This is a genomic window from Paenibacillus hamazuiensis, from assembly GCF_023276405.1.
Classification (GTDB): Bacteria; Bacillota; Bacilli; order Paenibacillales; family NBRC-103111; genus Paenibacillus_AF; species Paenibacillus_AF hamazuiensis.
This window is the reverse complement of the sequence record NZ_JALRMO010000001.1, coordinates 4899265-4956156: the sequence shown is the minus strand read 5'-3', so window position 1 is coordinate 4956156 and position 56892 is coordinate 4899265. Positions and strand designations below refer to the sequence as shown.

Sequence of the window (56892 nt, the reverse complement as noted above, 5' to 3'; positions counted from 1 at the left end):
TCGCCCGCAAGCTGGCGCTGGAGGAGAAGGGGCAGTAGATGTTTATCGTTCACTATGGCACAGACCATAGTTCATAGTGAGCATAGAGGAACTGACGTTCGTTATCTTCGGGTGAATGAGCTTATCCGAAAAAATAGAGGAACCAGGATGCGCTAAATTGGGAAAATGGCGTATGGATCGGCAAAAACACGCTAATTACGCACCTGAGTTCCTTTATTTTTGGCAATCCACTCGAAATGGTCTTTAGCGCACTGTAGTTCCTTTATGAACCCGGAGAAATCCGGGTGCGGCCTGATAGCAATGGCTATCATTGAACGGCGTCCTTATTCGGCTGAATGTCCGGCCGCGAGATTGGCCCCTGGCATGTGGTGAGCACGTCACGTCATGCGATGCCAAACCACGCGTCGGGAGCCGCACGCGGTGCGAAAAAGAGCACGCGAACATACGGTGGCTCGGCATAGATATGCGAACTTAAGCGTTAAAAAGCGAGTCGGCAAACGAGTATCCGCGTATTCGGCTTCACACCATTAGCAGGTACACCACCCGGCACAGGTAAGCCTCCCCCTTTTTCGCGCAGCTAACGCGCCCTTTCTCTGAGCTCCTCCGCCTTGGCGATAAACCGCCGGACGATCGGCAGCTCTGCGGCATCTTCGGTGAACAGCAGCGAGGTCGTCCGCTTCGTATGTTCCAGCTCGGGGATGCCGCGGACAACCAGGCCGTTCTCGTCGGCCAGATCGCTGCGCAAATACGACTGCGGCAGCAGGGTGGCCGTTTTGCAAGTGGAGACGAGGCGAATGATCGCTTCGAACGAATCAATCTCCATTTTGACATCCGGATGAATGCCGTAGCGGTGAAACAATTCGTCCATCAGCACCCGGTACCACGTGCCGCGCGAAAACAAAATCATCGGCAGGTCGTGCAGGCTCGCCACGGTCAGAGCCGGTATTTCGGCAAAAGCGTGGCCGACGGGCAGCACGAGGCACAGGTGATCGTCGAACAGCGGCACGCATGTAAGGCCGGGCTGCTCGATTTTGGAGGCGACGAGCCCGATATCGACCTTCTTGTCCTTAACCATGGAGACGATTTCGTGCGTTTTGCCCGTGATCGCCTTGATGTCCGTGTTCGGGTAGTCCTTCGTGTAAATCGTAATCAAATCCGGCAGCGTCGATTGCAGCGTCGTCAGGCTCGCGCCGATCGTGATGCTGCCCTGCGTCTCGGCCGTTTTAAATTGCTCTACGGAGGCGCGCAGCTTTCGCTCCAGCTGCCGCATTTCCCGGGCAATTTCGTAGCAAATTTCCCCCGCCCGGGTAATCTCCAGCTTTTTGCCCCTGCGTGCAAACAGCTCGACGCCGAGCTCGTCCTCCAGCCGCATGATTTTGCGCGATAACGCAGGCTGGGAAATGTTAAGCAGCTGCGAGGCTTTGTTCAGGCTTTGCTGCTCGACGACGACGATGAAAACATCGATATTTTCCATAATTGTGCAAACCGCCTTTTCAGCGAGAGGGTCATATGCAAAAAACGCATAAAGTTATATAAAAAACTAGCACTTCCATTATAAGCGAGAAAGGAGTACGATGTATACGTCACGTTTTGTTCACATTTTTTGGCTGGCCCGGAATAAAAACTTGCGGAAACATGGAAAACTAGCGTTATATGCCCATTATGTCGGCGGAATGGTGTAAACGCTTTTTAGGCGTGTCCGCATTGTGTCGATTTTTGCTGAGAAATTGGTTGACGCTTGTTTTTCCGGGGAGTACAATGTTAGTTGGTTTTGAGGCCAGTGGAAAAAATGTACCAATTGAGGGGGGACCCAGATTCATGTTCCGCAATTCTTATTTTTCGCGCAAGCTTCACTCTTTGCTCGGTGTCATTCCGGTCGGCTTTTTTTTGATCGAGCATTTGCTGACCAACTACGAAGCTACCCGCGGCCATGCGGCTTTCGTCGAGCAAATCAACTGGCTTGACGCGCTTCCGCTCCGCCTTGCACTGGAAGTGTTCGGCATCTGGATTCCGCTTGCGTACCATGCGATTTACGGCCTTTACGTCGCATATACGGCGCGCAACAACGTCACGAATTACGGTTACTTCCGCAACCAGATGTTTTTTCTGCAGCGCGTAACCGGCGTCATCACGTTTATTTTCGTGGCCTGGCACTTTTTCGAAACGCGTTTCCAGTACGCAATCGGCGCCGTTGAGCATGAGGAGCTTGGAGTGCTGATGCACGGCATCGCGACGAATCCGGTGCTGTTCGTGTTTTACTGCATCGGCGTCATTTCCGCGTCGTTCCACTTCGCCAACGGCATGTGGTCATTTCTTGTCAGTTGGGGCATTACGGTCGGCCCTCGCGCGCAGCGTATTTCCACCTACGTATGGATGGGCGTGTTCGTGATCATGGCGGTAATGTTCATTATGTCTTTGACGGCGTTCCTGGATCCGCAGTTCCAGCAATTGCCGAAGATGGTTAAAGGTTAAGGGGGACGGAATACACGATGGCTAACACTAAAATTATCGTAGTAGGCGGAGGCTTGGCAGGTCTTATGGCCACGATTAAAGCCGCCGAAGCCGGAGTTCACGTCGACCTGTTTTCCTTGGTTCCGGTAAAAAGATCCCACTCCGTTTGCGCGCAGGGCGGCATCAACGGAGCGGTAAATACGAAAGGCGAAGGTGACTCCACGTGGGAGCACTTCGACGATACGGTATACGGCGGGGACTTCCTCGCGAACCAGCCGCCGGTTAAGGCGCTGTGCGACGCGGCTCCCGGCATCATTCACCTGATGGACCGGATGGGCGTTATGTTCAACCGGACGCCGGAAGGTCTTCTCGATTTCCGCCGCTTCGGCGGAACGAAACATCACCGCACCGCATTTGCGGGCGCGACGACGGGCCAGCAGCTGCTGTACGCGCTTGACGAGCAGGTGCGCCGCTGGGAAGTGGCCGGCCTCGTCAAGAAATACGAGCATTACGAGTTCCTTGGTGCGGTTATCGACGATGAGCAGGTGTGCCGCGGCATTTCCGCACAGGACCTGCGCAGCATGGAAATTCATACGTTCCGCGCCGATGCGGTTATTTTGGCGACAGGCGGTCCCGGCATTATTTTCGGACGCACGACCAACTCGGTCATCAATACGGGAACGGCGGCCAGCGCGGTTTACCAGCAAGGCGTTTATTACGCAAACGGCGAGATGATCCAAATTCACCCGACGGCGATTCCGGGCGACGACAAGCTGCGGCTTATGTCCGAATCGGCACGCGGCGAAGGCGGACGCATCTGGACATACAAAGACGGCAAGCCTTGGTATTTCCTTGAAGAAAAATATCCGGCTTACGGAAACCTCGTTCCCCGCGATATCGCGACGCGCGAAATTTTCGACGTGTGCGTGAATCAGAAGCTTGGCATCAACGGCGAGAACATGGTGTACCTCGATCTTTCCCATAAGGATCCTAAGGAGCTGGATGTCAAGCTCGGCGGAATTATGGAAATTTACGAGAAATTCATGGGTGACGACCCGCGGAAAATTCCGATGAAAATTTTCCCGGCCGTTCACTATTCGATGGGCGGCATGTGGGTCGATTACGGCATGATGACGAACATTCCGGGCCTCTTCGCAGCGGGCGAGTGCAACTACCAGCACCATGGCGCGAACCGTCTCGGCGCGAACTCGCTCGTATCCGCGATTTTCGACGGCATGGTGTCCGGCCCGAAAGCGGTCGAGTATATCAAAGGCTTGAAGAAGCACAGCGAAGACGTATCCTCCACTCTGTATGACAGCGAGAAGAAACGTCACACCGAAAAATACGAAAGCCTGCTGAAAATGGACGGCAACGAAAACGCGTACGTGCTGCATAAAGAGCTCGGCGAGTGGATGACCAACAACATGACCGTCGTGCGTTACAATAAGAAGCTTCAAGAAACGCTGGACAAGATTAACGAACTGAAGGCGCGTTACAAAAAAATCAGCATGACCGACACGGCGCGCTGGAACAACCAGGGCGTAGCGTTCACCCGCCAGCTGTGGAATATGCTGGAGCTGGCGCAAACGATGACGACCGGAGCCCTGCTGCGCAACGAAAGCCGCGGAGCGCACTACAAGCCGGAATTCCCTGAGCGTGACGACGAAAACTTCATGAAGACGACGAAGGCGTCCTGGACGCCGGACGGTCCGAAGATCGAATGGGAAGATGTCGACGTGTCACTGATCCCGCCGCGTAAACGCGACTACTCCACAGATAAAAAGGGAGGAGGACATTGATCATGGCCGATCAAAAAACTGTGAAGTTCATCGTAACACGGCAGGACTCCCCGGAGTCCGCACCGTATACGGAAGAATTTGAAGTGCCTTACCGCCCGAACATGAACGTGATCAGCGCTTTGATGGAAGTGCAGCGCAATCCGGTTAACGCCAAAGGGGAAAAGACGACACCGGTATGCTGGGAATCGAACTGTCTTGAGGAAGTATGCGGCGCTTGCTCTATGGTCATCAACGGCAAGCCGCGCCAGGCATGCTCGGCGCTCGTCGACAAGCTGGAGCAGCCGGTGCGCGTCGCTCCGATGAAGACATTCCCGGTCGTGCGCGACCTCGTCATTAACCGCGAACGCATGTTTACCGCGCTCAAGAAGGTGAAAGCGTGGATTCCGATCGACGGTACGTACGATCTCGGTCCGGGACCGCGGATGGCCGAATCGAAGCGCCAATGGGCGTACGAGCTGGCCAAATGCATGACTTGCGGCGTCTGCCTCGAATCGTGTCCGAACGTCAACGACAAGACGTCGTTTATCGGTCCTGCCGCGATTTCCCAGGTTCGCTTGTTCAACGCTCACCCGACGGGCGAAATGAACGCCGAAGAGCGTCTGGAAGCGCTGATGGAGGACGGCGGCATCGAGGGCTGCGGCAACTCGCAAAACTGCGTGCGCTCCTGCCCGAAAGGCATCCCGCTTACGACGTCGATCGCCGCGATGAACCGCGATACGACGAAACTTCTGTTCAAGAAATGGCTCGGCATGTAATGATATAAACGACATAATAAGGAAGCCTTCCCGCTTAACGCAGCGCGGGAAGGCTTTTTTTTGTTTTTGTATAAATGCAAAAAAGAGAGAAAAAGGGTAATCGACGTTAAGGATTTGGAAGAGATCAACTTTGCCGCATCGCGTGTTTTACCGCCTGCTCCCAAACCTGGACATAGTCAAAGTCAACCCCCATAAGAATATAACCGCCAATACTGTCTAAGACAAGTGCAAGCATATGCGCATCCGAGGTTGTTTTTCCAGGCGGAATAACGCCCATTTTTACTCCATGTTCCAGCAGTTCGCAGAAACCGTGTAAAGAAGCTTCCAAAGTCGATTTCAACTTATGTTTGTATTTTTCTTTGCGTGCGGCGCTTAAAATAAATTCTTGAACTACACGTAATTTATGAGGCTGACTTTTATAACCGTCCAGCATGCGCAGTCCGTCCTGAATCAAACGTTCCTGAAAATTTTCTTTCGTGTAATCGTTCATCGGAAAATGAGTTGAAAAGCTATGATTGGCAAAAATAAAGTCAAAAATATAATCAACCAAAGTTTCTTTAGAGGGAAAATGGTAGTAGATGGCGGGTTTTGTAATGCCCACTTTCTCGGCGATCATCGATAAGCTGGTTTTCTCCAGGCCATGCTGCGCCAAAAGCGCAAATGTCGCTTCGATAATTATTTCCTGAGTATTGTTGTGGTTCATCATGACACTGCTCCTTTTTTTGCTGCTTGTCTACTTGCAACTTTACTCAACAAACCGGATATTTTCAACTTCAGGATATCCTTATTTTAAAAGCTTTAGAAATGGATGTCGGCCTCTTGAAATTTTACCGAACGGTAAGTAAAATGATCATAGAAGCTGCTCTGTAAGATAAATCTTGTCAAACGACAGAATTTGTTGGAAAGAAGGTCCTGCAAAATGTTTTCTTACGAAGCGACGTGTTATTTATGCAAGAAGCCGTTCAAAGTTTGGGAAGGCAGCGACGCTTACCGGCGTGTTAAAATGAACAGGAAAGGCATGCATTGCTGTGAAAATTGCAAATTGAAGATCGAGCTGGAGGCAAGGTTAAGATTCGGCAGATTGTTATTATACGGGAACGATTAGAAATGTTATGGTTAACCAAAACAAGGATAAGTGAATTATGGACGTTGTAGATGCGAGCAGCCTGTGCGGCATTCACGCAGCGGGCGTCGCCGAGAAGCGGAAAAACCGCCTCTCGGCCGCAGGAGCCGGCATCGCGGGCGCCCGAGAGCGCGAAAATGCGCTCTCAGGATTTGTTTTGCTGCGGGAGAGAGCCGCGGGAGAGCCGAGAAGCGGAAAAACCGCCTCTCGGCCGCGGGAGCCGGCATCGCGGGCGCCCGAGAGCGCGAAAATGCGCTCTCAGGATTTGTTTTGCTGCGGGAGAGAGCCGCAGGAGAGCCGAGAAGCGGAAAAACCGCCTCTCGGCCGCGGGAGCCCGCATCGCCGGCGCCCGAGAGCGCGAAAATGCGACTCGGATCGCAATTCGCTGCGGGGGGAGCGGCATGCCGAGATCTTAACGTGCTGCGTGCAGCTCCCAGCGCGCGGTGTACTGTCGCATGACAGTGGTCAACCACATGCCTCTTGACGATTTAAACGTTTCAATATACAATTCATTTAAACGTTTAAATTACTGAGGAGCAAGCAGCATATGAGCAAACGATCCGTCACTATCGTCGATATTGCGGAAGCGGCCGGCGTCTCGATCGCTACCGTTTCCAACGTGCTTAACCGGAGAAACGTGCCGATGACGGAAGAGACGATCCGCAAGGTCGAGCAGACCGCCAAAGAGCTCGGGTACAGGCGCAATGCGATAGCCGCCAATCTGAGCAGGAAAAAATCCTACGAGCTGGGGCTTATCGTACCGAGCTTCGGCGCGTATTATGGCCGTTTTGCCGAAGCGATGGAGCAAGCGGCGCATGCGAACGGCTACCATATGTCCGTATTTTCGGCGGGCGGGATGAATCCCGATATGGAAAAACGCCATCTCGAAGTGCTGCTGTCCCGCCGCGTGGACGGCTTGTTTTGCCACGGGCTCGCGATGTCGCCCGAGTCAACGAGAGCGATCGTCGGTGACGGAACCCCGCTTGTGTTGTTTAACGGCTGGGGCTGGCCGGAGGATATTGCGCTCGGTGCGGTCAACCTCGATTTCAGCGGCGGATGCACCGAGGCGGTGCGCCATTTGGCCGATCAAGGCTGCCGTTCCTTGTTTTATTTGAGCCGCAGGCGGGCGCTGGCGATTAACGAACAAAGGCTGACCGGCTTTCGCGAAGGGGTTTCCTTATATGCCGAGCCCTCGCAAATTCCGGCTGCCGTATTGGAGATCACTCCGTCCCCGGATTCTCTGGAGCAGGCAGCTGCACAGATCAAGGACAAAGTCGCGGAAAATGCCGGTCCCGTCGGCGTGCTGGCGTTTGACGATTCGCTCGCGCTCGCTTTCATGTCCAAGCTGCTTGCGGACGGCACCCGCGTGCCGGAGCATGTCAAAATCGTCGGCATCAATAACGATCCTTTTTCGGCTGCCTGTTACCCGGCCATCACGACGCTCGACATCGATTACGACCGGCAAGCCGAGCTCGCCGTTCGAATGATGCTGGATCATCTGGAAGCGAACCGGGCGGAAGCCGATTCGCCGCTTAAAACGGGAGACAGGGAAATCCGCATTCCGATGAAGCTCATTCCGCGTATGTCCAGCATGGTCTGAAAAGGTGTATTTTTCATTCATCATATAAAAGGAGTGTTTTTCATGTGGAAAAAAGCGATTGAAGATGCTGTGCAAAAAACGCGGGCCAATATCGAACGTTACGGCGACTTGTTCCCGCATGTCAGCGACAAGGGCAAGTACCAGCTGAATCCGAATACGGATTGGACCGACGGCTTTTGGTCCGGCATGCTGTGGCTGTGCTACGAGTATACCGGCGACGATGCGTTTCGTCAGGCGGCGCGGAGAACCGTCGAAAGCTTCCGGCAAAGGCTCGACAACAACGTAAGTCTCGATCATCACGACATCGGATTTTTGTATTCGCTTTCTTCCAAGGCGCAGTGGATTGTGGAAAAAGACGAATCCGCCCGCAAGCTGACACTCGAAGCGGCCGACGCGTTGATGAAGCGGTGGCGCCCGAAATCGCAGCTCATTCAAGCCTGGGGGCCGGAAGGCGATCCGAATAACGGAGGCCGGATCATTATCGACTGCATGATGAACCTTCCGCTTTTGTACTGGGCCTATGAGCAAACCGGCAACGAAAAGTACCGCGACGTCGCGGTCATTCATGCGGAGAAAAGCCGCCGTTTCCTTGTGCGCGGCGATGATTCGTCGTACCATACGTTTTATTTCGACCAGGAAACGGGAGATTCGCTGCGCGGCGGCACGCACCAGGGGTACCGCGACGGCTCGACCTGGACGCGGGGCCAGGCGTGGGGGATTTACGGCTTCGCACTTTCGTACCGTTACACCGGCGATAAGGCGTATATGGAAACGTCGAAACGGCTTGCACGTTATTTCCTCAAGCGTTTGCCGGAAGACCATGTCGTCTACTGGGATTTCGATGTGCCCGTAAATGCGGATACGTACCGCGACAGCTCGGCTTCCGCAATTACGTCCGCCGGGCTGCTGGAGCTGCTTTCCCTGCTGCCTGCGGATGACGGCGACCGGGCGTATCTCGAAGAAGGGTTGAACCGTTCCATGAAGGGGCTTGTGGAAAAGTATGCGACCACCGGGGAACCGAATGCCGAAGGTTTGCTGAACCACGGCTCTTACCATATCAGGGGCGGCCTTGCCCCGGACGATCACGTGATCTGGGGAGATTATTACTATCTCGAAGCGCTTGTGCGGATGGACAAAGGCATTACCGGGTACTGGTACGAAAGGAAATAACGGAACATTTCGTGAAAAATGAAAGCGGCAGCTCTCCTGGCGGAGGCTGCCGCTTTGCTTTACCCTTACGAATGCGAATGCAGCTCGCGGTTTTTCAAAAATTCCCGGCCGTACTCCCCATGCGGATGAATATTGGCATGCTCCATTTGGATCGTGGAGTGATGAATGCCGTATTTGCTCTGCAGCGTCTCGTTGATCGCGAGAATGATGCAAAACGGCTGAATTTTATCGTCGATGAACACATGGGCGGTGAGCGAGTAATGCCCCGTGGAAATCGCCCAAAGGTGCATTTCGTGCACGTCTTCAACGCCCTCCACCTCGGCGATCGCATGACGGATTTCGTCGAGATCGAACTGATCGGGCACCGATTCCATGAGGATGAAATACGATTCCTTGATGATTTTAACGCCGCCGATAAAAATGATCGTTCCGATCACCATGCTGATCAGCGGGTCGACCCACTGGATTCCGGTAAAGTAAATAATGACGGCGGAAACGATAACGCCGAGCGAGCTGAGCAGATCCCCGATAAAATGCCAAAGGGCGCTTTTCACGCCGAGGTTCTCTTCTTCATGCGCGCTGTGGCTTAGCACAAGCGTCAGCACGAGATTGACGACGAACCCGATGCAGGCGATGATTAACATCAGCTTGAAATCAATCGGTTCCGGGTGAAGGAAGCGGCGTACGCCTTCGACGAAAATGCCTAGCGAAATAAGGCACAGCGCCAGCCCGTTCAGAAAGGAAGCGATGATTTCAAAGCGCAAATAACCGAACGTATAGCGGGCGTTGGGCGGCCTGGTCGCCAAATAAATGGCAAACATGCTAAGGCCCAGCGCGATCACGTCGGAAATCATATGAGCCGAATCGGACAGCAGCGCCAAAGAGTTGGAGACGATGCCGCCGATGATTTCTACGACAGTAAAAAACAAAGTTAATCCAAGCGAGATCCAAAGCGTTTTTCGGCTCGTGCTTTGTTCCTTGACATGGACCAGATGGTGATAATCGTACATAGCAGCCATGCAAACACCGCACTTTCGATGTAATACGAGTCTATGTACGCATTATACGTGAGAAGGTACTCAGCCGCAACGAAAACATAGTGACGAGTGGTCTTCCGCCTACATACGATAGAAGTATAACGGGAAGGCGGTGGATTTCATGATCTGGACACTGCTCATCAAGGATTCTGCGGCTGCCGTCAGTGTGCTCGTAGCGATTTCCTATGGAATAAGGCAGGTCTGTCAAAATCGCGGCTGGAGTCGGGGCGACGCCTTGCCGGTGAAGATCGGGTTAGGTTTGGCCGCGGTTGCCGCAGGCTTGGCGGCGGCCTGCATCATGTACGGATCGGCTTTTTCCCGGCTTGTCCATATCGCCTACGTTCCTCTGATCGCGCTGGCATTTATGCGGCAGCCCGCCGTGTCCGTCGTTGCGGCCGGTATGGCGATCGGAGCCGGGGAAGCCGCAATCCGGGGGGCTGCGCCTGACGGCCAGCAGCTTCTGGTACAGCTGTTTGCGCTTATTTTATATGCGAGAGTGGCCTCGTATTTGAGGCCGGGCAAGCTCCGTTTCCCTGCGTCCGCCCATACGGCGGTGCTGCATATCGCCTTGTTTGTTCCATCCTTGTACGTTTGGCAGGGGATGGCGGGCAGCCCTTCATCGTTTATGCTGGCGCAAGCGGTCAGTTTACTTGGCTGCTGCACGGCCGCTGCGTTCATTCGCTCCATGCAGAAGGAACAGGCAAGGAGCCGGCTGCTGGCGGAAGAGGCTTCGAAGGATCATTTGACGCAGCTGTACAATATGCGCTTCTTTGAGGTCGCATTCGACCGTTACACGGAGACGGCGGCCCAGCTCGGAAGGCCTTTGTCGCTTGCTTTTATCGATATCGATTATTTCAAAAATATCAACGACGCGCATGGTCACCAAAGCGGGGATGCCGTGCTCCGGGAGCTCTCTGTCCGCATCCGGTCGCAGCTGCGTTCGGAAGACGTAGCGGCGCGGTACGGCGGTGAGGAGTTCGTCGTGCTGCTCCCGGGCTGCGGCCCGGAACAAGCGGTGCAGGCGGCGGAGCGCATCCGCAAGCGGGTTGAGGGCGAGCCTTTCACAGTGGGGGGGAACGCGGTTCCGGTGACCGTATCGATCGGCGTATCGTCTTTTCCGCTTTGGCCTGGGGGACAGCTGGTCGCAGCGGCCGACGCAGCTTTGTACCAGGCTAAACGGAAAGGCAGAAACCGTGTGGAGCCTGCATTCAACCGGCAATAAGAATAGCGCTTTCATTTTTGTTACACAAATGAAATATTTCTGTTACGTTATTAACATGTTCGTTGTATATGATAATAACCAAGACCCCCTTTTTAAAATATATATCTTTAAGACCTGCCACCGTTTGGCGGGTCTCTTTTTTTTGCCGCAAAAAAAACCGGCCCTACGGCCGGCCGGCGATGCTGCATGAGAAGCAGCTTGGAATCTCAGACGGACATTTTCTGCAATTGCGCTTCAAGACGGTCCAGGTTTTGTTCGTTGGCTGGAACCGCGATTTTCTTGATTGCGTTAAATACGGCAGCGTCTTCGAAAAGCTGACGCCAAGTCAGCTTGGTTTTGCCGTCAAGATCCTCGAAGGTTGCCGTGAGCTGAAAATAGGGTGCGCAAATATGCCGCAGCACGATCCGTTCGGGTCCAATTTCGACAAATTCGCTTTTGTTGGGATAATCGACTCCGTCCGGTCCATGCATCACAAACTCCCATATCCCTCCCGGCCGCAAATCAAATTCGTGAAAAGTGTTCGTAAAGCCGTTCGGACCCCACCATTGCGCCAAATGCTCAGGGTTTGTCCACGCTTCGTAAACGAGGGCGGGGGAGGCATTGATTACCCGCGTTGACACAAACTCGTATTTTTCCGGTGCGCTGATTTCGTTGTTTGCCGCTCGGTTTTCCGTCATGCCCGTCCCTCCTTGGCTGTTTGGAGCGATTCTCCCAGCCTGTCCAGCATTTCCTTGGTGCCGTGCTCGCGCTGGGCCGGCGTATCGTATCCGTCCAGGAAGACGCCCTGCTCGGTTAAAATCAGCTTCGTGCCGCTTCCCTCCGGTTTGAACTCAATGGTCGCCACGGAAACCGATATCCGCGTTTCGCCCATATCCAAAGTATAGGTGTAAACGATGCGCTCGTCCGCGGCGATTTCCTGGTACCGGGCATCGAAGACGTATACCGGTCCGCCGGGAGGACCTCCGCGAGTAAGCTCGGTGCCCCCAACCCGAAACTCGAAGGTCTCGGCTTTGGGAAACCATTGCTCCTTCAGCTTGGGGTCCGACCAGGAGGCAAATACTTTGGCCGGCGAGGCTTGATACACCCGTTCAATGACGAAGGTGTTGTGTACGATAGATCGTTCGTTCATCATTTCAGCTCCTTTAATTTGGCTCGTCCGAACGTCCGTCGACGAAGCTGCCGAGCAGGTCCAGATGCCGTTCCCACGTCATTTGACGTTCGATGATATATTTTTCGTGACTCTTTTTCATAACTTCCAGCAATTTGGTAAAATCCTCAACCGTAACAGGCTGTTTGAGCTGCATCAAGCTGGATACGTGCTCGAGTTCGGCCAAAAGCTTTTGTTCCATCCGGATGTTTTCCTTCAAACGGGCGATTTGCAGCGACACGATTTCCAGCGGACTGTAGCGCTCGCCGTTTAATACGGATTTCACCTCGTCCAGCGACAAGCCGAGCTCTTTTAACGATAAAATTTGCTGCAGCCTTGCCAAATCGGCTTCGTTGTACAACCTGTGTCCCGAGTCGGAATGGGCCGATGGCGAGAACAGGCCGATCTGATCGTAAAACCTGAGCGTCCGTATCGTGAGTCCCGTTAACTTGGCAAGCTCCCCGACTTTCCAAAGCCGCTTCATAACCATCTCCTTTTTGCTGCGACAGCTGTTTACCGGTAACTATACTATAAAACATGACGTTACGTCAGGTTCAAGTGTAAATTGAAAAGAATTATTTGTTTTTTTCACTAAAAAAAGACCGCCCGCATTTCGGCCGTATGGCCGATGCGGTGCGATCTTTGGGATTTTGTTTCTTTTGCCGTACTCTCAGCACCAAAGTGAAGCGTGTCGGGCATAAGTTTGCGCCAGCAAACCTTGCCCGACAATCGCGAGCATGAGGCACGAACCGACTCCCCAGGCACCGCACCAAAAGTACAGCGTGTCCGGCATCAGATTTTTCGGCCGAAGGCGAAAAATCCATGCCGGACAAACGCGAACTAGCAGCAAGCAGCCGCTCCAACAGGGCGGGTCCAGGGCGCCCGAGCGCCTGGGGTCCCCCTAGAGGGGGATTTAGGGGGTGATCACAAAGAAACTTCATGCATCTGCTTCTGCTTATAATACACCCATGATCGGAAGCCGATTTCCTTCAGCCGCTTCGCGACAAGATCGAACTCGTCGGCCACGCGGTCGGGGACGTGTGCGTCGGAGCCGAACGTCACCTTGACGCCGTAGTGCAGAGCCCGTTCGAGAATCGAATCGGACGGATACCAGCCGCCGCAATCTTTTGTTTTGCCGGATGTGTTGATCTCGATGGCGATGCCGCACTCGCCGATAATCTTCAGCGTACGGTCGACGGCTTCCGTCTGGATGTCGGCGAAGGAAGGGTAGAACCCTTTCATCGCGTCGATATGGCCGAGAATTTGAAACATGCCGCTGCGCGCAGAGTCCGCGATCAGGTCGTAATAAATTTCCTTTTGCCGTACTTTTTCCTCATCGGACAAGCCGTTCCACCGTTTTTTGTTAAAAATGCTGACGCCTCCGGATTGGTGAACCGATCCGATGATATAATCGAACGGATATTGTTCGTACTGCTTGCGATACGTCTCGACGTGCTCGGGGAAAAAATCGGACTCGACACCGAGCAGGACGTCGATCCGGTCCTTATACTCCTCCTTGAGGCTGAGCACCTCGGCGACATAACGCGGAAACTCGCTTTTGGCCATCGCAATTCCCGGCTGTTCGTGGTCCTTCTCGCTGCCGAAATACGGCGAATGGTCGGAAATGCCGATCACGTGCAGCCCTTGGCGAATCGCCGATTCGATGTAATCGCGGATTTTGCCCTTGGCGTGTCCGCAGCGATCGTGATGGGTATGTAGGTCGAACATGGTCATAATCTATCACTCCGAACCGAAAAATTGGTGTTCTTCCATTCCTTTGAGGTCTCGCAAAAACTGGTGCAGCGCGGAGCTGAGGTACCGCCCGGACTTGTACACGACGCCGACCGGGTGGCTGATTTCCAGCTCGTTGACCTTGATCATCTTGAGCGTCCCCATTTTCAGCTCCTTGGAGATGGACATTTTGGAGATGATCGCCGCACCCAGGTTCAGCTCCACCATCCGCTTCACTTCCTCGCTGCTTTGCAGCTCCATCACAACCCGCGGCACCATGTTCAGCTTGCTGAAAATCTGGTCGACGAACCGCCTGCCGGCCGTTTCCGGGGAAAGCATAATGAACGGAATATCGTTTAGCTTTTCTATGGGCATATGGGAATATACGCTTAAGGGATGCTCAGGCGAGACAACGAGCTCGAACGTATCGTAATAAAGCACGGAAGACTCAAGCGCCGGATGTTTTTCGAACAAATAAGTGATGCCGATATCGACCGTTCCGTTTTCAACGCTGCTCATAATCTGGGAGGAGGTCATCGAATGGATGGTCGTTTTGATCAGCGGAAACTGGTCCTGAAAATAAGAAAGCACCCGGGGCAAAATTTGCATCGCGATCGATGTCGTCGTTCCCAGATGGATGTGACCTTGAGGCGTCTGGTTCAGGTCCGTCAGCTTTTGCTTCAAATCGTCGACGATTTGCAAAATTCGCTCGGCATGCTCGAGGAACAGCTTGCCGCTGTCGGTCAGGGTAACGGGCTGATTGCGGTCGATCAGAATCGTCTTGAACTCGTCTTCCAGGCTTTTGATTTGCGCTGATACGGCCGGCTGAGTCAGGTTGAGCAGCTCTCCAGCTTTGCGGAAGCTCATGGTCTTCGATATGGTGAGCAGCGTTTCCAACTGGTTCATGTTCATCCCTGTCACCCCTACATAGATAATTTTTATCAAAGCTGCGGGTAATATAAATGCAATTTCTCGAATGATTTCATTATATGACAATTTGCTCCCGAACGGCAACGATTTACAAATCCTTCATTCTGCGGTCTAAACGACAAAAAGATACGGACACGCAGAACGTGCCCGTATCTTTGACGATGATCGGCGTTCCCCCAATTGCGGCTTTTGGAGGATTGGGTTTAAAAATTTAGATAACGAATGCCGTGGTAACGATGACCAGGAGGATGAACAGAACCAGGATAACCCCGATCGAAGTGAAGCCAATACCGGCACAGCTGAAACCACCTATTGCACCCATGAGAAATGCCCCTTTCGACTTATGATGGTAATTACCGTGCGGCAATTACGAGATCATCATATGAACCGGGGGCAAAAGGGGTATGGACGTTTCACCTAATTCACGGACAATTCCAGCATTCGCCTAAGCGATTGCAGATCGTCGCAAATAACGTCCGGGCGGATGCCGGCGGCGGCTATTTGGCTTTCCGCGTTGTCCTTGGTCGCCAGCCCCGTCAGCACAAGCGCGGTCCGGCAGCCTGCGGCGGCTCCGCCGCGAATATCGGTGCGCAGATTGTCGCCGACCGCCCAAATGCGCTCCGCCGGCAGGCCAAGCTGCCGTACGGCGTAATTCATAATGATCGGCGACGGTTTGCCGATCACGACGGGCTCCGCCTGGCTGGACGCCTGAATGGCGGCGCCGATGGCGCCGGCTCCGGGCGTAAGCTCGCCGTTCCACGGCAGCAGAAGGTCCGGATTCGTCATTACGAATCCGGCGCCGCTGCGAATGTGGCGAACGGCGGCAGCCAGCTTCGCGTAAGTAAAGTCGCGGTCGATCCCCTGGACGACGTAGTCGGGACGCTCGTCCGTCAGCTCGAAGCCGCTGTCCGCCAGCGCCTGCTTCAGCCCTTGCTCGCCGATCGCGTATACGCGGCTGCCCTTCGCCTGATCTTTTAGGTAAAGGGCGGCGGCGATGGAAGAGGTCAAGATGGCCGAAGCGGGTACCTCGATCCCGAGGCCGCGCAGATGTTCGGCGACCTGTGCGGGGGTGCGGGACGAATTGTTCGTCACCAGCAGGTAAGGATGGCGCTGCGCGTTAAGCCATCCCATAAATTCCGCTGCATAAGGAATCGGCCGATCACCGTTATACAATGTTCCGTCCAAATCGAGCAAAAAACCGTAAGCCATGTACGTTGTCTCCTTACGTAAGGAAATGATGCGAAGCAAATGGATGGAGCGGACCGCTTCGCATTTGGAAGACCATGTTTAAAAATGTAAGACATCGCAAGGCTTTACGCAAGTGGCTCAACCAGCTTCATTTTGACGTAAAAATGGATCTCGTCGCCTTCGGTTTCCGCCCAAATCTGTCCGCCGTGCGCATCGACGATCGTTTTGGCGATCGCAAGGCCGAGTCCGGAGCCGCCGGTCTCCGAGGAACGTGAGTCGTCCACGCGGTAAAACCGGTCGAACAGCCGGGCCAGATCTTCCTGCGGCATATGTTCCGTGCGGTTCGTAACGCGCACGAGGACGTCGCGTTTTTCCCGGGTCATCAGCACCTTGATCGTCCCGGGTTTGAGCGAGTATTTAACGGCGTTCGTCAGCAAATTCTCGAACACGCGGATCATTTGATCGACATCCATTCGGACGAGGAGGCGCTCCTGCGGAAGATGGCGCACAATTTGCAGCTGCTGGTCCTCGGCGATCGATACGTATTCTTCGAGCAGCTGCTCGAGCATTTCGTTCAACGACACGCTTTCGATATGCATCGGAATGTCCTGGTTGGACAGCTTCGTAAACTGGAACAAATCTTCGATCAGCACCTTCAGCTTTTCCGATTTTTGCACGGCGATCGACAAATAGCTGGAGGCCTGTTCTTCGTTTTCGTATTTCTTATCGTGGAGCAGCCGCAAATAACCGATGATGAGCGTAAGCGGCGTCCGCAGGTCGTGGGAAACGTTCGTAATCAGCTCGTTTTTGGTCCGTTCGGCGCGGCGCTCCTCTTCGATTTTCCGCTGCAGCTCCTCCACCATGACGTTCATGTCGTTCGCCAGCGATCCGAGCTCGTCCTTGGACCGCTGCACCATGCGGTAGTCGAGGTTGCCGGTCGCAATAATCCGCATGCCCGACGCCAAATCTTCAATGTACCGCATTTTGCGCTGCGTCAAATAATAGAACAACAGAATGAAAAACGCGATGGATGTCAGCAAGGACAGCGGACTTTCTCCACGGCGGTACGAAATGTTCGGCTCCGGAATGCCGGAGACGATCAGGTAAGATTTTTGCCCATGGTAGGTAACGGGATAAAAGCTGGAAAATTCCTTGCGGTTGTCCATTTCGTTAACGCGCGTATCCATGGCGTTTTTGATAACCTTGTGAATGTCCACCGTGATTTCGGCGGCATTTTCCGTACGGTAAATAACTTTGCCTTCCAGATCGGTCAGCACCACCTTATAGTTGTAATCGTTCACCATGTTGCGGATGTGATCCTGCACCCGCTCCTCGCGCAGATCGTCCTCATCGTCGTCGCTCTGGGGATCGTCCGTCTTGACAACCGCCAAAGGCCACGTCTGAGGGGCATTTGCAGCGGCGCCCGATTGCACGGAGGATGCCCCGGGACGCGCTTCGGCTGCACTGCTGCCGCCAGGCGCGGGTACAGACGGCGGAGCAGGCGTCGGAACGGGCGGAGAAACGCGGCGTTTGGCATCCGGATCCGGTTCGAGCATCCGGACAAGCCGCTGTGCTTCGCCATCGATCCGGTGGATCCCGGACGAATAATCGATCACCGCCTCGCGGTTCATCTCGCCGAAGAACGACGAGCTGATGGCGTAAAACAGCATCGAAGCGAGCAGGCAGAAGGCGAACGTAAGCACGAGCTGAAACCGGATGCTTTTCTCCACGTTGGAGCGAAGGATCGAATATAATTTTTTCACCAGCTCGTACAGCTTTTTCAGCAGGGAAAAAGGAAACCAGGTCCACGGAAAACGGGCTTTGCGGACCGGCTGCGGAACAAGCGCATGTTCATGTTTATCGCGTCTAATCAACTTTGTAGCCGACCCCCCATACCGTCTTGATATATTTCGGCTTGCGCGGGTTTTCCTCGATTTTTTCGCGGATTTTGCGGATATGCACCATCACGGTGTTGTCCGCTTCGAAGAACGTTTCGCCCCAGACGGTTTCGTATATTTTTTCGATGCTCCACACCATGCCGCGATGGCGGGCAAGCAGCTCCAGGATGGCAAATTCGCGCGGTGTCAGCTTCACTTCGCAGCCGTCCACCTTGACCTCGTGAGTGGCGGTGTTGATGATCAGATCGTCCACCTCGATCTCGTGAGCCTTGCTCACGTGCGGGACGTTCAGCCGCGTATAGCGGCGCAGCTGCGATTTGATGCGGGCCACGAGCTCCAGCGGATTAAACGGCTTCGTCACGTAATCGTCGGCTCCCGAGCTGAGTCCGAGGATTTTGTCCATATCCTGGCTTTTGGCGGACAGCATGATGATCGGCATGTTTTTCTGCTCGCGGATTTTCATGCAGGCTTGAATGCCGTCCATATGCGGCATCATGATATCGAGGATGATCAGGTCGACCTCTTCCTTCTGCAGCACGCCGAGCGCTTCCAGTCCGTTTCCTGCGCGCAGCAGCCGGTAGCCTTCGTTTTTCAAATAAATTTCAAGCAGATCTATAATTTCCTTCTCGTCGTCGACCAAAAGGATCGTAGGCTGTGCCATGGCGATGCAGCTCCTTTCTTTACTGGTTCAAAGCATATCACGCCGGCGGCGGCGGGACAATCCGCTTCGCTTTAAGTTCTTACGACAGTGTAGCCCGAAAAGCTTAACAAATCGTTCGCAGTTTTCTTAAAGAATTCTTAATTCATAGAAAAAAAACTCTTGTCGCAAAAATGTCCACTATGGTAATATATAGCAATTAAGCGGAAGGGCAAAGCGGATGCTTACGAAGCAGGTTTTGCTGGCGCAAAACTGTCAGGAGCCGACGAATCGACGAACGGACATGAGGAGAAAGCCGATTCGGATCGAACCGAGCGAAGCCGGACGCCGGCAATAGCAGCGTTACACCGTAGGGATAAAAGACCTTCGTGCAAGTTCCGCCTTCATGGCGAGCGTGCCGGGGGTCTTTGTTGCTTTAGCGGAGGAAAGGGGATGTTGAGATGTCAGCCATTTGGGTACATGGGTTAAGCAAATCGTTTACCGTGAAAAAGAAAGCGGCCGGACTGGCGGCCAGCCTGAAATCGCTGCTGCGGCCCGAGCTTTCCGAAAGGGTTGCCGTTGCGCCGATCGATTTTACCGTGGGGCAGGGGGAGACGCTGGCCTTTCTCGGCCCGAACGGGGCGGGCAAGTCGACGACGATCAAAATGCTGACCGGCATTTTGCATCCCTCCTCGGGCGAGGCGGCGGTGCTGGGCTTCAGGCCGTGGACCGACCGCCGCCGGCTGGCGTTTCATATCGGCTCCGTCTTCGGGCAAAAGTCGCAGCTGTGGTACCATCTGCCGCCGGCCGATTCGTTCGAGCTGATGAGCCGCATTTACGAGCTGCCCCGGCAGGACTATTGCCGGCGCCGCGACGATTTGGTGGAGCGGTTCGGCCTCGGCGCTTATTTGCAGACGCCGGTCCGCAAGCTGTCGCTCGGCGAACGGATGCGCTGCGAAATCGCCGCCGCCCTGCTGCACCGGCCGAAAATCGTCTTTCTCGACGAGCCGACGATCGGGCTCGATGTCGTCGTCAAGCAAAATATACGCAAGCTGATTTTAGAGATGAACCGCGAGGAAGGAACGACGATTTTCCTGACGTCGCACGACGCCGGCGACATCGAGCAGCTGTGCAAGCGGGCGATCGTGATCAACCACGGCCAGCTGATTCTGGATCAGGACGTCGCAACGATGAAGCGGGAGCTGCTGACGCACAAGACGGTCAGGCTGCAGCTGGCGGAGAAGACGGCGCCGCCTCCGCTGGACGGCGTCGAGGTGACGGGCGGCGGGGAAACGGAAGCCGACCTGCGGTTGTCCGTCGATACGTCGCGCATCGCCATCGAGGCGGTGCTCGCCCACCTGGTGCGGCACTGCCGCATCCGGGACGTGACGATCGAAGACCCGTCGATGGAGGAGATCATCACTCACATCTATGCCCGGAACGGGGAGGCGAGCGGCTGATGCGGATGCTGGGAAAGGCCGTCAAATACGCGGCCATCGGACATTTATCTTTGCGCAACCAGTTTGCGTACGTGTACGACTTTTTGACGCGCTCCATTTTCCTGATCATCATCATGTACATTTTCATTCAGCTGTGGCGGGTGACGTTCCAGGGCGAAGGAACCGCACTGATCGAAGGCTACAGCTATGAGCAAATCATTTGGTATATCATCTTCGCCGAGGCGATCACGATGGCCACTCCCAGCCTCGCGACGCGTATCGAAGATGAGGTGAAAGGCGGCGACGTCGGCTACAAGCTGGCGCGTCCGGCCAGCTATATCGCGATGCACTACGTGACCTTTGCCGGCGAGTTTGCCGTCCGGCTGCTCGTCAACCTGGCCGTAGGCAGCGCGCTCGGTATCGCCGCGTTCGGGCTGCCGCATTTCGGCTGGGGCTGGGCCGGCTTCTTCGCCGCCGTGGCCGGGGCGATGACCGTGCAGTTTCTGCTCGGCATGATCATTGCGCTGTGCGCCTTTTGGGTGGAGGAGACGCGCGGCATCGAATTCGTATACAACAAGCTGCTGTTCACGATCGGAGGCATGCTGATGCCGCTCGATCTGATGCCGGAAGCGCTGCAGAAAGTATGCGCCTGGCTGCCGTTTCGCGCGGTGCTGTATTTTCCGTCGAAGACGGCGGTCCGGTTCGACGGTGCGGCGCTGCTGGAGATGATCTGGGTGCAGCTGCTTTGGATTGCGGCGCTTCTTGCGGCCGTTTTGCTCATTTACCGGAGAGGGGTGACGAAGCTGCATGTCAACGGCGGTTAATTTGCTTCGGTTCGTCTGGACGTGCTGGAAGCTGAATTTGGCCGGCGCGATGGAGTTTCGCGTCAGCTTCCTGTTAACGGCGGGAATGATGATGGTCAACAATACGGTATGGATTTTTTTCTGGGCGGTCTACTTCAGCCGCTTTCCGGTCGTGAACGGATGGGATCTGCGCGACGTCATGATGATGTGGGCGGTCAGCGCCGGCGGCTTCGGCCTTGCCGCGACGCTGTTCGGCAACGCCTTCCGGATCGCGAGCCTGGTTGCGGGCGGCCAGCTCGATATCTATTTGTCCCAGCCGAAGCCGGTGCTCCTGTCCATATTGGTCAGCCGCATGTCCGTATCGGCGATCGGCGACTTTTTGTTCGCGGTTATTTTGTTTATCCTGTTCGGCGAATTGACGGTCACCGGCGCGGCGTATTTCGTTTTGGCGCTGCTCATCGCGATGCTGATTTTTATTTTTTTCCTGGTCATCACGCATACGCTGGCTTTCTATATCGGCAATGCGGAGGGGATCGGGCAGCAAATGTTCAACGCGCTGCTTGCGTTTTCCACGTACCCGACCAACATTTTCCGCGGTTTCGGCAAGCTGGTGCTGTTCACGGTCATTCCGGCCGGCTTCATCAGCTATTTGCCGATCGGCCTGATCAAGCGGGTGGAGCTGCCTTTCGTGCTCGGCGCTGTCGGGATGGCACTCGGGCTAACGGTGCTCGGCAGCTGGATTTTTTACCGGGGGCTGCGGCGGTACAGCTCGGGCAACATGATCGGGCTTCGGATGTAGTGAGTGCGGGGGTTCGGGAACCGTTTCGCCCGGACGCTGCAAATAAGTGCTAGCCCGTCAATAATGTGCAAACGGGAGCGGTCTTGCAAGCAAGAAAGTATGATTGCCGGGAAGACGCGTCATGTTTATGCTGGGGGTGATACGGCCGGATCGGCGCAGCCGATAATATTGAACGATTGCGCGAGCGGGCCGTACATTCCATATGACGTTTGGGAGATGACGATTTTGACGGAGACATCATTCGTTAAGCTGGCTTGGCTCGGAAATAAGGCAACACTTCCCGTCGGCGTAACCTGGGGAATCCCGTGGAAGGAAGGCGAGCTTCGGCGGGATGAGCCGATTGCATTGGCCGACGCTGCGGGCAGACAGGTGCCGGTGCAAAGCTGGCCGACCGCCTATTGGCCGGACGGCAGCGTGAAATGGAGCGCCCATGCGGCGGTGCTGCCGGGCAGCGGTGTCGATGGGGCAATGGCGGCGGTGACCCCGGGAGGCGATACGGGTGCGGCGGCGGCACCGATACTGTCGCAGGACAAACGCGAAGCGGCGTTTACGGCGGCGAAAGGCCGGCCGGCCTCTCCGGCACTGTCCGTATCCGTCCGCGAAACGGACGAATATATCGAAGTGAACACCGGCGCTATCATATGCCGATTGGGCAAGCAAGGCGACGCGGTCATCCGCGCGATATACCGCGGAGAAGAGCTCGCCTGCTCCGGCGGCAAGCTTGTTTGCATCCGCGAGGAGCAGCTAAGCGGCGAAGGCGGCCGCATATACAAAGAGCAGGATTTCGTCGGCAGCGTCACGAGGGCGGTTGTCGAGCAGAGCGGCCCGATACGTGTCGTAATCAAGGTGGAGGGGCGGCACAAGGCGGTTAAAGGGAGCAGAATGTGGCTGCCGTTTACGCTGCGGTTTTATTTTTACGCCGGGCTCGAATCATTACGGGTCGTTCACACGTTTGTATACGACGGCAACCCGCATCAGGATGCCGTCAAAGGGCTCGGCATGACGTTTTCGCTCCCGATGAGCGGACCTCTGTACAACCGGCATGTGCGTTTCGCCGGAGATACCGGCTTTTTCAGCGAATCGCCGAAGCATCTGATGACGTTCCGCACGAACGGCAAATACGAGGAGCTGTTCCGCAAGCAGACCGCGGGGGAGCTCATCGAATTTGATCCTCAGGAGGACGAGCGATTCATCGGGCTGCTCGAGGATGCCGCCGTATGGGACGACTTCAAGCTGATCCAAAGCGCCCCCGACTATTACGAAATCGCGAAGCGGACGCAGGAAACGTGCTGCTGGTTAAAGTCGGCCAGCGGAAACCGCTCGCCGGGCATCGCTTATGCAGGGGGAGAAAACGGTGGCATCGCGATCGGCGTTCGCAACTTTTGGCGGAAATACCCGTCGTCGCTTGAGCTGAAGCATATGTCGCGGGATACGGCGGAGGCGACGGTATGGTTCTGGTCGCCGGACGGGCGGGCGATGGATTTGCGGCATTACGATACGAAGACGCATCTCTTGTCCTCGTACGAAGGCTTTGACGAGATGCGCAGTACACCTTACGGCGTCGCCAATACGAGCGAGTTCACGCTGTGGAGCTTTGCACAGACGCCGAGCCGCGAGACGTTAAAAGCGCTCGCCGAGACTGCGGACGCGCCGCCGCTGCTCGTCTGCGAGCCGGAGCATTACTACGACGTCAAAGCGTTCGGCATCTGGAGCTTGCCGGACCGCAGCACCGCCGTCCGTGCGAATCTGGAGGACAGGCTTGACGCGATCGTCGACTTTTACAAAAAGGAAATCGAGCTGCGCAAATGGTACGGATTCTGGGACTACGGCGACTTCATGCACAGCTACGACCCGACCCGCCACGTATGGCGCTACGACGTCGGCGGCTGCGCCTGGCAAAACACCGAGCTTGCGCCGAACATGTGGCTCTGGTACATGTTCCTGCGCTCGGGGCGCGAGGACGTATTCCGGCTCGCCGAAGCGATGACCCGGCATACGAGCGAGGTCGACGTGTACCATATCGGCGAATACGCCGGACTCGGCTCCCGCCACAACGTCGTTCATTGGGGCTGCGGCTGCAAGGAGGCGCGGATCGGCATGGCCGGCCTGCACCGGTATTACTACTACTTGACGGCGGACGAGCGCATCGGCGATATCATGAACGAGGTCGTCGATTCCGATTTCACGACGGTACATCTCGATCCGATGCGGTCCTATTATCCGAAGGACGAGTTCCCGACCCACGCGCGCATCGGTCCGGACTGGGCGGCGTTCAGCTCCAACTGGATGACCCGCTGGGAACGGTTCGAGGATGCTCAGTACCGGGACAAGCTGCTGACCGGCATCGGCGATATCAAAAACATGCCGTTTAAGCTTTTGACCGGCCCTGTCTGCGGCTACGATCCGAAAACCGGCAGACTGATGCATTTCGGGGACGATAATTGGGGACGGCATTTGGCGATCTGCATGGGCGGGCCGCAAGTATGGTTCGAGCTGGCCGGCATGCTGAAGGATCCCGAGTGGGAGGACATGATGGCCGAGTTCGGCGAGTTTTATTTGCTGCCCCAGGAGGTCAAGGCGGAAAAAACCGGCGGCGCCATTTCCAAATGGGACTGGGGCCACCCGGTGCTGGCGGCAGGGATTATCGCGTATGGAGCGAGCCGCAGAAACAACCGGGAGCTGGCCCGGCAAGTATGGGACATTCTGCTGCAAGAGCCGACGCTTGGGGCTATCGGCGCACCGGAGCAGATCGACGGACTGCAGTATGTCCGGCCGGTTCAGGAAATTCGGAGCGTGAGCACGAACATCGCTTCACAATGGTCGCTGAACACGATTCTCAGCCTGGAGCTGCTGAAGGACTCGCTTCCGGAGAGCTGAAGGGCGCCTCAGCCTCACTGTGACTGAAGGAAACAACGGGCTTTATAGAAAGGAGTGAAACGGGAATGACAGATGCTGCCAAGCGCGAATTGATCTATGAAAGTCCGCTTGCATCGCCGGCGGACATTGCCGATTTTCGCCTGGAGGGGCAGGCTGCCTTTACATTTCCGCTTGGCCGCCTGCGCATGGAAAATCTGGGCGATCCGAAAGAGGGGCAAAAATCCAACTTCGTCTTATGGTGCCCGGTGGAGTTCCCCGCCGATATTTCGGTGGAGTGGGATTTTTGGCCGATACGCGAGCCGGGATTGTGCATTTTGTTTTTTGCCGCGGCGGGACGAGAAGGGCAGGACTTGTTCGATCCGGCGCTGGCCCCGAGGACCGGGGAGTACGATCTGTACCATCACGGCGACATCAATGCCTTTCACGTCTCTTACTTCCGCCGCCGGTACCCGGAAGAGAGAGCGTTCCACACGTGCAACTTGCGCAAAAGCTACGGCTTCCACATGGTCGCGCAGGGAGCGGATCCGATCCCTCCCGTCGCCGATGCGGCCGGCCCTTACCGGATCCGGCTCGACAAGCTGGACGGGCGCGTGACGTTTTCCGTAAACGGGCTAACCGTGTTCGACTGGCGGGACGACGGCGAAAGTTTCGGCCCGCTGCTCCGCGGCGGTAAAATCGGCTTCCGGCAAATGGCGCCGCTGATGGCGGAATATGCCAATCTTAGGGTGTATAAGCTTAAAAAATAAGTATACTCCATAGATAAAAGTATCCTTTTCCGGATGCTTTTTTCTTTTGGACTTGCATGTATTGATCCAATCGCAACATAGGCAGCCTTTCCGGGGGCACAACGTGATGTCGCAATTTCTTACCTTCCGGCGTCGTGAATTTGGATTTTGCGGCGCCCGGCCGCATGGTAGACTAAAGCTGAATTTGACTGCTTAATCAATGCTGATTCTGGGAGGTTTTCACATGTCAAACCAAGTCAAGGTCGCCGTGATCGGCTGCGGCGGCATCGCAAACGGCAAACATTTGCCCAGCTTGTCCAAGCTGCCCCATGTAGAGATCGTCGCTTTTTGCGACATCGTGCCTGAGAAAGCCCGCGAGGCGGCGGAAACGTACGGTGCGCCGGATGCCAAAGTATACGCGGATTACCGCGAGCTGCTGAAGGACGGCGGCTTCGAAGTCGTGCACGTGTGCACGCCGAACGATTCGCATGCGGAGATTACGATCGCCGCGCTGGAGGCAGGCAACCACGTGATGTGCGAGAAGCCGATGGCCAAGACGGCGGCAGACGCCCGCGCCATGGTCGAAGCCGCCAAACGCACAGGCAAGAAGCTGACCATCGGCTACAACAACCGTTTCCGCCCGGACAGCCAATATTTGAAAAAGGTATGCGAAAACGGCGATTTGGGCGAAATCTATTATGCCAAAGCCCATGCGATCCGCCGCCGCGCCGTGCCGACTTGGGGCGTTTTCCTCGACGAAGAGAAGCAGGGCGGGGGGCCGCTCATCGATATCGGGACGCACGCGCTCGATTTGACCCTTTGGATGATGGACAACTACGAGCCGAAAATGGTTTTGGGCACGGCCTACCACAAGCTGTCCCAAAGGGAAAATGCGGCGAACGCTTGGGGACCGTGGGATCCGGCCCAATTTACCGTCGAGGACTCCGCATTCGGCATGATAGTCATGAAAAACGGCGCAACGATCATGCTTGAATCGAGCTGGGCGCTGAACACGCTGCAGACCGGCGAAGCGAAATGCACGTTGTGCGGCACGGAAGGTGGCGCCGACATGCAGGACGGCTTAAGGATCAACGGGGAAAACCACAGCCGGCTGTATATGAATCAAATCCAGCTTGACGCCAAAGGCGTCGATTTCTACGACGGCAAGCAGGAAAAAGCGCAGGATGTGGAAATCCGCTTGTGGATCGACGCGGTAATCAACGATACTCAGCCTGTCGTCACGCCGGAGCAAGCCTGCGTCGTATCGGAAATTTTGGAAGCGATCTACGAATCGGCAAAAACCGGAAAAGCGATCCATTTCGAATAAACATGCATAGTAACCCTCCGTTCGGCGATACGCTGCGATAAGATTTCTTGCTGCAAGTTGGCGGATCATCCATCGTGCAAATTTGCCGGACGGGGGGATTTCTATGAACGCTTAAATTCGACAGAAAATGATATACTTGCCCTGCAAAATTCGATATAATAATCCCCGAAGACTCGCCCGGCATCATTCATTCGAACTAATGCGGAAAAGGGGAACGGTAACGTATGAGAGCGGAATACATCAACCCGTTTTTGGAATCGGCGAGAATTGTCATTGAACAAGTGGCTAACGTGCGGCCTGCCGCCGGGGAGCTCGGGGTTAAAGACGTGAAATACGTCGAAAAATACATATGGATTCAGATCGGGATTACCGGCCAAATGCAAGGGGATATCGTGTTCGGCCTTCACGAGGAGGTTGCCCTTAAAATGGTATCCGCGATGATGGGCGGATTTGTCATTACCGAAATGGACGAGATGAGCAAAAGCGCGATATCCGAGCTGGGCAACATGATCAGCGGCAACGCCAGCACCATGCTGTTCAACCAAGGGGTGCGCGTCGATATTACGCCGCCCAAAGTCATGCATTCCGCAAGCTCGGCCGGCTTCGCGCCGAAGAAGGCTCTGACGATCCCGCTCATTATGGACGGCATCGGCGAGTTGGATATACAGGTGCTCATTGCTTGAGGCCAAGAACGGCAGGTATCATACGGGAAACGCGGGCGGAGGACCTTATTTCCAAGGTTGTCCGTTTTTTTTAAATTACGTTGCCGGGGAGGAAAATGCGCTATGAAACTGGAGGGAAGCATCGTCGTCATCACGGGCGCGTCGAGTGGAATCGGCGCGCTGGCGGCCGAACTTCTTGCGAGGCGCGGGGCGGTCCCGATCTTGATGGCCCGGTCGGCTGCAAAGCTGCAGGACATAGCGGGCCGGATCGAAGGGCGGTGCGAATGGCACGTGCTCGATGTGACGGATGCCGCCGAGGTGGACCGCGTGATGCGGGAAGTCGTCGCGAGACACGGCCGCATCGACATTTTAATCAACAACGCCGGTTACGGGGTGTTCGACCGCTTCGTAGATGCGCCTCTGGAAGAGTTCGCGAGCATGATGGACGTCAATTACATGGGAACGGTGCGCTGCACGAAAGCGGTGCTTCCGCATATGCTGAAGGCGGGCCGCGGGCATATCCTCAATGTGGCCTCCATGGCGGGCAAGATCGGATCGGCGAAGTCTTCCGGCTATTCCGCCACCAAGCATGCGGTGCTGGGACTCACGAATTGCCTGCGCCAGGAGCTCGTCGGCACGGGAGTATCGATTTCCGCGATCAATCCGGGACCTGTGGATACGCCTTTCTTCGACAAGGCGGACCCGTCGGGAACGTACGTTAACAATATCAAGTGGTTTATGCTGAAGCCGGAAGAGGTAGCGCGACGTGCGGTGGACGCGATCGAGCGAAATGTGCCGGAAGTGAACATCCCGTTCATGGCGAGCTTCGGCGTCAAGCTGTATCAGCTGTTTCCGCGGCTTTTCGACGGCATCGCGTACCGGCTGCTGAACAAGAAATGAGGCGCAAGTGGAAAAAGACACAAACCATGAAGTGGCTGCCAGCAAAGAGAAAACCACCGTTTAAAGGTTAGCGCCCTACGGTGGTTTTCGTGCAAATACTCGATATTTCGCGCGCCGTGGCTGGTTCACCGCTTGTCGTGGGAGACCGTGTTAGCCGCACGGTCTCTTTTTGCGCGCTTGTTGGTTCCAATATAACGTGTTGTAGGCGATCCTGGCAACGTGCCAGAAGCGTAAACTTTAGCGTAATACAGCGAAGTGACCGATGTCATAACCTCCTCGGCAATCGGGAGCATCCTTAGATAGGCGTACTCGCAATTTCCGGGAGGGTTTTGGGTCAGTGCACCCGATTCGCTCTCTGCTTGACCTGCTGCACGACCTCGTCGTCGGTCAAGCCGTCGGCGTTGATGACGGACGCCTTCGTTGCCGTTTCCGCCATGCCCATCATGTTTTTGTCCTGACCGGAAATGACGCAGCAATCGGCATTCGCCAAGTTGTCCATGGAGACGATCTCGCAGCCGCTGTTTTGCAGCGCCTCCTTCAAGTGGCTCAGGCTGTTTTCCACCGCTACTTTCATCGTTGTCACCTCTTTCCCTTATAAGACGTATTAAATACTGGCTTATTTTGGGTAGGAGACCGGAAAAATATTCAGGTTTAAGGCTGCGCGGGTTGTTCGTTTTTGGAGCGGGCTTTGTGCTCCTGATTCAAATCGCGGATTTCCTCGAAAAGTCGGCGCATTTCCGCCCTTGCTTCGGGGTGGCTTTGATTCCAATGGCTCGCGAGAGCCGGCATCGATTTATGGATGTGGTTGTAAACGGACCATATTTTTATTTTCTCGATCATCTCCGGAGACGTATCGCCGACGAGAAGCTCGGCGAACTTTTCCACAAGCGCTTCGAACGGTTGTTCCAGCTCATTTTTCATAGGTATCCCACCTTTAGGATCATAATAAATGGTGTTTGCCGCATGCCGCTGTTCACAGTCTACCGCACGGGACGGTGGGTGTCAAAAAACGGATTTCACGCGGGAGGCTCTGATCGGATTCATGAACACACTGGCCATACGGAATGGAGATATTTTGGAAAAAAACGAACTGAAATGCGCTGCGAAAGATGTTTTGCTTTATTTGGTCACGTATGTCAGCGAAGGTTTGAAAGTCAAAGGATACCTCGTCGTGCCGAAGGAACACGTTCCGTGCCCCGGATTGGTCTACTGCCGAGGCGGCATTCGCCGGGTCGGCATGGTGCGGAAGCGGCGGATCATTTCGATGGCGCGGCGAGGTTATGTGGTGTTTGCGCCTTTTTACCGCGGCAATGAAGGAGGGGAGGGACACGAAGATTTCGGCGGCGACGACAGGTACGATGTATGCCATGCGATCGGGCTTGTCCAATCGCTGCCGGAGGTCACTCCCGGTCCCGTACCGCTTATCGGTTTTTCCCGAGGCGGCCTGATGGCGCTTCTTGCGGCCAAGGAATGCGATCAGGCGGGGCCTGTCGTCGTTTGGGGCGGGGTCAGCGATTTGCTTGAGACGTACGAGGAGCGGGTCGATTTACGCCGCATGCTGAAAAGAGTGGTCGGCCATCCTCGCAAGCAGGCGGAGGAATACGTCAGCCGTTCCCCGGTATATTGGGCGGAGGCGATCCGCGTTCCGGTTATGATCGTGCACGGCACGAGCGACGCTCAAGTGAACGTCCGGCAGGCGCACAAGCTGGCGGAAGCTTTGGAGAAGGCGGGCAAAGACTATACGATGGAGCTGTATGACCGGCTGCCGCACCGTTTTCCGCGGGAGGACGACGAACAGGCGCTTAATGCGGTGTTTGCCTGGATTACCCGCAAGCTCATGGAAACGGGCGGCACCGTGCAAGAGCCAAAAACGGATGTACCGTGAAAAATGTGGTATATTTCACAGAATGAACATTTTTCCTGACAAAACGCTTTAATTCCAAAATTTGTATTGATTCCCTCCTTCCAAATGCCATAATATGGAGTTAACGACAGGGTTGGTACGTTCAACGACGCGGGAGGGCGTTTATGTCGGAGCTGTTCATGCTGTTGTTTGCAGAATCTTTTTCCAACCTGGAGCAACCGATACAAGCGGAAATTTACCGGCGGTTTCACCGGCTCGTTTACGGGCTCGTCCTGTTTATTGCGAGGGATCATTCGGCGGCGGAAGATATCGTGCAGGAATCGTTTTTGAAGGTGCTGGAGAAAGCGCCGCGGCAGACGGAGGTTCATCGGACCGAGCAATGGCTCAAGGCCGTTGCCCGCAATACGACCTACAATTATTTGCGCAAGTGGAAAAGGAGCAGGGACGAGCTTTTTCCGGATGAGTTGTTTTGGGTATCCGACGCAGCCTTATACCGGTCGCTTGCCGTGCTGCATACCGAGCAGGCCGTCGAGCTCAAGATGCTGAAGGAAGCGATTGTCCGGTATATCGGCCAGATGAAGCCGGAATACCGAAGGCCGCTTGAACTGCGCTGGATGGCCAGCTTATCCTACAAGGAAATGGCGCAGCAGCTGAACGTGAGCGAAAATGTCGTCCGGCAGCGGCTTTACCGGGCCCGGGAAACGGTCCGGAAACGGCTGCGGCAGGACTGGGGGATCTGGTAACCGGCGCCTGCGGCGCATCCCACTTGCGGCCGGTCTTGGCGGCTGTTATGATGCTTAAGAAGAAACGATCCATGTTTTCCATCATCTTACGAAATGAGGGTTTCCATGAATCCCGGTTTTGAACAGCTGCAAATCCAACCGTTTTACATAAAAAAATTGCAGGCGGCAGGCATCAGCGAGCCGACGCCGATCCAGCAGACGGCGATTCCCGCCGTTTTGGCAGGCAAGGATGTGATTGCCCAGTCGCAAACGGGGACGGGCAAGACGCTCGCTTACGTGCTGCCGCTGCTGCACAAAATCGACCCGCAGGAGAAAAAGCTGCAGGCGGTCATTTTGGTGCCGACACGTGAGCTTGGCATGCAAATCATGCATGAATTGGAGCGGCTGACGAAGGACAGCGGCATCGCCGCACAAGCGCTGATCGGCGGCGCAGCCATTCAGCGGCAGATCGATAAGCTGAAGCTGCATCCGCATATCGTCGTCGGCACGCCCGGGCGTATTCTGGAGCTGCTGAAGCTGCGCAAGCTTTCGATGCATTACGTCCGTTCCGTCGTCGTGGATGAGGTCGATCAGGTATTCGATCTCGGGGCGATGAACGAAGTGGAGGCTGTGCTGAAGAGCATGCTGCGCGACCGGCAAATTTTGTTTTTCTCCGCGACGATGCCGGAGTCCGTTACCGCGGCGGCGGAGCGCTGGATGCGCGATCCGGAAACGATCAGCGTGAATCCGGGACAGCGCACGTCGGAAACGCTCGAGCATCTGTACTTCGTCTGTGAGGAGCGGGATAAAATCGATACGCTGCGGCGGCTCGTGCGGCTGTACAATCCGCCGGCGGCGATCGTCTTCATCAACGATGTGGACGATATCGGCAATGTGCTGGAGAAGATGCGCTACGTCGGTTTGTCGATTGAGGCGCTCTACGCCGACGCCGGCAAAGTCGAGCGCGCCAAGGCGATGAACGCGTTCCGCGACGGCCGCTTCCAGCTGCTGCTCGCCACCGACGTGGCGGCGCGCGGCCTCGACATCCCGGGCGTGACGCACGTAATCAACTTCGATCCGCCGATCGACGCCGATCATTACGTGCACCGCGCCGGGCGGACCGGGCGGATGGGCCGGCGGGGGACGGCCATCTCGATTGTGACGCCGAAGGAGGAGTTCATCCTCGGCAAGTTCGAGAAGGCGCTCGGCATCCGCATCGAGCGCAAGGCGATGTACGCCGGGAAGGTCGTCGACCCGGCGGCGCAGCGGCCCGCCGCGGCGAAGAAGCGCGGCGGCGCAGGCACTGCCGCGCGCGTATCCGGCTTCGCGCCGGCGGAGCCCGGTACGCCGCCTGCGCGCCGCGGGGCGGCGGCAGCTCCCGGCGTCCGGCCGGCCGCAGCGGCCAAGTCTTCTCCGCCGCCTGCGAATAAGGCGGCGGAGAAGACGGCGAAGCAGCGCGAGCGCGACCGCAAAAGCAAGGGCGCGCCGCGCTGGCTGAAAGAAAAGCCAAACAAGCCGTGAGCCGTCACGGCTTGTTTGGCTTCAGGGCCCGGCCCGCCGCGGCCGCGGTGCGGGGGGCGGTCGCCTCCTCCGGTCATGGGGCCTGGCACCCGCCGTGCAGCCCGCAGCGCGCAGCCTGGAGAGGCGCGCGTTGGGGATCGTTGCCGGGTTAAGCGTCAAATGAGGTACGTTTGCATGACGGCGGTACCTCGCAATCATGCCGTTGGAGCTCGATGCTGCATAATCACAAAAACTGTGCTTATCGCGAACAAATCTTACGAACGGAAACGGATAATCTCCATAACTTGTATTATTTTGGGTAGATACCCTTTTATTTGGCCAAACCGCTCGCAATTATACAACTTTTTGGGACTATTTCTGCTGGAACAACGTGGCGGGGGCCCCATAATACAACAAATTGCGCTTATTCGCACACAACCGGCAACATCCGTCACTTGCAGTACTTTCTAACGCACATCGTAACGCCAGTCACTTCCCGAACTTCCGCAGCATCTGCTCACCCATACGCCTTCCAGCAACCTCGCAGCGTGGCCATTTCCCGAACTTCCACTACACTCGCAGCATCTGCTCATCCATGCAACTTCCGTCTACCTCGTAACGTCAGTCACTTCCCGGACCTCCGCAGCATCTGCCATCCCTACAGCTTCAACACCCCCGTAACGCCAGTCACTACCCGAACTTTCCACTTCACTCGCAGATTTGCCCATCCCTGCACCTTCTAACACCACTCGCAACGACATCTATCTTCGAATCTTTAACTAACATTGCAACTTTTGCCCCTCTCGAATCTTCTACCGCCTTCTTCCTTTCAACAGCCTGCGCTTCCATGGCGGCCAATCGTTTTCCAACAGCCTCACAGTCACCAGTCAACCCGTCCGCCGTCAATTCCAGCTCCTCTCATAATTTGCTCGTACTCCTTCAATTCCGCTTCCCTTCACAATTTAACTCGTCTACTGCCGGAGGCAAGCCTCAATATTGTCTGCACATAAGGCAATGCAGTACACTAGGGACAAGGAACGTTTTGAAACGGGGAGAGGGAGAGCGCCGTGTTCAGGTTGTTGAAAGGCATCATCGCGTTGGGGATTTGTCTGGCTGTAGCGGCGGCGGGAGCGGTCATGTACGTGCAACCGGATGAGCATTTGGATTTGTCCTACTCCGATATTTCCTGGGGAGACAAGGTGAAGGAGATGGTCATGTCCCGGCGGCTTCGCGTCGAAATGACCGAGGAGGATATCAACCAGATTTTGAAAAAAACGCTGTCCGAAAAACCGGACATTTCCGATCGTCTTCGCATTACCGGAGCGCAAAGCCATCTGTCCGGCAACGAGCTGACCGTCGATATCAACGCTCTGTTCAACGGATATTGGCAGGTGGGAGGCAAGCTTTACTTTACGCTGTCGTGGAGCGACCCTTACTTGACGGCGACGCATACCCGCACCGAAATCAAGCGGGCGACGATTCCGAGCGAATGGCTGCAGCTGGCGCCGATTCAAATCAATGTAGGGGAGCAGGTGCCGAGGCCGTTCGCGGTTCGTTCGTTTGATTTTACCGGCTCTTCGATGCTTGTGACATTACGGTTTTCAAGAGGTTAATGGTATAATGGAATCACCAATAAAGGCGAGGTGAACTGTAATGAGCATGGGGATGCCATCGGACAAACCGTATTATACGTATGGAGATTATTTGCAGTGGCCGGAGGGAATTCGGGTGGAATTGATTGACGGCAAGGTATACAATATGTCCCCGGGGCCGAACAGGATACATCAGGAGATATTTGGAACTTTGTTTAACGCATTTTTCAATTACCTGAAAGACAAACCGTGCAAAGTATATGCCGCTCCCTTCGATGTTCGGCTCCCGAAAAGCAGCGAAACGTCCGACGAGGACATCAAAACGGTCGTCCAGCCCGACATTACCGTCATCTGCGATCACTCCAAGCTCGACGACAAAGGCTGCAAAGGAGCTCCCGATCTGATCGTCGAAATCGTCTCGCCGACCAGCCTTAAAACGGATGTGAAGACGAAGCTGACGCTGTACGAAAAACACGGCGTGCGCGAATATTGGATCGTCTATCCGTCGGACAAATCGGTCGTCGTCTACCGGCTCCAGCCGGACGGTAACTATGTGCTGGCCGATGCCTATGCCAGGGACGAGCAAATGCCGGTCGGCATTTTCGACGATTTTACCATCGACTTGAAGGAGATTTTTGCAGACTGACCGTCCGGTGGAAAATACCTCACCGTCGCCCTTCAAAATAACAAGCCCGCGAGCAGCGCTTGAAACCAAGCGAAGCTCACGGGCTTTATTTTTATCCATGAAAAGACGAGCAGCTCATTGTTGTAAATATCGGATGATGCGCTCCTACTTCTTCCTCTTGTTCACGTATGACGGGTACGTGATTTCCCCGCTGTCCAGCTTGGCGATTTCGTCCTGCGTCCAGCCGGCGATTTTATTATGGCCGGTCACACCGGTCAGCTTGATCTTGTATTTGCTGGCCAGGTAGCTGTTCAACGCCGGCATATCGGCTTCCTTCAGCTCGCGCAGCTTTTTCTTGCCCTGCAGCTGCCCGAGCAAAATGCCGATCGTCTCCGCCGCCAGGCTCGTGTTCGGCTGGATGCGCGCGCTGCCGTAAGCGATCGCGGAGGAGCCGACGTTTTTCCCGGCTGTAATCACGTTGTCGTAGTTTTTGAGCAGGAAGCTGCGAAGCGGCATGCCGTATTTGTCGGGGCGGCCCATTTCGATGCCCCATTTGTTGGCGCTCGTGCCCTGCAGATCGAGCGGGTATCCGGCGATGCTCACATTATCCCAAAACATGCGGGCTCCGAGCATATCGGAAACCTTGAGCACATAGTCGGTTTCATAATGGTTGTATTCGCGGATATACAAATAGTTCGGATAACCGTTCACTTCGGCTTTTTCCCAGCCGACGAGATTTTTGCGGAAATGCTCGAGAACGAGCGGAATTTCCTTCTTCCCAAGCTCCATCGCTTCGGCGACCGACTTACTGTCGGAAGGGTCGACCGTGTAAACGAGCAGCGCATTGATCAGCACTTCGCCGTCCCGCTGGCTCACCGCATTGAGCCCGCGCAGGAAGACGCGGTCGTTCGACGGCTTGTACTTCTGGGTCATACCGCTTAAGCCCACCGCGAAGCTGTTGTCGACGCCGGCCCAGCCGTATTTGGCGTTTCGCTCCTCCGGCTTCAGGTTGTTCACGTAGCTGCGGAATTTTTCCCAATCCACATTTTTAAACTTCATCATCATGCCGGCGCTCATATATTCGATGTTTTTTTGCCCATAAAAAGCTTCCAGACCCGGCAGGCGCGTCACCTGCAGCTTGCTGAGCAGCGCGGCGTAATCGGTATTATCGACCCAGTAAGAAGAGACCAGCCTCTTCTTGGCCCCGTCTTTGCCGGTGTAGACGATCGATTCGACCGCATGGGGGCCGAAGGCGCCCGGAACTTGCTTGATTTCCTCGATATGTATGCCGGATTCGACCGGAATGTCCTTTTTCAGCTTGTCAAAATATTGCTGGAACTCCGGGAGCTTGCGGATTTTGCCTGCACGGAATCCGTCGAACAGCTCCTTCACGCGTCCCTGGGACATCGAATGGCCCTGCTCATCGCGCACTTCGTCGAGAAACAGCATCTCGCCTTGCAGCACCTGTCCGCCGAACGCTTCCCTCGGGTCGATGATTTTGACCTTCAGCCCTTCGTCCGCGGCCGCTCTGGCCAAATAAAGCCCTTCGAGCTCGCTGCCGATCACCGCCACGTCGACGGTTTCCGCCGGAATTTGCGGCTCCGGGGCAGGTTTGCTTGCCGCCGGCTTGTCCCCGGCTTCTGCGCCGGCGGAAGCACCTGTGGCGGATGGCTGCGGACCTTCGCCGGCTGTCCGGCTCTTATTTTGAAACTGGATAGTGGAATACACCGCCGCCGCCACAATGAGCCCCAGAACCGCCAGCCCGATGGACAGCTTCTTCCACGCAACCGCTTTGAAAAACTTCATGCCTCGTCTCCTTTGATCCAATAATGGGGGATAAATCTTACATGCTTCCAGTCTAACATCTTTAAAAGTTTTGTTCAAAGAACCCCCCCAAACGTCAAAAGGAAGTCGAACGATGTAACATAAGGCAGCACCTCGCGAGGGTTCTATCCAGCATCACCACACTAACTTTATATCATTTTAACGTAGAGAAGGAGCCCGATGTACATGAAGAACTCTTGGATGAAAAAAGCGGTAGTCAGCAGCTTGGCTTTAACGATGGCCCTTGGCGGCACAACGGCGGCATTTGCCGACGGCAAAGGCAAGGGGCGCGATAAGGATCGCGACGATAAGTTCGAATATAAATTCGACAACAAGAAAAACAGCCTCGCGTTGAAATTGACGTTCGACGACATACAAGGCAAAGACGTCGAATGGGCGCTGAGATACATAGCGAGCCTTGCTTCGAAGCAAGTGTTCGAGGGGTATGAGGACGGTACATTTAAGCCCCGTCAAACGATTTCCCGCATCGAAGCGATTACGGCGGCGGTGCGCCTGATGGGACTGCGCGAGCAAGCCGAGTCGGCCGCGGAAATGAATTCGCAGCTTAATTTTAAGGATGCCGATAAAATCAAATCCAAATATCCTTGGGCGGTCGGCTATGTAGCCGTAGCGCTGGAAAACGACCTGTTCGCAGAGTCGGACAGCGAGGTTCAGCCGGATAAGCCGGCGGATCGTTTGTGGGCGACGACACTGCTCGTGAAAGCGCTCAAGCTGCAAAACGAAGCGAAGGCGAAAATGAACACGACGCTCAGCTTCAAGGATGCCGACAAAATCCCGGCCGGCTCCGTCGGTTACGTGGCGCTTGCTATCGAAAGAAAGCTGATTGACGGTTACGAGGACAATACGTTCCGTCCGAACCAGCCGGTAACCCGCGCCGAGCTCGCCGCTCTGCTCGATCGTACGGGCACGCAGCTGCCGGGCAGCGGCAACAGCTTTAACGTGACCGGCACGGTAGCCTCCGCGGTTTCGGGCAGCACGCTGAGCATTACGAAGGACGGCCAGACACAGCAGCTGACGATCGATCCGAACGCCTTCATTTTCCGGGGCGGCATCAAAGTTAATCCCGGCGATCTGAAGGTGGGCGATGAAGTGCGTCTCAACCTGTATGACGGCAGAGTCGTCTTTGTGGAAGTTACCGAACAGGCGGACCAGAATGCGGAAATTACGGTAAGCGGCACGCTCAACAGCTACACGCTGAATTCCAGCGGCAAAATCGCGACCGTCTCCATCAATCAGACCGTGAACGATACGGTGCGGACGGACGTATACAATACGGCTTCCAATTTTACGATCAATGGCGATCTTTCCCTGCTTACGAACGGACGCGCCATCGATTTGAAAATCAGCAACCAGTTGGTTACAAACATCATCATCAAATAAATGACTGCAACCGTCGAAGGTTCGTCAAGCTCGCCGCTTCAGCCGGCACTGACGAATCTTCGTCTTTTTTTGTCGAAACTTAATATATTCCTTTGTTTCTCTTGAGCGGTTCCAAACGTTGGGATAAACTGGATTTGGCAATACATTTTTCGAACAAAACGGCGAGGAGGAACGGGGACATGCTTTATCGCAGCTTCGGCACCATGGGCTGGAACGTTTCGGCTATCGGGCTCGGCACCTGGAATATCGGCAACCAGTGGGGAGAAATCGACGACGCTGCCGCTTACGCAACGATTCGGGCGTCGCTGGATCACGGCGTCAATCTGTTCGATACCGCGGAATCTTACGGCATCCCTAACGGTTTATCCGAACAGCGTCTCGGCAAAGCGCTCGCGGGCGAACGCCACAGAAGCTACATCGTTTCGAAAATCGGCCATTTCGGCAAAAGGACCGGACAAGGGGTGCCGCTGACGACGCCTGATATGATCCGTTTGTGCGCGCACGCTTCACTGCACCGGCTGCGGACCGATTGGATCGACGTGATGCTTTGTCATGTCGGCGACATCGAAGATCCGACGGTATTTCTGGAAGGCTTTGAAATTTTGAAAAAAGACGGGGAAATCCGCGAATACGGCATTTCGACGGGCAATCTCGAGGTGCTGAAGAGGTTTAACGCGAACGGCACCTGCCGCGTCGTCGAAGTCGACTACTCCTTGCTCAACCGGGAGCCGGAGGCGGAGTTTTTGCCGTATTGCCAGCAGCATCGAATCGCCGTTCTCGTGCGCGGTCCGCTTGCGATGGGGCTGCTTTCCGGCAGCTACTCGGCCGACACCGTGTTTACCGACAGCGTTCGCGTCCGCTGGAACGAGGACGGGCCGGAACGGCAGCAGTTCGAGCGGCGAATCCGCAAGCTGGAGCAGGTGAAGCGGGCTGCCCGCGAAGATGAGGATCTGCCGACCGCTGCGCTTCGTTTCGTCATCTCGCATCCAATCGCTCCCGTAGCGATCCCCGGCGCCAAGTCGCCTCAGCAGGCGGCAGCCAATGCGAAAGCCGGCGAGCAGCTGATGACACAAGAGCAATTGGAACGTTTCGGCCTCGCTTCGTCATAAGCAAATGACACCCGGTCCGGTAAAGCGGCTTGCCGCAGACCGGACTATTTTTCATGCGGAAGGAAGGATTGCAGCCGCGCAAACAGAATATGTTAGGATGCACAAGTCTGCAGGAATGCGACTTCAAGGGAGGACACGAAACTATGGCTAATCCGATCAAACAAATGATGGCAGAGGGCAAAACGGCGGTGGGCAGCTTTATCGGCATTTATTCGCCTTCCTTGGCGGAAATGCTCGGACACTCCGGCTTCGATTTCGTGGTGATCGACAACGAACACGGCTCTTACAGCTGGGGCGAGGTGGAAAATATGATCCGTGCCTGCGAGCTTGCGGGGACGACGCCGATCGTGCGGATTGTGAACTCCACGCAGAGCGAAATTTTGAAAGCGCTGGACCGGGGAGCGAAAGGCATCCATGTGCCGCAAATCAATACGGGCGCGGAAGCGAGAGCGGTCGTGGAGGCGGCGAAATTTCCTCCGCACGGTACGCGGGGTGTGGCCTATTCGGTGCGCGCAGCCAAATACGGCTTGAACAAAGGGTCTTCCTACCTGCAGGGCAGCAATGACGATGTGCTTGTATGCGTTCACATCGAAACGCCGCAGGCCGTCGAAAATGTGGACGAGATTATGACGAGCGGCATCGATCTGGCGTTTATCGGCCCGACCGACTTGTCCGTCAGCGCGGGTTATCCGGACAATCCGGACCATCCGGAGCTGGAGGCGATGAGAAACCGGGTGCTCGAGTCCGGGAGAAAACACGGCATTCCCGTCGGCATCTTGTCCACCGACCGCGCCGGATTGGACCGGTTCCGGAACTGGGGCGCCAGCTACGTAGGGATCAATTTCACGTCCATGCTGTATTCGGCTTTTACATCGATTACCCGTTAATCGCCGTTCAAGGAAATAAATCTTGATGTCCTCCGCAGTGCGTGTATAATAGTTCTATTATACTTTTTTCGGATAAGCGGAGGATAAGACCATGAGCGCATCAATCGTAAAATTGGACGATATCGTGTTGGCCAGCCATTTGCTGAAGGATGTGGTCAGCCATACGCCTTTGCAAAAAAACTTCATTCTGTCGGACCGCTACGGCTGCAACGTATATTTGAAACGGGAGGACCTGCAGGTTGTCCGCTCCTTTAAAATCCGCGGCGCATACAATTTGATCCGCAGCTTGCCCGAGGAGCAGCTTCAGCGGGGAGTCGTATGCGCCAGCGCCGGCAACCATGCTCAAGGTGTGGCCTACTCGTGCAATAATCTGAAGATTTCCGGCAAAATTTTTATGCCAGCGACAACGCCCCGGCAAAAAATTTCGCAAGTGAAGCTGTTCGGCGGCTCTTATGCGGAAGTGATTTTAACCGGCGACACGTTCGACGATTCGCTTCGGGAGGCCGTGCAGTACTGTGAAAAACACGGGATGCAGTTCATTCACCCGTTCGACGACCCGAAAATTATCGCCGGTCAAGGTACCGTCGGCATGGAGCTGATGAACGATATGCGCGAGCCGGTCGATTTCGTCTTCATGGGAATCGGCGGTGGGGGACTGGCGGCAGGCGTCGGCACTTACGTGAAGTCGGTCAGCCCCTCCACGAAGGTGATCGGGGTCGAAGGAACGGGAGCCCCTTCCATGAGCAAGGCATTCGAGCAGCAAGCGGTCGTCACGCTGGAGGAGATCGACAAATTCGTCGACGGCACGGCGGTCAAGCGGGTCGGCGAGCTGACGTTCGAGACGTGCAAAACCGTCGTCGATGACATCGTGCTCGTGCCGGAAGGCAAGGTGTGTACGACGATCCTCGAGCTGTATAACGAAAATGCGATCGTCGCCGAGCCGGCCGGAGCGCTGCCGATCACCGCGCTTGATTTTTACCGGGAGCAGATCGCCGGGAAAAATGTCGTCTGCATCATTAGCGGCGGCAACAACGATATCGACCGGATGCAGGAGATCAAGGAGCGCTCGCTGATCTACGAAGGGCTCAAGCATTACTTCACCGTCGAGTTCCCGCAGCGGGCGGGTGCTCTTCGCGAGTTTTTGGACGAGGTGCTCGGCCCGAACGACGACATCACCCGGTTCGAGTATACGAAGAAGACAAGCAAGGAGAACGGGCCCGCGCTGGTCGGCATCGAGCTGAAGCAAAAGGAAGATTACGGTCCGCTGCTGGAGCGGATGAACCGCAAGGGCATCCGGTATGTGGAGATCAATAAAGATCCGCATCTGTTTAATTTGCTGATCTAAACAGTCCGATTTCAAGTATGCGGGCAGATTAACGGTTGCTGATGAGCTTATTTGGCTCAAAAACGTCATTTTTAAAACGTAACGGTTGTGGCGGAGCTTAATTCTCATTTTACACCCCTCAACACGAGGAAAGTTCACAAATAACCACTCTGGCAACCGTTACCGTTCGGAATTACCCATTTGTCCGACTATAAGCTCACCTGCAACCGTTACGCCATGTTTCGAATAAGCCGTAACCGACGGCTGCATCATGTAAATGTTTTGTGTGGCTTATGGATCAGTCGTGTTACACTAACAGCGAAACCACCGCTCAGGCCCTCAACCTTATCGCGGTGGTTTTCGCTTGTTCAGCTTCGGTGTAGAAAAAAGCCAAGTCCGATACCGTGGACTTGGCTTCTTTTTTTCATCGCATTTACTTCGCGGCAACCTTCTGCACATCGAGCACACCTTTGTAAATGTCCTCGAACAGCTCCTCAAGGTTCGCTTCCTCAATGCAGGAGAAGGCGACGCGCAAATCGGTTTCGCCCAGAGCGATCGTGCCGATTTGGTATTTGTCCAGCAGGTGCTGGCGCAGCGTTTCCGCGTCGACGGTTTTCAGCTTGAGGCACATAAAGTAGCCGGAGTTGAACGGGTAATATTCCCACACGTCGTCGTATTTGCCGCTGTCGAGAATCGCTTTCACCTTGTTGGCGCGGCCTTTCATGATCTCGAACTTCTCCTGCTTCTGCGAGTGGAAATCCGGGGATTGCAGCGCGTGCAGCACGAACGTTTGCGACGGGTGCGGTCCGCTCGAAATCGTGGCGCGGATGATGCCCATCGTCTTCTGCTCCAGGGCGGCCAGCATGGCGTCCGTTTGGCCGACGTAGGTGACGAAGCCGACGCGGAAGCCCCAAACATACTCCTCTTTGGTCGCGCCGTCGACCTTGATCGCCAGCACGCGGGGGTGGATATCCGCGAGATGTCCTGCGAGCGATTCCTGCATCGAATTTTCGAAAAACAGTCCGAAGTAAGCGTCGTCGGTCACGACAACTACGTTGATGCCCGCTTCCGCACCGGCTTTGATCGCCTGCACAATCTCGCGTCCTTCCTCAGCCAGGGGAGAATAGCCGGTCGGGTTGTTCGGAAAGTTCAGCACGACGATTGCTTTGCCTTTGCTTTGCTGGGCGAGAATGGCCTCGCGCAGTCCGGCTGCATTGAATTTGCGCTGCTCGTTATACAGCGGGTAATTGACGATCTCGGCACCGCGGCGAATGCCGAACGTCAGCTCGTAGTTCTCCCAGTTTTTGTCCGGGATAACGACGGCGTCTCCGGGGCTGGCAAACAGGTCGGCAACGATGCTCAGCCCGTGCGTCAGCGCGTTGGTGGCGATCGGGTTTCCTACCTGCTTCCCTTGCAGCGACGGATTTTCTTCGAGCATCTTCTTGCGCCATGCGGTGCGCAGCTCCGGTTTGCCGGCAGGCGGCGCATATTCGTAAATGTCTTTCGGATTATAGGCGGATAACGTATCTTGAATGACCTTCAGATGCATCGGTGCGCCGTTTTCCAGCGCCGTTCCGATCGTGGCGTTGAATTTTTTCGCCTTGGCTTTGGCTTCCGCCGACTGGCTCAAGATGCCTTCCTTCGGAAAATAAATCAAACGTCCAAGCTCCGAAAGCATGTCGTAAACATGAGGGTTTTCCTTGCGGATCGTTTCGTTAAGCTGCTGTGCTAAAGGGTGCATCTTCGGTCATCCTTCCATCATTCTTCTTAACATTTAGCCAATATTATACCACTTTGCCAAAGCGGAGTCACGGTCATTTGCGACCTTCCTCCGATCATTTTTTTTCGTATACAAGCCCTGTGTACAGCAAGTATAATGAGGAGAAACCATGGGGCGCCGAACGAGGTCGGATCTGACTTCGATCATTTTGATACAGGCCAGCAGGGGGGCTTCGCGACAACAATGAAACGTCACGAAAAAATTATGGAGCGGCTTTTGGCGGAAGGGGAAGTGTCGGTGGCCGATCTTGCGGCAAAGCTTGGGGTCACCGGAAAAACGATCCGTCAGGATCTGGAGAAGCTGGAGAGCAAAGGGTTGCTGCAGCGCACGCACGGCGGGGCGGTGCTGGCGAACGAAGGGTACTCCGGTCTGTTCCAAAATACCGCGCCGAATCCGAAGCGTCTGAAGGAGAAGCGGCAGGCTGCCGAGCAGGCGGTACGGTTCATCGAACCGGGGGATATCATCGCGCTCGACAGCGGGAGCACGACGCTGGAAATCGCCAAGCAGCTCGCTAACGAGCCGCTGACGGTCATCACGAACGATTTGTACATCATCGGGGAATTGATCAAAAAAGACCAGATCCGCCTCGTCGTGCCCGGCGGAATCCGCAGCCGCAATCAGCTGGTGAGCGAGGATGCGGGGCGCTTTCTGCGCAAGCTCAATGTGCGGAAATCGTTTTTATCGGCCACAGGGATTCATCTGGAGTACGGTTTGACGATTTTTACGCAAATGCATGTGGAGCAGAAGCGGGCTTTGATCGAAACGGCGGAGCAAGTATTTTGCGTGGCGGATCACAGCAAGTTCGACAAATGCGCGCTGATCACGTTTGCGAGTGTGAAAGAGGTGCCGACGATCATTACCGATGCGGGGCTTTCCGAGGAAACGATGGCCAGATATACCGAGGCGGGAATTCGTATCGAGCGGTTTCCGCATGTTTAGTCAGGTTCATTTCGGTTCATTTATTATTTAATTGAACTTAAATGAACGGAGTATTATAATGAATTAGGTAAAAACGAACCAGGCGAAACCGCTGCAAAAAAACCAGCATTGCTTACGAAGCCAGTTATTCGGGGGCTCCTCCAAAAGTAATAGGAATGAGCCCGCAAAGGATCGCTTCACTTTTGGGGGACCGGTTACTGGCGCAAAAACTTTCAGGAGGTATCATCGATATTATGGAAATCCGCTATGCTTCCCATCCCAATGAAGTGAAAGCTTACGACACGGCGCGTTTGCGCAAAGAATTTTTGATCGAGTCGCTGTTCGTACCGGGCGAACTCAAAATGGTATACAGCCACGTGGACCGCTTCATCACAGGTGCAGCCGTTCCGACCCAAGAGCCGATCAAACTCGAAGGGGACAAGCACGAGATGGGCGCAGAGTATTTCCTCGAGCGCCGCGAAATCGGCATCATCAACATCGGGCCGCAAGGCAGCGTCATTGTTGACGGCACCGAATATGTGCTCGAAACGAAAGACTGCCTGTACGTCGGTCTCGGCAACAAAGAAGTCATTTTCAAAAGCGCCGACCCGGCAAACCCTGCGCGTTTCTACCTGAACTCGACGCCGGCGCACAAAAATTACCCGACCGCCAAAGTGGCAATCACGGAAGCGGAGCCTCAGCACCTCGGTTCCATCAACACTTCCAACGAGCGCACGATTTATAAATTCATTCATTTGAACGGCGTGCAAAGCTGCCAGCTCGTCATGGGCATGACGCTGCTCAAGCCGGGCAACATGTGGAACACGATGCCTTGCCATACGCACAACCGCCGCTCCGAAGTGTACCTCTACTTCGATATGCCGGCTGACGGAGTCGTATTCCACATGATGGGCGAACCTACGGAAACCCGCCATCTGGTCGTGCGCAATGAACAGGCGATCATCTCCCCGAGCTGGTCGATTCACAGCGGCGTAGGCACGAACAACTACACGTTCATCTGGGGCATGGCCGGCGAAAACCAGGAGTTCTCCGACATGGACCCGGTAGCGATGACGGAACTGAAATAATGGAGTGCAAGACACAAATCCCCGTGGGCTCAAAGGCCTCGGGGATTTTTTTTGGAATCGCGGGTGGTCCTGTGTATTGTGAATTAACGGACTACCGTCAATTCTCCCGCTCCTTATGGTGTGGGCAATATTGGCGCATCAGCGCAGCCGTTTCCTCGTCGAGCTCCCGATGCCGCTCCTCCAGCGCATGAATCACTTTGCCGCGGTCCTGCTCGCTTAAGTTTTGCCCGAATTTGTATTTGGCGGTCAATTCTTCGACGTGAATTTTCACGATGGCAACGCCGGCAAGCCGCGGGCCGTAATGTTTATCCGCCGGATCGATCGGATCGTAGCCGCCCTCCGGCTGCAGCTTTTGCATAAACGCGGTCAGCGCCTCCGCTTTCACGTGCGGATCCTGGACGTTTTCGGCATAACCGCGAATCAACACCGATTTAAAATAAGCGGTTGCCGGGCAAGCCAGCTTCGGATCCAATACGTAGGAAGGAATGAGCGCATATTCCTTGGCCACGGCAAAAGTGACCTTGGGCCGCGCTTTCAGGTTGGCCATTTTGGCTCCGGCCCTGCTGCCGTGAAAGTAGACGGCTCCCCCGTGATACACAAAGTTGAGAGGCGTCAGCAGCGGCCAGCCGTCCTCCCCGACCGTTCCCAAATACCCGAAGCTCATCTCGTTCAAAAACAAGCTTGTCTCCTCCGCATTCATCATCGCAAATTCGCTTCTTCTCATCCTGCAATTCCTCCTCGACAAAGTTGTGAAATTGGAATTAGAATATAAGAAATATTGGCTTATCAGAAGATCCAATTTTGCAGTTTTTTATTGGTCCACTAAAGAGGAGAGGCTGGCTTATGTTTCATGTGCCGTTGAGCACGTATTTGCAGGAGTACGGTACGAAAACCGACGCGCTGTATCATGCGCTTAAAGATATGATATTGCAAGGGACCGCAGCGCACGGCAGCAAGCTGCCTTCCAGCCGCGAGCTGGCCGCGCAGTATGATCTCGCACGGGGCACGGTAAGCCAGGTCTACGATATGCTGGCCGCCGACGGCTATGTAAGGACGGAGACGGGAAAAGGAACTTTCGTATCCTTCGGGCAAAGAAATACGGCCGGCGTGACCGGTAATTCGTCCGGAGCGGACTTGCTGTCGGCTTGGGGAAAACGTGCGGAGCAAGCCGAACCGCCAAGAGCGAGGATGAGGAGTCCGGCTTACCCGTACGATTTTCATTTCGGACACGTCGATTTGAGCCGGTTTCCTTCCGCTGAGTGGAACCGCTGCCTGTACGCAGAGGCGAGAAGGGCGAGCGGGGAGCTGGCGTACGGGCTGGAAACGCCGCAAGGAGACCGCCGCTTGCGGGAGTGCCTGGCCCACTACTTGCAGCGGGCGCGGGGAATTGCCGCTTCCCCGGATCATATCGTCATCGTGAACGGCTCGATGCAGGCCATCGCTTTGCTTGCGCAGTTGGTCATCGACAGCGGAGATGCGGCGGTGCTGGAGCAGCCGGGCTACCACGGCATAAGCAAGGCGGTGCGGGCGGCCGGCGGCGTTTGCGTGTACGCGCCGGTGGACGAACGCGGCATCGTGCCGGCGCCATGGGAGGCGAAGCTGCTGTTTGCGACGCCGAGCCGGCAGTTTCCGACCGGCGCCGTGCTCACCCTCGAGCGGCGGCGTGAGCTGCTGCGCTGGGCGAATGGGCGAGGGGCGCTGATCGTCGAAGACGATTACGACAGCGAATTCCGCCACCGGGGGCGTCCGCTCGAGCCGCTGAAGGCGCTCGACAGCGAAGGCCGCGTCGTTTATATCGGCAGCTTTTCCAAAACGATGCCGGCTTTTTTGCGCATCGGTTATGCCGTGCTGCCGGCCGGACTGGTCGCGCCTTTTTGCAGGGCGAAGGAGCTGTTCGAGCCGCTGCCGACCGGGCTTGCGGAGCAGAAGGCGCTCGCCGCCTTCATGCAGAGCGGACTTTACGAGCGGCATTTGCGCCGCATGAAACGAATTTACAGCCGCAAGTTTTGGCATCTGCAGCAGCTGTTGAAAGAACGGTTGGCCCATCTGTTCGAGTGGATGGAAGGCGACGCCGGACTTCATATATTCGGTTGGTGGAAGGGCGATCCGGAACATTACCCTGCCTATAGGGAAGCGTGCAATGAGGCGGGCGTTATTTGGTCGGAGTCAGCAGCAGGCATCGGGGAGGACGGCAAGCTTCCCCGGTACGGTGCCTATTTCCAGTTTCAGCTGCTGAGCATGGAGCAGATGGAGCTGGGGGTCGAAGCGATGCGGCGTGCCGCGGTCAAATTGGGTTTAGGAGGTTCCTATGCGGCCGGAACAAATTGAAAGAGTCATTTCCCGTTTTCCCTGTTTCGCTTCGGTTTCCGCGGAAGATTGGCGGCACGCGCAAATGGTCTCGGCAGCTCCGGCTTCGCTGCATCTTGCAGACAGCGTTTGTTTAGCGGCCTTTTGGCGAAAAATACCTTATAGGCTATAATGCGGGCATTACAGACATCCGGGTCAGCAAGCAGCGGAGGTACAAGCCATGAGGAGAAAAGCGCTGCAGTGGTTCATCGAGGAGGAGAAGCGGCGGGTGCTGGGCAATTGGGCGAACGGCACGACAGGCAAAGAGCAGGCGATCGGCAGCCTGAACACGCTGTATCAGCTCGCCGCTGCGGCCGGGGATGTGCAAGCTATGCGGGATATCAGCACAACGACGGCGCAAGTAAGAGCAGCGGCGATTCCACGCATCCCTGTGGAGGAGCCTCTCGAGCCGAGTCCCTTGTTCTTTCCGGCACAGGATACGCTCAGCTAAAATGATTTTCCGCAAAGGCACGTTTTCCCCGATTATGAACGAAAGGACCCCAAATCCACGGCAATGTGGAGAAGGAGGTCCTTTTTTCCTGTGAAAATTATTATGGAGCGGGACATGGAAGCCAGCCTTTTCGCGGAAAGGCTATCAGGCCTTCGGACGCAGCTTGCCGAGAGCTTCGCCCATCCGGACTTTGCTGCCGACCGCAAGGTCGCTGCGGCATTCGAACGTATTCGTTTCGAGCAGCAGCACGACGGTCGAGCCGAATTCGAAATAAGCAAGCTCGTCGCCTCGTTCCAAATGATTGGGCAGCGGATCGACGTACTGAATGCTGCTGACGTTCATCGCCGCTACCTTGACGACCGCCACCTCGCCGCTTTCATGCTGCATGTAGGTGATCAGCCGTTCGTTGCGGCTCAGCACCCGGGGCATGTGGCGCAATCCGAAATCGTTGACCGGGTACACTTTGCCGGGCACGTGTTCTTTTTCCAATATATCGCCGGTGACCGGAGAATGGATGCGGTGATAGTCGGTCGGGCTGAGATAGAGCACAAGATAAAATCCGTGTTCGTAGCTGACCATTCGGGGAGAGCGGTTCAGCAGCTCCTCGATCGTGTAGTCTTGTCCTTTCACATTGAGAATTTGGCCGGATTCGATCCGCCCCATTCCGGTGATGAGCGCGTCGACGGGACTGACCACAGTACTCTGAGCCGTATCGACCGGACGCAGCCCGCTTTTCAGCCGTCTCGTAAAAAATTCGTTCAGCGAAGCGTACTCGCTTATATGTTTTTCAGCGTCCTCCACCCGAATTCCGTATGTCTTGGCAAAGCGGGGGATGAGCGCTTTGCTCGCTTTCGATTTGGCGAAGGCGCCTGTCAGACGGGATATGGTTTTTCGGGACGACAGCTCGGTAAGCAGCCGAAACAAAGGCTTCATGATTTAAGGTCACCGGTTCCTTTCTCTTCCTGAAAACGTAAATAGGCACAACGTTATATTGACACAGAACCACCCGCAACGCAACAGGCAAAGCCTAAAATAAGGGGCTGCGGCAAGGGGCTGACCCGGTTAACCGGCAGCATCATTCGGGCATAATCGCAAATACCTCCGGGGCGCCGAGCGCCGCCTGCATCTCCTCTTTGCTCATAGACCTTGCCTCCCGGCCTTCGCCGATTTCGTACCGTATAGGGACAGGCACGATCCGTGCCGAATATTCGCCGGGAGGCGCAGGATGGCCGCCTTCATCCCGCTGATCCCACTCGATGTGGATGGAATAGGCCCCCGGTCCGGGAAAAGCCGATTGAAGCGGGGGCAGCTTGCGGGTCCACACGACATCGTGCGGTTCGGGCAGCTTTGCCGCGTCTTCCGCGGACGGGCCGCCCGGTTTATAGATTTGCAGCTCGAATTCCACCGGCTCCGAAAAAGCTGTCGGCAAATTCGAGGCATTTAGGATCGTCAAGCTGAACGGAATGCCTTCCTGCCGTTCAAATGCATGTCTTTGCGAGTTTTTGCCAAAAACCATAACAAACGGGGCGCCTTTACCGCTTCCCGTGCCGGGATCCTGCCGGAGGAAGGTCCAACTGCCGACCAGCGACCGGTCGGATGCGCTTCGCGGCTTCGGAAGCCACAGATCTCCGTCCGCTCCGCGGAACAAGTACCAGTCGAGCCGGTCGTCCCCGGACCACTTGGCGATGCTTTCGACTTCCTGCGGAGCGTAGTAGCCTTTCGGATGAGCGACGGCGTTAGGACTCGGGTACGTATAAACCGCCGTCTCACCGGTCAGCTGCAGCGTTACGCGGGAAGGTGCAGTTCCCGGCGGCCGCAGCCGCAGCGACCGCTCCGGGTTAATCCAGACCGTCCGTCCGCCGCTGGCTTTCACCTGGAACCAACCGTTCCAACGCGCCATTGCCTCCAGCTTCGCACCCGGCTCGAACCAGACGGCTTCGTCGTTCGTTTCGGGCGCGGATACGCCGTAACCTCCGGTCGGCAGCGAGACCGTTTCATGCACAGGCTTGACGCCGATTTTTTCATCTGCCGGCAGCACCCAGCGCGGACCTTGGTCCGTCTCGATCTTGTACCAGACGATTTCCCGGAAGCGGTATCCCTCCTTCCCCGTATCCCAACCGGCTATGACGTGCACGGTTTGCGGCGCAAGCGCAATCGGCGATTTTTTTAAGTAAGGAACTTCATATAGCTGCGTCTCGCGGGTCAGCAGCATGTCGAAGCCGGCGGGCTCTTCCCGGATGTTCTCCAGCAGCAGCGGCTCGTCGAGCCATTTTTCCGACCGGTCCGCGGTCATAATGCGATACCAATCGTGGTATCGGCCGGTGACGTATATTTCCTGCGGAGCGATCCGCTGCTCCGTCAGCGGGGTCAGAGAAGGGGTGTCGTAGAGCGGCTCTACCCTAAGCGTATGGGCGGTAAAGGCGACGGATTCGATCTCTCCTTCGAAGGCTCCCGAACTTCGGGAAATCCATTGCTCTCCGAGCCACGTATCGATTTTGTACCAAATATCCCCTCCGGCGGTTGCGGTATCTTTGATCTTAAGGGTCTGATAAGCACTCAGCCGGCCTGTCGGCGTTTCTTCGCCCGCGGATGCATAAAACGGCGCCTCCTTGACTACGGTGATCACGGAGGGGACGGAAGCTTCCGCCCCGGCTGCATTTGCCCAAGGGAGCGCCATCAGGAGTGCGGCGGCGGCCGCTCTTTGGGCTAGCGCGCCAAATGTTCTTTTCATGTGCATCCATCCGTTCCTTTCGTTATTTTTTGCATGGACAGCGCCCATTATTTGTTAAGACGCTTGGCAGCGTCCAAAGGTTTCCATTGTTTCGGATCTTCGAACGCCGAAAATTTTCAGGAAAACGGTGGGCAGAGGCGAAAAATTTGGTACAATGAAAAGGGTTTCTTACTGGGAATCGTGCCATTTTTCAAGCGAAAGGATGTTCCGTTATGCCACTTGTAGACTTGCCCTTAGCCAAGCTTCGCGAATACCGGCCCGAGCTTACGGCGGAAAAAGATTTCGATTCGTTTTGGCAGCGTCAATTGGAGGTATCCCGAACGTTTCCGCTCAATGCGCGGCTGCAGGAGGTGGAATATCCCGTCTCCAGCGTAAAGGTATACGATCTCGTTTACGACGGCGCGGACGGCACGCCGGTGCACGGCTGGTATGTCGTTCCCGCAGAAGCTCAGGGGCCGCTGCCCGTTATCGTGCGTTATCACGGGTACTCCGGCAACCGCGGGCGCCCGAACGAGCTGCTGCATTGGGCGTCGATGGGGCTTGCGGCGCTTGCGATCGATACGAGAGGACAGGGGGGCCTCACCCCGGATCTCGCCCGTTACCCGGAAGGAAGCGCCGTAGGCTGGATGTCGCTCGGCATTGCCGATCCGAACACGTATTATTACAAGCAGGTGTACATCGACTGCGTGCGTGCACTCGATTTTGTTTGCGCCCGGCCGGAAATCGACGTTTCGCGCATAGCCGTATACGGCGGCAGCCAGGGCGGCGGCTTGACGCTTGCCGTTGCAGGCATTGATGATCGGCCCAAAGTGGCGATGCCGGTTTATCCGTTTCTGTGCGACTTCCGGCGCTCCGTGGAAATTCACAGCACCGGACCGTACCCGGAGATCAAAAACTGGTTCCGCCGCTTCGATCCCGAGCACTTGCAGGAAGAGCAGGTTTACCGGACGCTCAGCTATTTTGACGGGATGAACTTTGCTCCCCGAATCAAAGCGCGCACCTTAATGGCGATCACGCTGCAGGATACGACATGCCCTCCTTCCACGTGTTTTGCCGCCTACAACCATTTGGCCGCGGAGAAGGAGCTGAAGATTTACCACGATTACGGTCACGAAGGGCTGCCTTTTCACGAGGAAGCGATGATGTGGTTCGTTCATCAGCATTTGTAAATATTTTTTTAAGACCATGCATATGAAACGATGAGCCGGTCCATACTATCTTCGACGGTGAAAAAGAGAGGTGTGGTTCCGTTGAACATTTCAACGAAACATTCCAAGGAGATTTCCGACTCGAGATAGAAGCGGAGGGATGTGCCAAAGACTCGTTAGTGTGGTACCCCACAGTAAGGACGTTGCAGGTAAACCGAGGCTCTAGGTAGAGGATAGGAAGATCGACACTAATTCGCCGTCGGAGGGGCTCCCGCAAGGGAGTCCTTTTCCATTATTGAACACCAAAAAATAACAGTTGCGCAAACCGGGATTCATGTTGTATTGTAAAAACAAACCAAATAAGCTTCACGGGGGCTTGATGAAGTCAGGCTGAGATAGCGGCCGTATGCCGCTGACCGTAAATCTGATCTGGGTAATGCCAGCGTAGAGAGGATAAACGTGCGAGTTTTTAAGACCACGCGGTTATTCCGTGTGGTTTTTTGATTTCTCGGGACTATGCTGCCGCTTTACTCCGACAGAGGCAAGGAAGGGGCAGCATGTTATCATGCCGCGCGGCGCCCCTTCTTTTCCGGAAGGGGCTTATTTCATTTAAAAAGGGAGTGAACATGCGTTATGTCCAAGAAGCTCAAGTTGTCCGATATTTTGGTCACCGTCGTGATCGCGGTTCTGTTCGCGGTGATTTACCGTCTGTGGGGGCCGGTATCCGAAGTTGTGAAGCTGGTGGGAGTTCAGGCGGACCAGCTCGTTTACGGCATGTGGTTTATCGCCTCGACCGTCGCATTTTTGCTGATCCGCAAGCCCGGTATTGCACTGCTCGCCGAGGCTGCGGCGGCCTCCGGTGAACTTGTCATGGGCTCGCAGTACGGCGTGGAGGCGCTGACCTACGGCATTATGCAAGGTTTGGGGGCTGAGCTTGTCTTCGCTCTTTTCGCTTACCGCAAGGCGTCGCTGTCTTCCGCCTGTCTCGCCGCTGTAGGCGCCGCCGCCGGGTCGCTGGTTATGGACGTTTACAAAGGGTCCATGGCCGACCTCGTTTCGTGGAACCTGGCGCTGTACATCGTGTTCCGTTTTGTCGGCTCGGTGTTCTTCACGGGCATCTGCGCCTACTATCTGGTTAAGGCGTTGGAAGCGACGGGAGTTACGAGCCTTGTGCGTCCGGCTTCGCAAGACGATTATAAGGCGCTGGATTTCAAATGAGCGCCGGCGCGGCGGGTGTGGAAAAGCTGCGGCTGAAATTTCCCGGCACGGACGGGCTTCTGTTCGCGGATCTTACGCTGCAGGTGGAGCCCGGCCAGAAGGTGCTGCTGCTCGGTCCGAGCGGCTGCGGGAAAAGCACGCTGCTGCAGGTGTTGACCGGGCTTATCCCCGGTTCGATCGACATTCCGCTCAAATATGAGCGGATTCGCATTCCGGAATCGTGGGGATATGTGTTTCAGGATCCGGATACGCAGTTTTGCATGCCGTTCGTCGATGAAGAGCTTGCTTTCGTGCTGGAAAACCTGCAGGTGCCGCGGGAACGCATGAGGGGGATGATGAGCGGTCTGCTGGAGCGTGTAGGTCTTCAGCTTGGCGATCTGCATACCCCGATTGCGGCATTGTCGCAGGGCATGAAGCAGCGGCTTGCGATCGCGTCGGTGATGGCGCTGCAGCCGGAGGCGCTGTTTCTCGACGAGCCGACGGCACTGCTCGATCCGGAGGGCACCAAGATGGTGTGGGAGACGATCAAATCCATCGGGCAAGGCAAGACGGTGGTCATCGTCGAGCATAAAATCGACGAGGTGATCGATTTCGTCGATCGGGTCGTCATATTTGACGCGGCGGGCGCGATTATCGCCGACGGCGCAGCCGGGGCCGTATTCCGCGAGCACAAGCGGCTGCTCGCGGAATACGGGATCTGGTACCCCGGCGTATGGCAGGATTACGCCGGGAGCGAGCGGTTCCGGACGCTGCGCGCGTCCGGAGAAGCGGCTGCGGCGGCGGACTCGGGGACGCCGCCGCAAGGTGCGGGCAGCGGCGCGGCGGCCGCTCCGCTGCTGGAGCTGCGCGATTTCGCCGGCTACCGCGGCGGCAAAATCGCGCGCATCGAGGCGGCGGAGGCACGTGCCGCCGCGGGCGAGTGGATCGCCGTTGTCGGCGAGAACGGCGCCGGGAAAAGCACGCTGCTGCAAGCGTTGATGCAGCTCATCGCGACAAGCGGGGGCTACCGGCTGGAAGGCCGGGAAGTCCGCCGGTTCGACGACGTCGCCGGTGCGCTCGGCTTCGTGTTCCAAAACCCGGAGTTCCAGTTTGTGACGAACTCCGTCCACGATGAAATCGCCCATACGCTTCGCATGGAGCAAGGGCGGAGCGATAACGCCGCCGCGGCGCAGCTCGATGCTGAAGTGCGCGGGCAGCTCGCGCGTTTCGGGCTCGACGGCACGGAAACGCGGCATCCGTACCAGCTGTCGCTTGGCCAGAAGCGCAGGCTCAGCGTCGCCGCCACGGCGGTTCGCGGCCGGCAGGCGATGCTGCTCGACGAGCCGACGTTCGGCCAGGATGCGAAAAATACGTTCGCGCTGCTGGAGAAGCTGGAGGAGTGGAGACAGCTCGGGACGACACTGATCATGGTTACCCACGATATGGACATCGTCCGGCATTTTGCGACGCGCGTCTGGGTCGTGCGGCAGGGGAAGCTGATCCGCGATACGGAGCCGGCCGTGTTTTTGCAGGAGCGCGCCGCAAGTGGGGAGGTGAGGCCGGATGCTGCCCTTTGCATTTAATGAGACGTGGCTTCACCGGATCAACCCCGCCTTGAAGCTTGCGCTTAGTTTGGTCGTATTTCTGTTCGTGCTGATGACGGACAACATCAACATCCTGATTTATTTTACGGTTTTCGGCTTTGTGCTGCTTGCGCTTTTTACCGGTCATCCGGGGCGCCGGGTGCTGCTTTTGTCGCTGCCGTTCGTGCTGCTGTTCGTCTCCTCATCGGTGTCGATGACGTTTTTCGGAAAAGGCGACACCGTTTGGTTCAAGTGGGGACTGATCCGCATATCCGAAGAGAGCTTTATCCGGGGCATGCACGTCGGTCTGAAAACGGTCAACTTCGCCGCGGTCGGCCTGCTCTTTGCGCTGACGACGCGCCCGGTGCTGCTGTTTTACTCGCTGATGCAGCAGGCGAAGCTTCCGGCGAAGTACGCCTACAGCTTTATGGCGGCGATGAGGCTCATCCCGATCATGATGGACGAATTCCAAATTTTGCGCCAGGCGCTGAAAGTGCGCGGCGTCCGTTATCGGCGCGGGCTGGCCGGCGTGTTCGACCGTTTGAAAATGTATGCAATCCCGCTGCTGGCGCAGAGCATTCGCCGGGCACAGCGGATCGCGGTTGCGATGGAAGCGAAACGTTTTTCGTCGGGGCAGGCGAGAACGTACTATTACGAGACCGGTTTTTCCGGCAACGACGCGGTATTTGCGGCGTATTGGATGCTGGCGGCCGCTTTGGCCTTGTATGCAGGGCACCATCTGCCGCTGCTGGCTGTGACGGATGTGCGGTATTCGCCGTAAGGCGTTGTGCCGAAACCGGCTCGCTCCGCAAAACAATTTTAGGAGGTATTGGTCCATGAAATTTTCCGATCAGCTGCGCAAGGAAGCGGATGCCGTATGGCAGGCGAGCTTCGACCACCCGTTTGTCACAGGCATCGCCGACGGCTCCTTGCCTTTATCCAGCTTCAGGCATTATGTGCTGAACGACGCTTATTATTTAAGCCAGTTTGCCAAAGTTCAAGCGCTCGGTGCGGCCAAGGCGAGCGATCTGTTCACCTCGGGCCGGATGGCCGCCCATGTGCAGGGCACCTACAACGCCGAGCTGGCGCTGCATGAGAAGTTCGCGAAGCTGCTTGACATCACCGAGGAAGAGCGCAGAGCCTTCGAGCCATCTCCTTCGTCGTACGCCTACACTTCGCATCTGTATCGCGCCGCATACACCGGGCATCTCGGCGATATTATCGCTGCGATATTGCCCTGCTATTGGCTGTATTACGAGATCGGCGAGCGGCTGAAGGGGGCGACGCCGGAGGAGCCGATTTACCGCGAATGGATTGCCGCCTACGGCGGAGAATGGTTCCGCGAGCTCGTTCAGGAGCAGATCGACCGGCTCGACGAGATTGCCGCGCAAGTATCGGAGGCGGACCGCGAGCGGATGAAGTCGCATTTTATGATCAGCAGCCGTTATGAGCTGATGTTTTGGGAGATGGCCTACACGCTGGAAAAATGGCCTGTGGCCTGACTCTCCTCTCGAAGAACTCCCCGCCGGGGGTTCTTTTTTGTTGGCCGACGATGCGGGCGAACCCTGATTCGCCCGCACGCAGGATCGGGGCTGCGACCCGAACGCTGTTCGCATGTAACGGTTGTGACAGAGCTTATTTCGCACGAAATGCTCATTTTCAAATTCTTACGGTTGAGAGCGAGCCTATTTAAAGGATTATCCGATAAAAGATCGGCATATGGCCCAAATAACCTCAACCAGACCCGTTACAATTTTAAAATCGGCAAAATCCCCGCAATAACCTTTGTGGCAACCGTTAGAAATTTGATCGCATCCGACTCACTTTATCTCCGGTAGCGGGTGAAGGATGCCTTCAGCCCTGCCCTTGGCTTTTGCTCCTTCGGTTCTGGATGCTTCATCACGCAGGAATTTCAGCCGGGCTTCGTACTCCATTCGAGTTTGAGCGTCCTGACATACCACGCACGTGAATGTTCAGTAACGAGCAATCATAGGATGCACGAGAACAGCACATCTACGCACAGGGGGCGGTAACCTTAATGGCGGCTTCATTCCCGGTACTAGATAAAAATAGTACTATCCGGCCTGGAAAAACCTTTTAAAATGGAGGTTAGAAGATCATTCGACGACTGGAATTGGGGATAGACCGCCGTGGAAAAAGAGGAGCGTATACTCAGGCTTAGGCAGGTTGAAACGGATTGTTACCGGATATGTTTCTATTTGCTGCAGTGCGAGAAAAAGGCGTGCGCTGCGGCGCAGCATGCCTTGAGCAGTCTGTTTGGCTGCGACGCCTTTTTTGGCTCGGATCCTAGGCGGGTCCATGACATGCTTCGCGAGCAATCCGTAAAATCCGCCCTCCGAATCATGCAGGAAGCTGGACATCCGGTTGATCCATACGTTGAACGACGAGCCCCTAAGTAACTTGATTCGCGACGCTTTTGCGGCAGCCCGTTTTTCCCAACAGAAACCACTTTAAAATCATTCCAACGATTCGTTTTAGCGTGTAGTTGAATCGGATCCTCATCTTGCGACCTAAACGGACAATGCTTGAACCCTCCTTATTCGTTCCCCCCCTTGTGGCGA

53 protein-coding genes and 1 riboswitch (1 of these 54 only partly in view) are annotated in these 56892 nt (G+C 55.8%); of the genes, 34 read left to right on the top strand and 19 right to left on the bottom strand.

The window, feature by feature from the left end; translation table 11 throughout:
• Positions 1–38, top strand: the 3' portion of a protein-coding gene (locus MYS68_RS21345) for a cation:proton antiporter (protein WP_248927786.1). 1195 nt of this gene lie to the left of the window's left edge; 38 of the gene's 1233 nt are visible here — the last part of the coding sequence; its start codon lies off the left edge, out of view; it ends in the stop codon at positions 36–38.
• A gap of 539 nt (positions 39–577) precedes the next feature.
• On the opposite strand, the gene MYS68_RS21340 is transcribed toward MYS68_RS21345, so the two are convergent.
• The gene (locus tag MYS68_RS21340) at positions 578–1474 is read right to left on the bottom strand and encodes a LysR family transcriptional regulator (protein WP_248927785.1); all 897 of its coding nucleotides are present in this window, start codon (positions 1472–1474) and stop codon (positions 578–580) included.
• 344 nt (positions 1475–1818) lie between these two features.
• On the opposite strand from MYS68_RS21340, the gene MYS68_RS21335 reads away from it, so the two are divergent.
• Genes MYS68_RS21335 through sdhB form a run of 3 tightly spaced genes read left to right on the top strand, consistent with a single transcriptional unit; the run spans position 1819 to position 5005 of the window.
• Entirely contained in the window at positions 1819–2472 is a 654-nt protein-coding gene (locus MYS68_RS21335; RefSeq protein WP_248927784.1) for a succinate dehydrogenase cytochrome b558 subunit, read from the top strand.
• Between the two features lie 17 nt (positions 2473–2489).
• Positions 2490–4250 (top strand): succinate dehydrogenase flavoprotein subunit, encoded by a 1761-nt coding sequence (gene sdhA / locus MYS68_RS21330; protein WP_248927783.1) that lies wholly within the window; start codon positions 2490–2492, stop codon positions 4248–4250.
• A 2-nt stretch (positions 4251–4252) separates the two neighbouring features.
• On the top strand, positions 4253–5005 hold the full coding sequence (gene sdhB, locus MYS68_RS21325) for a succinate dehydrogenase iron-sulfur subunit (protein WP_248927782.1): 753 nt from the start codon (positions 4253–4255) through the stop codon (positions 5003–5005).
• A 124-nt stretch (positions 5006–5129) separates the two neighbouring features.
• Here sdhB and MYS68_RS21320 read toward each other — a convergent pair whose 3' ends face one another.
• Positions 5130–5711 carry a TetR/AcrR family transcriptional regulator gene (locus MYS68_RS21320; protein ID WP_248927781.1) on the bottom strand — a complete coding sequence of 194 codons (582 nt, stop codon included), beginning with the start codon at positions 5709–5711 and terminating at the stop codon, positions 5130–5132.
• Positions 5712–6147: 436 nt separating this feature from the next.
• Here MYS68_RS21320 and MYS68_RS21310 point away from each other — a divergent pair, with 436 nt between their 5' ends.
• The 3 genes from MYS68_RS21310 to MYS68_RS21300 all read left to right on the top strand — a co-directional run bounded on the left by MYS68_RS21310 (position 6148) and on the right by MYS68_RS21300 (position 8898).
• Positions 6148–6612 carry a hypothetical protein gene (locus MYS68_RS21310; protein WP_248927779.1) on the top strand — a complete coding sequence of 155 codons (465 nt, stop codon included), beginning with the start codon at positions 6148–6150 and terminating at the stop codon, positions 6610–6612.
• 63 nt (positions 6613–6675) lie between these two features.
• Positions 6676–7728, top strand: a complete 1053-nt coding sequence (locus MYS68_RS21305; RefSeq protein ID WP_248927778.1) for a LacI family DNA-binding transcriptional regulator — start codon at positions 6676–6678, stop codon at positions 7726–7728.
• A 42-nt stretch (positions 7729–7770) separates the two neighbouring features.
• Positions 7771–8898 (top strand): glycoside hydrolase family 88 protein, encoded by a 1128-nt coding sequence (locus tag MYS68_RS21300; RefSeq protein WP_248927777.1) that lies wholly within the window; start codon positions 7771–7773, stop codon positions 8896–8898.
• Positions 8899–8963: 65 nt separating this feature from the next.
• Here MYS68_RS21300 and MYS68_RS21295 read toward each other — a convergent pair whose 3' ends face one another.
• Positions 8964–9908, bottom strand: coding sequence for a cation diffusion facilitator family transporter (locus MYS68_RS21295; RefSeq protein WP_248930975.1), 945 nt, complete (start codon positions 9906–9908; stop codon positions 8964–8966).
• 148 nt (positions 9909–10056) lie between these two features.
• Here MYS68_RS21295 and MYS68_RS21290 point away from each other — a divergent pair, with 148 nt between their 5' ends.
• Positions 10057–11157 carry a GGDEF domain-containing protein gene (locus MYS68_RS21290; RefSeq protein WP_248927776.1) on the top strand — a complete coding sequence of 367 codons (1101 nt, stop codon included), beginning with the start codon at positions 10057–10059 and terminating at the stop codon, positions 11155–11157.
• Positions 11158–11363: 206 nt separating this feature from the next.
• Here the strand turns inward: MYS68_RS21290 and MYS68_RS21285 are convergent, their stop codons facing one another.
• The 9 genes from MYS68_RS21285 to MYS68_RS21245 form a co-directional block, all read right to left on the bottom strand.
• Positions 11364–11834 carry an SRPBCC family protein gene (locus MYS68_RS21285; RefSeq protein WP_248927775.1) on the bottom strand — a complete coding sequence of 157 codons (471 nt, stop codon included), beginning with the start codon at positions 11832–11834 and terminating at the stop codon, positions 11364–11366.
• Positions 11831–12286 carry an SRPBCC family protein gene (locus MYS68_RS21280; protein ID WP_248927774.1) on the bottom strand — a complete coding sequence of 152 codons (456 nt, stop codon included), beginning with the start codon at positions 12284–12286 and terminating at the stop codon, positions 11831–11833. The genes MYS68_RS21285 and MYS68_RS21280 overlap by 4 nt, the downstream gene beginning before the upstream one ends.
• 13 nt (positions 12287–12299) lie before the next feature.
• Positions 12300–12788 (bottom strand): MerR family transcriptional regulator, encoded by a 489-nt coding sequence (locus MYS68_RS21275; RefSeq protein WP_248927773.1) that lies wholly within the window; start codon positions 12786–12788, stop codon positions 12300–12302.
• A gap of 440 nt (positions 12789–13228) precedes the next feature.
• Positions 13229–14038 (bottom strand): histidinol-phosphatase, encoded by an 810-nt coding sequence (locus tag MYS68_RS21270; RefSeq protein ID WP_248927772.1) that lies wholly within the window; start codon positions 14036–14038, stop codon positions 13229–13231.
• Between the two features lie 6 nt (positions 14039–14044).
• Complete coding sequence (locus tag MYS68_RS21265) at positions 14045–14947, bottom strand: LysR family transcriptional regulator (RefSeq protein WP_248927771.1); 903 nt, start codon at positions 14945–14947, stop codon at positions 14045–14047.
• 229 nt (positions 14948–15176) lie between these two features.
• Complete coding sequence (locus tag MYS68_RS21260; RefSeq protein WP_248927770.1) at positions 15177–15287, bottom strand: sporulation protein YjcZ; 111 nt, start codon at positions 15285–15287, stop codon at positions 15177–15179.
• 95 nt (positions 15288–15382) lie between these two features.
• Positions 15383–16174 (bottom strand): TIGR01457 family HAD-type hydrolase, encoded by a 792-nt coding sequence (locus MYS68_RS21255; protein ID WP_248927769.1) that lies wholly within the window; start codon positions 16172–16174, stop codon positions 15383–15385.
• A gap of 104 nt (positions 16175–16278) precedes the next feature.
• Positions 16279–18027 carry a sensor histidine kinase gene (locus MYS68_RS21250; protein WP_248927768.1) on the bottom strand — a complete coding sequence of 583 codons (1749 nt, stop codon included), beginning with the start codon at positions 18025–18027 and terminating at the stop codon, positions 16279–16281.
• The gene (locus MYS68_RS21245) at positions 18020–18712 is read right to left on the bottom strand and encodes a response regulator transcription factor (protein WP_248927767.1); all 693 of its coding nucleotides are present in this window, start codon (positions 18710–18712) and stop codon (positions 18020–18022) included. The genes MYS68_RS21250 and MYS68_RS21245 overlap by 8 nt, the downstream gene beginning before the upstream one ends.
• Before the next feature lie 437 nt (positions 18713–19149).
• Between MYS68_RS21245 and MYS68_RS21240 the strand changes: the two genes are divergently transcribed.
• From MYS68_RS21240 to MYS68_RS21205, 8 genes are all read left to right on the top strand, one after another.
• Positions 19150–20148, top strand: coding sequence for an ABC transporter ATP-binding protein (locus tag MYS68_RS21240; protein ID WP_248927766.1), 999 nt, complete (start codon positions 19150–19152; stop codon positions 20146–20148).
• Positions 20148–20951 (top strand): ABC transporter permease, encoded by an 804-nt coding sequence (locus MYS68_RS21235; protein ID WP_248927765.1) that lies wholly within the window; start codon positions 20148–20150, stop codon positions 20949–20951. The genes MYS68_RS21240 and MYS68_RS21235 overlap by 1 nt, the downstream gene beginning before the upstream one ends.
• Positions 20935–21729, top strand: a complete 795-nt coding sequence (locus MYS68_RS21230; protein WP_248927764.1) for an ABC transporter permease — start codon at positions 20935–20937, stop codon at positions 21727–21729. The genes MYS68_RS21235 and MYS68_RS21230 overlap by 17 nt, the downstream gene beginning before the upstream one ends.
• Positions 21730–21945: 216 nt before the next feature.
• Positions 21946–24606 carry an exo-rhamnogalacturonan lyase family protein gene (locus MYS68_RS21225; protein WP_420852234.1) on the top strand — a complete coding sequence of 887 codons (2661 nt, stop codon included), beginning with the start codon at positions 21946–21948 and terminating at the stop codon, positions 24604–24606.
• A gap of 65 nt (positions 24607–24671) precedes the next feature.
• Positions 24672–25352, top strand: coding sequence for a DUF1961 family protein (locus tag MYS68_RS21220; protein WP_248927762.1), 681 nt, complete (start codon positions 24672–24674; stop codon positions 25350–25352).
• 223 nt (positions 25353–25575) lie between these two features.
• Complete coding sequence (locus MYS68_RS21215) at positions 25576–26658, top strand: Gfo/Idh/MocA family protein (RefSeq protein ID WP_248927761.1); 1083 nt, start codon at positions 25576–25578, stop codon at positions 26656–26658.
• Positions 26659–26882: 224 nt separating this feature from the next.
• Positions 26883–27341, top strand: a complete 459-nt coding sequence (locus MYS68_RS21210; protein ID WP_248927760.1) for a chemotaxis protein CheX — start codon at positions 26883–26885, stop codon at positions 27339–27341.
• Positions 27342–27443: 102 nt separating this feature from the next.
• Positions 27444–28220, top strand: a complete 777-nt coding sequence (locus tag MYS68_RS21205) for an SDR family NAD(P)-dependent oxidoreductase (protein ID WP_248927759.1) — start codon at positions 27444–27446, stop codon at positions 28218–28220.
• A 334-nt stretch (positions 28221–28554) separates the two neighbouring features.
• On the opposite strand, the gene MYS68_RS21200 is transcribed toward MYS68_RS21205, so the two are convergent.
• Entirely contained in the window at positions 28555–28794 is a 240-nt protein-coding gene (locus tag MYS68_RS21200; RefSeq protein ID WP_248927758.1) for a YkuS family protein, read from the bottom strand.
• A 77-nt stretch (positions 28795–28871) separates the two neighbouring features.
• Complete coding sequence (locus MYS68_RS21195; RefSeq protein ID WP_248927757.1) at positions 28872–29141, bottom strand: DUF2573 family protein; 270 nt, start codon at positions 29139–29141, stop codon at positions 28872–28874.
• Positions 29142–29262: 121 nt separating this feature from the next.
• On the opposite strand from MYS68_RS21195, the gene MYS68_RS21190 reads away from it, so the two are divergent.
• The 5 genes from MYS68_RS21190 to MYS68_RS21170 all read left to right on the top strand — a co-directional run bounded on the left by MYS68_RS21190 (position 29263) and on the right by MYS68_RS21170 (position 34544).
• Positions 29263–30105: an alpha/beta hydrolase family protein gene (locus MYS68_RS21190; protein ID WP_248927756.1), complete on the top strand. Its 843-nt coding sequence runs from the start codon at positions 29263–29265 to the stop codon at positions 30103–30105.
• Positions 30106–30248: 143 nt separating this feature from the next.
• Positions 30249–30827: an RNA polymerase sigma factor gene (locus MYS68_RS21185; RefSeq protein ID WP_248927755.1), complete on the top strand. Its 579-nt coding sequence runs from the start codon at positions 30249–30251 to the stop codon at positions 30825–30827.
• Positions 30828–30932: 105 nt separating this feature from the next.
• Complete coding sequence (locus tag MYS68_RS21180; RefSeq protein ID WP_248927754.1) at positions 30933–32327, top strand: DEAD/DEAH box helicase; 1395 nt, start codon at positions 30933–30935, stop codon at positions 32325–32327.
• 1046 nt (positions 32328–33373) lie between these two features.
• On the top strand, positions 33374–33919 hold the full coding sequence (locus MYS68_RS21175) for a hypothetical protein (RefSeq protein WP_248927753.1): 546 nt from the start codon (positions 33374–33376) through the stop codon (positions 33917–33919).
• A gap of 40 nt (positions 33920–33959) precedes the next feature.
• Positions 33960–34544 carry a Uma2 family endonuclease gene (locus tag MYS68_RS21170; RefSeq protein ID WP_248927752.1) on the top strand — a complete coding sequence of 195 codons (585 nt, stop codon included), beginning with the start codon at positions 33960–33962 and terminating at the stop codon, positions 34542–34544.
• 144 nt (positions 34545–34688) lie between these two features.
• Here the strand turns inward: MYS68_RS21170 and MYS68_RS21165 are convergent, their stop codons facing one another.
• Complete coding sequence (locus MYS68_RS21165) at positions 34689–36329, bottom strand: FAD-dependent oxidoreductase (protein ID WP_248927751.1); 1641 nt, start codon at positions 36327–36329, stop codon at positions 34689–34691.
• A 204-nt stretch (positions 36330–36533) separates the two neighbouring features.
• Between MYS68_RS21165 and MYS68_RS21160 the strand changes: the two genes are divergently transcribed.
• From MYS68_RS21160 to ilvA, 4 genes are all read left to right on the top strand, one after another.
• Positions 36534–37748, top strand: a complete 1215-nt coding sequence (locus MYS68_RS21160) for an S-layer homology domain-containing protein (RefSeq protein ID WP_248927750.1) — start codon at positions 36534–36536, stop codon at positions 37746–37748.
• A gap of 179 nt (positions 37749–37927) precedes the next feature.
• Positions 37928–38857 (top strand): aldo/keto reductase, encoded by a 930-nt coding sequence (locus tag MYS68_RS21155; protein WP_248927749.1) that lies wholly within the window; start codon positions 37928–37930, stop codon positions 38855–38857.
• Between the two features lie 143 nt (positions 38858–39000).
• Positions 39001–39744, top strand: a complete 744-nt coding sequence (locus MYS68_RS21150; protein WP_248927748.1) for an HpcH/HpaI aldolase family protein — start codon at positions 39001–39003, stop codon at positions 39742–39744.
• A 91-nt stretch (positions 39745–39835) separates the two neighbouring features.
• On the top strand, positions 39836–41089 hold the full coding sequence (gene ilvA, locus MYS68_RS21145) for a threonine ammonia-lyase IlvA (RefSeq protein ID WP_248927747.1): 1254 nt from the start codon (positions 39836–39838) through the stop codon (positions 41087–41089).
• A 412-nt stretch (positions 41090–41501) separates the two neighbouring features.
• On the opposite strand, the gene MYS68_RS21140 is transcribed toward ilvA, so the two are convergent.
• The gene (locus MYS68_RS21140) at positions 41502–42809 is read right to left on the bottom strand and encodes an aminotransferase class I/II-fold pyridoxal phosphate-dependent enzyme (protein ID WP_248927746.1); all 1308 of its coding nucleotides are present in this window, start codon (positions 42807–42809) and stop codon (positions 41502–41504) included.
• Between the two features lie 222 nt (positions 42810–43031).
• Here MYS68_RS21140 and MYS68_RS21135 point away from each other — a divergent pair, with 222 nt between their 5' ends.
• Positions 43032–43787, top strand: coding sequence for a DeoR/GlpR family DNA-binding transcription regulator (locus tag MYS68_RS21135; RefSeq protein WP_248927745.1), 756 nt, complete (start codon positions 43032–43034; stop codon positions 43785–43787).
• Between the two features lie 233 nt (positions 43788–44020).
• Entirely contained in the window at positions 44021–44854 is an 834-nt protein-coding gene (gene kduI / locus MYS68_RS21130) for a 5-dehydro-4-deoxy-D-glucuronate isomerase (protein WP_248927744.1), read from the top strand.
• A 97-nt stretch (positions 44855–44951) separates the two neighbouring features.
• On the opposite strand, the gene MYS68_RS21125 is transcribed toward kduI, so the two are convergent.
• Positions 44952–45578 carry a pyridoxamine 5'-phosphate oxidase family protein gene (locus tag MYS68_RS21125; RefSeq protein ID WP_248927743.1) on the bottom strand — a complete coding sequence of 209 codons (627 nt, stop codon included), beginning with the start codon at positions 45576–45578 and terminating at the stop codon, positions 44952–44954.
• Between the two features lie 119 nt (positions 45579–45697).
• Between MYS68_RS21125 and pdxR the strand changes: the two genes are divergently transcribed.
• Together pdxR and MYS68_RS21115 are read left to right on the top strand one after the other, a co-directional pair.
• Positions 45698–47182, top strand: coding sequence for a MocR-like pyridoxine biosynthesis transcription factor PdxR (gene pdxR / locus MYS68_RS21120; RefSeq protein WP_248927742.1), 1485 nt, complete (start codon positions 45698–45700; stop codon positions 47180–47182).
• Between the two features lie 199 nt (positions 47183–47381).
• On the top strand, positions 47382–47651 hold the full coding sequence (locus MYS68_RS21115) for a hypothetical protein (protein ID WP_248927741.1): 270 nt from the start codon (positions 47382–47384) through the stop codon (positions 47649–47651).
• 144 nt (positions 47652–47795) lie between these two features.
• Here MYS68_RS21115 and asd read toward each other — a convergent pair whose 3' ends face one another.
• Complete coding sequence (gene asd, locus MYS68_RS21110) at positions 47796–48584, bottom strand: archaetidylserine decarboxylase (protein WP_248927740.1); 789 nt, start codon at positions 48582–48584, stop codon at positions 47796–47798.
• Between the two features lie 142 nt (positions 48585–48726).
• Positions 48727–50382, bottom strand: a complete 1656-nt coding sequence (locus MYS68_RS21105) for an SH3 domain-containing protein (protein ID WP_248927739.1) — start codon at positions 50380–50382, stop codon at positions 48727–48729.
• A 212-nt stretch (positions 50383–50594) separates the two neighbouring features.
• Between MYS68_RS21105 and MYS68_RS21100 the strand changes: the two genes are divergently transcribed.
• The 5 genes from MYS68_RS21100 to tenA all read left to right on the top strand — a co-directional run bounded on the left by MYS68_RS21100 (position 50595) and on the right by tenA (position 55812).
• Complete coding sequence (locus tag MYS68_RS21100; RefSeq protein WP_248927738.1) at positions 50595–51551, top strand: acetylxylan esterase; 957 nt, start codon at positions 50595–50597, stop codon at positions 51549–51551.
• A gap of 337 nt (positions 51552–51888) precedes the next feature.
• Positions 51889–51998, top strand: a riboswitch (TPP riboswitch).
• Positions 51999–52163: 165 nt separating this feature from the next.
• Positions 52164–52748 carry an ECF transporter S component gene (locus MYS68_RS21095; protein ID WP_248927737.1) on the top strand — a complete coding sequence of 195 codons (585 nt, stop codon included), beginning with the start codon at positions 52164–52166 and terminating at the stop codon, positions 52746–52748.
• Positions 52745–54310 (top strand): ABC transporter ATP-binding protein, encoded by a 1566-nt coding sequence (locus MYS68_RS21090; RefSeq protein ID WP_248927736.1) that lies wholly within the window; start codon positions 52745–52747, stop codon positions 54308–54310. Before MYS68_RS21095 ends, MYS68_RS21090 begins: the two co-directional genes overlap by 4 nt.
• The gene (locus tag MYS68_RS21085; RefSeq protein WP_248927735.1) at positions 54291–55091 is read left to right on the top strand and encodes an energy-coupling factor transporter transmembrane component T family protein; all 801 of its coding nucleotides are present in this window, start codon (positions 54291–54293) and stop codon (positions 55089–55091) included. Before MYS68_RS21090 ends, MYS68_RS21085 begins: the two co-directional genes overlap by 20 nt.
• Before the next feature lie 55 nt (positions 55092–55146).
• A complete protein-coding gene (tenA, locus tag MYS68_RS21080) occupies positions 55147–55812 on the top strand; it encodes a thiaminase II (RefSeq protein WP_248927734.1) in 666 nt (221 codons plus the stop codon).
• Positions 55813–56892 lie beyond the last annotated feature (1080 nt).

Bases quoted from the DNA above. Each gene is read 5' to 3' on its own strand.
- MYS68_RS21200 (WP_248927758.1), bottom strand. From the start codon at position 28,794: ATGAAAGTAGCGGTGGAAAACAGCCTGAGCCACTTGAAGGAGGCGCTG.
- kduI (WP_248927744.1), top strand. From the start codon at position 44,021: ATGGAAATCCGCTATGCTTCCCATCCCAATGAAGTGAAAGCTTACGAC.
- MYS68_RS21305 (WP_248927778.1), top strand. From the start codon at position 6,676: ATGAGCAAACGATCCGTCACTATCGTCGATATTGCGGAAGCGGCCGGC.
- MYS68_RS21335 (WP_248927784.1), top strand. From the start codon at position 1,819: ATGTTCCGCAATTCTTATTTTTCGCGCAAGCTTCACTCTTTGCTCGGT.
- MYS68_RS21320 (WP_248927781.1), bottom strand. From the start codon at position 5,711: ATGATGAACCACAACAATACTCAGGAAATAATTATCGAAGCGACATTT.
- MYS68_RS21235 (WP_248927765.1), top strand. From the start codon at position 20,148: ATGCGGATGCTGGGAAAGGCCGTCAAATACGCGGCCATCGGACATTTA.
- MYS68_RS21125 (WP_248927743.1), bottom strand. From the start codon at position 45,578: ATGAGAAGAAGCGAATTTGCGATGATGAATGCGGAGGAGACAAGCTTG.
- MYS68_RS21265 (WP_248927771.1), bottom strand. From the start codon at position 14,947: ATGAACATGAACCAGTTGGAAACGCTGCTCACCATATCGAAGACCATG.
- MYS68_RS21180 (WP_248927754.1), top strand. From the start codon at position 30,933: ATGAATCCCGGTTTTGAACAGCTGCAAATCCAACCGTTTTACATAAAA.
- ilvA (WP_248927747.1), top strand. From the start codon at position 39,836: ATGAGCGCATCAATCGTAAAATTGGACGATATCGTGTTGGCCAGCCAT.
- MYS68_RS21270 (WP_248927772.1), bottom strand. From the start codon at position 14,038: ATGACCATGTTCGACCTACATACCCATCACGATCGCTGCGGACACGCC.
- MYS68_RS21170 (WP_248927752.1), top strand. From the start codon at position 33,960: ATGAGCATGGGGATGCCATCGGACAAACCGTATTATACGTATGGAGAT.
- MYS68_RS21095 (WP_248927737.1), top strand. From the start codon at position 52,164: ATGTCCAAGAAGCTCAAGTTGTCCGATATTTTGGTCACCGTCGTGATC.
- MYS68_RS21150 (WP_248927748.1), top strand. From the start codon at position 39,001: ATGGCTAATCCGATCAAACAAATGATGGCAGAGGGCAAAACGGCGGTG.
- MYS68_RS21160 (WP_248927750.1), top strand. From the start codon at position 36,534: ATGAAGAACTCTTGGATGAAAAAAGCGGTAGTCAGCAGCTTGGCTTTA.
- MYS68_RS21205 (WP_248927759.1), top strand. From the start codon at position 27,444: ATGAAACTGGAGGGAAGCATCGTCGTCATCACGGGCGCGTCGAGTGGA.
- MYS68_RS21220 (WP_248927762.1), top strand. From the start codon at position 24,672: ATGACAGATGCTGCCAAGCGCGAATTGATCTATGAAAGTCCGCTTGCA.
- MYS68_RS21275 (WP_248927773.1), bottom strand. From the start codon at position 12,788: ATGAAGCGGCTTTGGAAAGTCGGGGAGCTTGCCAAGTTAACGGGACTC.
- MYS68_RS21135 (WP_248927745.1), top strand. From the start codon at position 43,032: ATGAAACGTCACGAAAAAATTATGGAGCGGCTTTTGGCGGAAGGGGAA.
- MYS68_RS21225 (WP_420852234.1), top strand. From the start codon at position 21,946: ATGACGATTTTGACGGAGACATCATTCGTTAAGCTGGCTTGGCTCGGA.
- MYS68_RS21260 (WP_248927770.1), bottom strand. From the start codon at position 15,287: ATGGGTGCAATAGGTGGTTTCAGCTGTGCCGGTATTGGCTTCACTTCG.
- MYS68_RS21195 (WP_248927757.1), bottom strand. From the start codon at position 29,141: ATGAAAAATGAGCTGGAACAACCGTTCGAAGCGCTTGTGGAAAAGTTC.
- MYS68_RS21155 (WP_248927749.1), top strand. From the start codon at position 37,928: ATGCTTTATCGCAGCTTCGGCACCATGGGCTGGAACGTTTCGGCTATC.
- MYS68_RS21105 (WP_248927739.1), bottom strand. From the start codon at position 50,382: ATGAAAAGAACATTTGGCGCGCTAGCCCAAAGAGCGGCCGCCGCCGCA.
- MYS68_RS21230 (WP_248927764.1), top strand. From the start codon at position 20,935: ATGTCAACGGCGGTTAATTTGCTTCGGTTCGTCTGGACGTGCTGGAAG.
- MYS68_RS21090 (WP_248927736.1), top strand. From the start codon at position 52,745: ATGAGCGCCGGCGCGGCGGGTGTGGAAAAGCTGCGGCTGAAATTTCCC.
- MYS68_RS21115 (WP_248927741.1), top strand. From the start codon at position 47,382: ATGAGGAGAAAAGCGCTGCAGTGGTTCATCGAGGAGGAGAAGCGGCGG.
- MYS68_RS21245 (WP_248927767.1), bottom strand. From the start codon at position 18,712: ATGGCACAGCCTACGATCCTTTTGGTCGACGACGAGAAGGAAATTATA.
- sdhB (WP_248927782.1), top strand. From the start codon at position 4,253: ATGGCCGATCAAAAAACTGTGAAGTTCATCGTAACACGGCAGGACTCC.
- MYS68_RS21300 (WP_248927777.1), top strand. From the start codon at position 7,771: ATGTGGAAAAAAGCGATTGAAGATGCTGTGCAAAAAACGCGGGCCAAT.
- MYS68_RS21215 (WP_248927761.1), top strand. From the start codon at position 25,576: ATGTCAAACCAAGTCAAGGTCGCCGTGATCGGCTGCGGCGGCATCGCA.
- sdhA (WP_248927783.1), top strand. From the start codon at position 2,490: ATGGCTAACACTAAAATTATCGTAGTAGGCGGAGGCTTGGCAGGTCTT.
- MYS68_RS21140 (WP_248927746.1), bottom strand. From the start codon at position 42,809: ATGCACCCTTTAGCACAGCAGCTTAACGAAACGATCCGCAAGGAAAAC.
- MYS68_RS21165 (WP_248927751.1), bottom strand. From the start codon at position 36,329: ATGAAGTTTTTCAAAGCGGTTGCGTGGAAGAAGCTGTCCATCGGGCTG.
- tenA (WP_248927734.1), top strand. From the start codon at position 55,147: ATGAAATTTTCCGATCAGCTGCGCAAGGAAGCGGATGCCGTATGGCAG.
- MYS68_RS21295 (WP_248930975.1), bottom strand. From the start codon at position 9,908: ATGTACGATTATCACCATCTGGTCCATGTCAAGGAACAAAGCACGAGC.
- MYS68_RS21255 (WP_248927769.1), bottom strand. From the start codon at position 16,174: ATGGCTTACGGTTTTTTGCTCGATTTGGACGGAACATTGTATAACGGT.
- MYS68_RS21085 (WP_248927735.1), top strand. From the start codon at position 54,291: ATGCTGCCCTTTGCATTTAATGAGACGTGGCTTCACCGGATCAACCCC.
- MYS68_RS21185 (WP_248927755.1), top strand. From the start codon at position 30,249: ATGTCGGAGCTGTTCATGCTGTTGTTTGCAGAATCTTTTTCCAACCTG.
- MYS68_RS21280 (WP_248927774.1), bottom strand. From the start codon at position 12,286: ATGAACGAACGATCTATCGTACACAACACCTTCGTCATTGAACGGGTG.
- MYS68_RS21190 (WP_248927756.1), top strand. From the start codon at position 29,263: ATGAACACACTGGCCATACGGAATGGAGATATTTTGGAAAAAAACGAA.
- MYS68_RS21340 (WP_248927785.1), bottom strand. From the start codon at position 1,474: ATGGAAAATATCGATGTTTTCATCGTCGTCGTCGAGCAGCAAAGCCTG.
- MYS68_RS21210 (WP_248927760.1), top strand. From the start codon at position 26,883: ATGAGAGCGGAATACATCAACCCGTTTTTGGAATCGGCGAGAATTGTC.
- MYS68_RS21290 (WP_248927776.1), top strand. From the start codon at position 10,057: ATGATCTGGACACTGCTCATCAAGGATTCTGCGGCTGCCGTCAGTGTG.
- pdxR (WP_248927742.1), top strand. From the start codon at position 45,698: ATGTTTCATGTGCCGTTGAGCACGTATTTGCAGGAGTACGGTACGAAA.
- MYS68_RS21100 (WP_248927738.1), top strand. From the start codon at position 50,595: ATGCCACTTGTAGACTTGCCCTTAGCCAAGCTTCGCGAATACCGGCCC.
- asd (WP_248927740.1), bottom strand. From the start codon at position 48,584: ATGAAGCCTTTGTTTCGGCTGCTTACCGAGCTGTCGTCCCGAAAAACC.
- MYS68_RS21310 (WP_248927779.1), top strand. From the start codon at position 6,148: ATGGACGTTGTAGATGCGAGCAGCCTGTGCGGCATTCACGCAGCGGGC.
- MYS68_RS21285 (WP_248927775.1), bottom strand. From the start codon at position 11,834: ATGACGGAAAACCGAGCGGCAAACAACGAAATCAGCGCACCGGAAAAA.
- MYS68_RS21240 (WP_248927766.1), top strand. From the start codon at position 19,150: ATGTCAGCCATTTGGGTACATGGGTTAAGCAAATCGTTTACCGTGAAA.